Source organism: Acinetobacter sp. ANC 5414 (genome assembly GCF_013004295.1).
Taxonomy (GTDB): Bacteria; Pseudomonadota; Gammaproteobacteria; order Pseudomonadales; family Moraxellaceae; genus Acinetobacter.
Genome location: NZ_JABERM010000030.1, coordinates 115,344 through 173,014 on the forward strand (window position 1 = coordinate 115,344; position 57,671 = coordinate 173,014).

A 57,671-nucleotide genomic window follows, 5' to 3' on the forward strand; every position below is an offset into this window, starting at 1 on the left:
TGATTAAAGCTGCAGCGGCTGCGCTGATGAAAGTGCCTGAAGTCAATGTTCAGTATGATGAAAAAAATCAGCAAATCCTGCAATTCGATCAGGCCGATATCGCTGTTGCTGTGGCCATTGAACAGGGTCTCATTACACCGATTGTTAAAGCGGCAAACAAAAAATCATTGAGCGAGATTTCAGCCAATATGCATGATTTGGCAGCACGGGCCAAGACTGGAAAATTGCATCCAGATGAGTTTGAAGGAGGAAGTTTTAGTATCTCTAATTTGGGTATGTTGGGCATAAAACAATTTGATGCCATCATCAACCCGCCACAGGCGGCGATTATGGCACTGGGTACGGCCGAAGAACGGGTGCTGGTAGAAAAGGGTGAAATTGTAACGCGGCAGATCATGACTGCGACCTTATCTTGTGATCACCGGGTCATTGATGGTGCCATCGGTGCCAAATTTCTCGCCAGTTTTAAACAGTGTGTGGAAAACCCAGCAATGATCCTGTTGTAGTTCATGATTGCTGCAATTGATGAAATCCAAATATGCACAGTGGGTAGTCTGCAATAACAAAAAGAGGAAACACCTATGTCTAAAGGTTTAAGTGGAAAGGTGGCTTTGATCACAGGTGGTGCTAAAGGGATTGGTCGAGGCATTGCTTTGCGTTTAGCCCAAGAAGGCATGCATATCGCTTTGGTCGATCTGCATGAGGATAAACTCAAGGCCACTCAAGCCGAGATTGAGGCATGTAATGTCAAGGCCTCGATTTTTGTGGCTGATATCAGTCAACTCGATCAGGTCACTGCTGCCATTGAAGATGCCTATAGCAAATTAGGCAGTTTTGATGTGATGATTAATAATGCCGGGATTGCACAGGTACAGGTACTAAACGATGTGACACCCGACGAATTCCGCCAGATTACCGATATTAATTTTGGTGGTGTTTTGTGGGGCATTCAGGCCGCTGCGAAAAAGTTTCAGGCCTTAAAACAAAAAGGTAAAATTATTAATGCCTGCTCGATTGCCGGACATGAGGGCTTTGCCATGCTCAGTGTATATTCTGCCACCAAATTTGCAGTACGTGCCTTAACCCAGGCGGCTGCCAAAGAATATGCCCATTCAGGAATTACGGTGAATTCTTATTGTCCTGGCGTGGTTGGCACAGATATGTGGGTGGAGATTGACCAGCGTTTTTCAAAGCTGACAGGGGCAAAAATTGGTGAAACCTTTAAAAAATATGCTGAAGGTATCGCTTTAGGGCGCACTGAAACCCCAGATGATGTGGCTGCACTGGTTGCATTTTTAGCAAGTGAAGATGCTGATTATATTACCGGTCAATCTATTATTACGGATGGGGGTATGGTCTACCGGTGAAATTCACCTCCACCCTGCAGCGGGTGGAGTCCTTTTTCACTTTGAGATAGTTGGGGGAGGATGTTAATTGCCCATTAATACGCCTTGCTGAACATCAGCCTGCTTACGCAAAAAGTCCCAGACCAATTTAATTTTGGGCTCGTGTTGTAAATCTACCAGGGTTAACATCCAGAAGGTATGCGTAAAGCTCACCTGGTCACTGAGGACTTCTTCAAGTTCGGTTTTATCATTGACCAGAAATCTCGGCAAAATGGCCAATCCTGCACCTGCACTGACGGCAATCTGTTGGGCCAGAATACTGTTACTGCGAAAACATGCAGTGACTTGCAATGGCAAACGTTCCAGTGAATAAAGCGCAGAGCTATACACCAGATCATCAATATAATCGACAAAACGGTGCTGGGCTAAATCCTCTATACGATTAATTTTCGGGTTTTGTTGTAAGTAATTTTTACTGCCATACAGCTTTAAACAGTAATTGGACAGTCGGGTAATGATATAAGGGCCGGATTTGGGGCGGTCAATCGAAATGACAATATCTGCTTCACGGTGTGACAGTTTAATCGCTTTCGGAACGGGAATTAAATCGATCGTTAATGCAGGATAGTGTTGAGAAAACTCCGCCAATAGGCGTGCCAGAAAAGCCGTACCAAATCCTTCCGGTGCACCAATCCGAACCCGGCCGTGTAAAGGATTCAGCGGTTTATCAATCTGTAAAAAAGACTGCTCCATTTGCTCAACGCGTGGGACTAAAGCAACCCCTTCAGAAGTTAATTCATAACCCGTCGCTTCGCGCTTAAAAAGTTGGATTCCTAATGTCTGCTCCAAAGCCTGAATGCGACGCGCGACCGTACTGTGTTCAACACCGATCAAGCGCGCGGCATTGGTGAGCGTTTTAGCACGAGCCAATACTAAAAAAAAGCGTAAATGATCCCAATCTACTTTCATGTTCTTTTAACGTCCTGTTAAATCCCTGTGCATATTTGCACAACCATCGTGCAGCAATTTCCATTGGTGGTCAAAGTTTTCTTTGTTAGTCTGCTGAAACAGCGTAAAAAAAATATACGTTTGATAAAGCCAGTCAGGCATAGACAACCAACAATAACAATGATCACGGAGTGACCATGAACGCTATTCATCAACCCCATCAAAATACCGAATTAACCACGGCTAAATTGCTGATCAATGGTGAGTTTGTTGAGTCACAAACCAGCGAGTGGCATAACATTGTCAATCCTGCGACTCAGGAAGTATTGGGTCAAGTCCCATTCGCGACTCGTGAAGAAGTCAACGCTGCCATTGCTGCTGCACAGAATGCGTTTGCAAGCTGGCGCCATACACCGATTCAGGCACGTATGCGAATTATGCTTAAGCTGCAAGACTTGATCCGAATCAATGCAAAAAGCATCGCTCAAGTGCTTACTGCTGAACAGGGAAAAACACTTGCCGATGCTGAGGGAGATATCCAGCGCGGTTTGGAAGTTGTGGAGCATGCGTGTTCGATAGGCACTCTGCAAATGGGTGAATATATTGAAGGTGTAGCACGTGGTGTGGATACCTATACGCTTCAACAACCTTTAGGGGTTTGTGCAGGCATTACCCCTTTTAACTTCCCTGCGATGATTCCATTGTGGATGTTCCCAATGGCCATTGTTTGCGGTAATACCTTTGTATTAAAGCCCTCTGAACAAGATCCGTTGTCTACCATGATGCTGGTTGAGCTTGCAATTCAGGCGGGTGTACCGGCGGGTGTGCTCAATGTGGTACATGGCGGTAAAGAAGTGGTAGACATGTTGTGTACGCATTCCGATATCAAGGCCATTTCTTTTGTAGGCTCTACAGCAGTCGGTACCCATGTCTATAACCTGGCAGGGCAACACGGGAAACGTGTTCAGTCGATGATGGGTGCAAAAAATCATGTGGTCGTCATGCCTGATGCGAATAAGGAACAGACTTTAAATGCTTTAGTGGGTGCAGCTTTTGGGGCAGCAGGGCAGCGTTGTATGGCACTGTCTGTAGCAGTTCTGGTCGGCGAAACCAAACATTGGGTCGATGAGTTGGTTGCTAAAACCAAAACTTTGAAGGTCAATGCCGGGCATGAGCCGAATACCGATGTTGGACCGGTGATTTCAGCACGTGCCAAAGCTCGGGTGATTGATTTAATCAACAGTGGTGTTGAACAAGGCGCTGAATTGCTGCTGGACGGTCGAGACGTTCAAGTTAAAGGCTATGAGCAAGGTAACTTTGTAGGCCCAACGATTTTTAATCAGGTCACGACAGAAATGCGTATTTACAAAGAAGAAATTTTCGGTCCAGTGCTCGCTATTATTCATGTCGATACCCTAGAAGAAGCAATGGCATTAATTAATGCCAATCCATTTGGGAATGGGGTCGGTCTATTTACCCAAAGTGGCACCACAGCACGTACTTTCCAGAACAGTATTGATATTGGTCAGGTGGGAATCAATATTCCAATTCCAGTGCCGGTACCATTCTTTAGCTTTACCGGTTCACGTGGTTCTAAACTGGGTGATTTGGGTCCTTATGGTAAACAGGCGGTGCAGTTTTATACTCAAACCAAAACCATTACCAGTCGCTGGTTTGAAGAGAGTCAAGAAAGCAGCGGTGTCAATACCACGATCAGCTTACGCTAAGGAGTGCCCATATGAAGATCGCATTTATTGGCTTAGGCAACATGGGCGGTTCCATGGCGCAAAACCTACTTAAAGCTGGACAAACCGTTTTTGGCTTTGACTTGAGTGAAGTTGCTTTGCAGCACTTCGCTGAAGCGGGCGGAGTCGTGTGTGAAAGCCCGCAAGCTGCAGCAAAACAGGCGGATGTGGTGATTACCATGTTGCCTGCAGCCAAGCATGTTCGTGACGTTTATCTTGGTGAGAAGGGTGTACTTGCTGTACTTAAAGCGGGAAGCTTGTGTATCGACAGCAGTACGATTGATCCACAAACCATTAAAGATATTGCCGCAGCAGGTCGTGCTAAACAGATTAGCATCTGTGATGCACCGGTTTCTGGCGGCACACTGGGTGCAAAAGATGGCACTTTGACCTTTATGATTGGTGCTGATGAAGCAACCTTTAATGCGGTAAAACCCGTACTCAGCCTGATGGGCAAAAATCTGGTCCATTGTGGTGATGTCGGTACGGGGCAAGTTGCAAAAATCTGTAATAACCTGATTCTGGGTATTTCCATGACTGCGGTGGCAGAAGGGATGGCACTGGGTGTGAAGTTAGGTATTGATCCTCAAGCTTTAGCAGGCGTGATCAATAGCTCAACCGGACGTTGCTGGAGTTCAGAAATTTACAATCCATGGCCCCACATTTGTGATAACGCACCGGCTTCACGTGGCTACACAGACGGCTTTGCAGCCCAACTGATGCTTAAGGACTTGGGACTAGCGGTTGAAGCCGCAGAACAAGTTGAGCATCCAGTCGTATTAGGTCATCAGGTGCAGAAAATGTATCAGCAATTATGTCAGGAAGGGGATGCCCATCTGGATTTCTCCAGCATCATGCATCAATACACCACACAACCTGCTTAAAATTTAAATCATCCTGATGGGGCAAGGATACGCTCCATCAAAATACCCTGTCGGTAATAACTATAAACTCAGGCTGAGGTTGAAAATGCTAAATTATCAAAAAATGGTTCAAGATTTTGATTTAAATACGGTTGCAAGTCAGTTTTTATCCGGATCAACACAGGCGGTGAATGCCTGTTATGAGTGTTGTGACCGCCATGCCAATTCCGATGCGATCGCCTTGTTCTGGTACGGTAAAGATGGCCGCAAAGAACAGTATAGCTTTCGCGAGCTGAAAAAATATTCCAGTCAGTTTGCCAACTTTTTAAAGTCTCAGGGGATTGGCAAAGGTGACCGCGTTTCAGGACTATTACCTCGTACGCCCGAGCTGATCATTACCATTTTGGCGACCTGGCGTATCGGTGCAGTTTACCAGCCTTTGTTTACCGCCTTTGGTCCCAAAGCGATTGAACATCGTATTCAGCTTGCCCAGAGCAAACTGGTGGTGACCGATTTGGTGAATCGCGACAAATTATCCGAGATTAGCCATTGTCCAACCATCGTTACGGTAAATGTCGAAACTCAAGCAGAAACCTATCCGCAAGATCTCAGTTTTTGGACGGTATTGAATCGTCAAGCTGAAGGTTGTGAAATAGAAATGCTCAATATAGATGACCCATTTTTATTGATGTTTACCTCGGGTACCACTGGACCGGCGAAACCTTTAAAAGTACCGCTAAAAGCATTGATTGCTTTTGCGGGCTATATGAAAAATGCCGTGGGTTTAAGCGCTGAAGATGCTTTTTGGAATATTGCCGATCCGGGTTGGGCTTACGGTCTGTATTACGGTATTACTGGGCCATTATTGTTAGGACATTCGACCTTATTTTATGAAGGCGGTTTTAATGCCGAAAGTGTCTGTGAAATTGTCAAGCAATATGGCATCACCAATCTTGCTGGAGCACCTACTGCCTACCGCATGATGATGGCAGCAGATCCTGCACAAATGGCGCAGCTGCGCGGGAAATTGCGTGTGGTCAGCAGTGCTGGAGAACCATTGAATCCGGAAGTGATTCGCTGGTTTAAAGAGGTTCTTGATGCACCGATTTATGACCATTATGGCCAAACTGAAGTTGGCATGGTGGTGTGTAATCATCATGCACTGGAACATCCGGTTCATGCCGGTTCGGCAGGCTTTGCCAGCCCCGGTTATCGGATTGCCGTTGTCGATGAACAGGGTAAGGAACTCCCTGCAGATACTCCGGGAATCTTGGCGATTGATATCAGTCAATCCCCGATGATGTGGTTCTCCGGCTATGAAGAAAGCCGTAAATCTCCATTTCTTGGTCACTACTATTTAACCGGGGATACGGCTGAAATACATGCCGATGGCAGTATGAGTTTTGTCGGACGCAGTGATGATGTGATTACTACCTCAGGCTATCGGGTCGGTCCATTTGATGTGGAAAGTGCTTTGCTCGAGCATGATGCCGTGGTTGAGGCAGCTGTGATTGGCGTACCTGATCCAGAGCGTACTGAAGTCATCAAAGCCTTTGTGATTTTGGCGAATAATTTTAAAGCCACTTCGCAGCTTGCAGATGATCTGGGTCAGTTTGTGAAAAAACGTTTGTCTGCGCACGCCTATCCTCGCCTGATTGAATTCGTGACTGAATTGCCGAAAACACCCAGTGGCAAAATTCAGCGTTTCTTACTGCGCAATCAGGAAATAAACAAACAGCAAGCTCAGGCAGCTCTACAGGCCTAACGGAAAAAATACTGAACAGATAGATGAAAGGAAGAGTCGATGCAATTAACGGAAGAACAACAACTGATTCAGGATATGGCAAAAAGCTTTGCCCAGGAACAAATTAAGCCTTATGCAGGCGAGTGGGATCAAAAGGGTCTCTTTCCTAAAGATGCCTTGGCCCAAATGGGGCAGTTGGGTTTTATGGGGATGCTGATTCCTGAAGAATGGGGGGGCTCGGGTACGGGTACACTGGCTTATGTACTTGCGCTAGAAGAAGTGGCAGCCGCAGATGGTGCAACCTCAGCGATTATGAGCGTGCATAACTCTGTGGGTTGTGTGCCGATTTTGAAGTTTGGTACAGAACAACAGAAACAGCAATTTTTAGTACCTTTAGCACAGGGCGAGATGATCGGGGCTTTTGCCCTGACCGAACCGCAGACTGGTTCGGATGCTGCAGCCATTAAGACCCGTGCGGTCAAAGACGGTGATCACTACATTATTAATGGTTCCAAACAGTTTATTACCTCGGGGCATAATGCCGGGATGATTATTGTGTTTGCAGTGACCGATCCAGGCGCGGGTAAAAAGGGCATCAGTGCATTTTTAGTGCCACGAAATACCCCGGGTTATGAAGTGATTCGTGTTGAGGAAAAACTCGGCCTACATGCTTCAGACACCTGCCAAATTGCCCTAACCGATGTGCGGATTCATGAAAGCTTAAGGTTGGGTGCAGAAGGTGAAGGCTTAAAAATTGCGCTTGCCAACCTGGAAGGTGGGCGAATTGGTATAGCTGCACAGGCGGTGGGTTTTGCCCGTGCTGCTTTAGAAGAGGCGACACGCTATGCGCATGAACGGGTTGCTTTTGGCAAACCTATTTTTGAACAGCAAGCCATTGCTTTTAGGCTCGCGAGTATGGCGACTGAAATTGAAGCGGCACGACAACTGGTGCATTTTGCAGCACGCAAGAAAGAAGCCGGTGAAGCCTGTTTAACAGAAGCTTCCATGGCCAAGCTATTTGCTTCAGAAATGGCGGAACGCGTTTGCTCTAAAGCCTTGCAAATTTTTGGTGGCTACGGTTATCTCAAAGATTTTCCGATTGAGCGTATTTATCGTGATGCCCGCATTTGTCAAATTTATGAAGGCACCAGTGATATTCAACGCCTAGTGATCGCACGCAGTTTATAATTAAATAAGGATATTTTCATGCAGTGGCAAACCATTTTATTAGAACAACGTAACGGTGTGGGACTGATTACTTTAAATCGTCCGCAAGCTTTAAATGCACTGAACAACCAGCTGATTGTTGAAGTCAATCAAGCGCTTGATCAGCTAGAAAAAGATCCAAATATTGGCTGTATCGTACTGACTGGCTCGGAAAAAGCTTTTGCAGCCGGCGCCGATATTAAAGAAATGGCGGACTTAAACTTTCCACAAATCTATCTGGATGATTTTTTTAGCCTCGCTGATCGTATTGCGCAGCGTCGTAAGCCATTGATCGCAGCTGTAAGTGGATACGCTTTGGGGGGCGGGTGTGAATTAGCGTTAATGTGTGACTTTATTTATTGTGCTGATAATGCAAAATTTGGTTTACCCGAAGTGACCTTGGGTGTACTCCCGGGGATTGGCGGAACACAGCGTTTAACTTTGGCGATTGGTAAAGCCAAGGCCATGGAGATGTGTCTGACTGCGCGACACATGGGTGCGCAGGAAGCTGAACAAAGTGGTCTAGTGGCACGGGTATTTGCCAAAGATGAATTACTTGAACACACCTTGCAAGCGGCTGAAAAAATTGCGGAAAAATCACTGACTGCGGTGATGATGATTAAAGAGTCGATTAATCGGGCATTTGAAGTCAGTCTGGCCGAAGGACTGCGTTTTGAACGACGAGTATTCCATTCAATTTTCGCGGGTTCTGATCAGAAAGAAGGGATGCGTGCCTTTGTGGAAAAACGCCCAGCCAAATTTACGCATCAATAGGAAAACAATAATGAGCGATGAAAATAATTTAGTAATTCGGGTAGAAGGAGGTCTGGGCATCATCAGCCTGGACCGCACTAGTCATTTAAATGCTTTAACCCTGCCGATGATTCAGGGCATTCAGGCACAATTGGAACAATGGCTTAATGACAGCAATGTACAAGCGATCTTAGTCAATTCTAACAGCCCTAAAGCTTTCTGTGCCGGAGGTGATATTCGTTATCTGTATGACAGTTATAAAGCCGGGAATACAGGGCATCGTGATTACTTTGCTGCTGAATATGTGATGCTCAATACCTTGCGTAAATTTGCCAAACCAGTCATTGTTTTTCTGGATGGATATGTCTTGGGGGGCGGCTTTGGTTTGGCCCAAGCCTGTCATATTAAGGTCACCAGTGAAAAATCACGCTTTGCCATGCCAGAAACTGCGATTGGATTTTTTCCTGACGTCGGGGCGACCCACTTTCTATCACGACTCGATGAAATTGGGGTTTATCTCGCACTTACGGGTGAGCAAATCAGCAGTAGCGATGCACTTTATTTAGACCTGGTTGATTATCATATACCGAGCGATAAATTTGCCGAATTACAGGCAGCATTGATCGCCGAATCCTCTTTGAATAACTCCAAAATTAGAAAAATTATTAGCGATTTTATAACTGACCCTGCAGAGAGTGAATTACAAAAACGTGCAGACCACATTAATCAGCATTTTGCTTATGAAAAACTGGAAGACATTGAACACAGTCTCGCGCATGAAACGAATTCTACTGATCAAGCCTGGGCTGATAAAACGCTGACCATTTTGCAGCAACGTCCTTTAATGGCTAAACAAACCAGTTTGAAGTTACAACAGGTAGGACAGAATTTATCGCTTGAAAAATGTATGCAGCTTGAGCGCGATTTACAGGATATCTGGTTAGAGCAGGGTGATTTTATCGAGGGTGTGCGGGCATTAATTATTGATAAAGACAAGAACCCGCAGTGGCAAACAGATAATTCAACATTTGAGAAAACCTTGGAAAAGCTGTGGCCTGTGTGGAATAAGCAATCTATAGATTCACTTTGTTATAAATAATCGGATTTTAAATAATGAAGTGGGTCATGGATGACTCTGCTAAAAAATACAAGAGGGATATATATGAAACCCGAACAACAATCTCATGCTCAAGATAAAAAGTCTTCCCACCGTTTGGCTGGTGTATCCAGTATGGTGGGTACAACTATTGAATGGTACGATTTTTTTATTTACGGTGCAGCCGCCGCATTAATTTTCAATAAACTCTTCTTTCCTAATCTAGATCCATTGATGGGTGTAATGGCTGCATTTGCTACTTATGCAGTTGGATTTATTGGCCGGCCTTTGGGCGGAATTGTGTTTGGTCATTTTGGAGACAAAATTGGCCGTAAAGCAATGTTATTAACTACTTTAATTATGATGGGTATTCCCACCGTTCTCATTGGTTTATTGCCTACCTATGAAAGTATTGGCTATTGGGCTACGGTGTGTCTTGTCATCCTGCGCTTCATTCAGGGCATGGCCATGGGAGGAGAATGGGGCGGTGCCGTTTTAATGGCAGTTGAACATGCACCCGAGGGAGGCAAAGGATTTTGGGGCAGTTTACCTCAGGCCAGTGCAGGTGGTGGACTCATGCTTGCATCCATCGCTCTGGGGTTGGTGTCTATGTTGCCAGAAGCCAGCCTATTTAGCTGGGGATGGAGAATTCCATTCCTTGCCAGTATTGTCCTGTTAGGGGTTGGGTGGTATATCCGGGTCAAAGTACCTGAATCCCCGGATTTTGAAAAAATTAAAGACCAGGCGCAAGAAATTAAAGTACCAGCTTTGCAAGTTTTCAAAAATCATCCTCGAGAGCTTTTAACCATTATTTTTGCGCGTGCCGCTGAGAATGCATGGTTCTATATTGCTTCCACCTTCGCACTCGCCTATACCACGACAAAACTGGGGATTCCCCGTCAAGACATTCTATTTGCCACTATTTGTGGGGGTGGCTTGATTATGATTATGACGCCTTTATTTGGACATCTCTCAGATAAGGTGGGTCAAAGAAATATGTTTATGTTTGGTCTGGTGGTACTTTCACTTTATTGCTATCCATTTTTCAGTATGTTGGATACCAAAGATCCACTATTGGTCTGGACTGCAATAGTATTCGCTATTGGTGTAGTTTTTCCACTCATGTATGCACCGCAATCCCAGTTATTTGCTCGACAATTCCCGACCGAAATCCGATATAGCGGTATTTCAATTTCTGTGCAGTTTGCCGGAGTAATTGGTGGAGGCTTAGCTCCCCTGATTGCAACTAAACTTTTAAGTGTGGGGGATGGCAGTCCTCATTTGATTATTACTTATATTATGGGGATGGCTATATTTGCGATCTTCTGTACATTCTTTATGAAGCGTGACAAGTTTAATATTCAAGCCTCTAAAGTAATGATAAAAAATGCAACAGAAACGGATTTATCTAGTCCTTAATATCCATAAATAAAATTCAATCAATTAACTCACCGAACAGTGAAATGAAGCGTTATTTTCTGGTCTTGGGAACAGAATCTTCCGAAGACCAGAAAGTCTGGATACTCACCGAAGCAATCACGATTATAACGTGGCTGATATGGATGTTTCAGGCGCTTGGATTGAGAAATTCATAAATCAGCTGAATCATTCAGGAATGGGGAGGTTTCTACTAAAATTTCTCATTTTTAAGAAACTTTTAATAATATCTGCAAGTTAAATATTTAATCTTTAAACTAAATATAATGCCTTCCTTGGTGTTATAGGCGGTTACTTCTCCATGATGTAACATCATGATAGATCTAACTATTGATAATCCTAAACCACCAGTTTTTGCTTTGGAATGTCGACTACTATCAATTTGATAGAAACGTTCAAATAATTGATTCAAATGTTGTTTATCAATAAAAACATTTTTAGTTAGTATTTCAATATTGACATGACTTTCTGTAGATTTTGTTGAAATCACAATGTCTTGATCTTCAAATCCATAATCAATAGCATTGATTATAAGATTAGACAGCGCTCTTTTTAATAAATCTGCATTAGCATATATTTGAATTCCCTTTTCTAATTCTAAAACAAATCTCATTTGTTTATCTTCAGCTAAGAATTCAAAATAATGGACCAATTCTAAAATAAGGTTGGATAAATCAATATTTTCTTTATCGATAATATAATCGCTGTATTCAGAGCGAGCGATGAACAGCATATTGTCTATCATCTTACTGAGTCGTTCATATTCCTCAAGATGAGAATATAAAAGCTGTTCCAGTTCTTGTTGTGACCGAGATTGCATGAGCATGATTTGAGTCTGCCCCATTAAGTTATTCAAAGGGGTCCTTAATTCATGGGCAATATCTTCAGAAAACTGTGCTAGCTGGTCATAATTAATCTGAATTTTTTCTAACATCGCATTCATTGCTGAACTGAGTTTATCCACTTCGATGGTGGCACTTTTAATCTCGATTCGCTGTTGAGGTTGATTACCCTGAATTTTATGTGTCTGCTCAATTAGATGATTGAGAGATTCCAGTAAATACAATCCCACCAAGCGTCCGAGTAGACTTGCTACACCAATTCCCAATAAACTATAAAGAATCAACTTCCATAGATATTGATCCAGCGTAGACTGAGCTTCATCAAGCTGTGTGCCAGCAATCAGTTGATAATGTTGATGATTAAAAACAACAGTTTTATAAGCTAAACGGGTTGTGGCCAGTTGAAACTGGTTATCCAGAAAGAGAATTGTTTTTGATTCTGCTATAGCAGGAATACGAACTTTTAAAGGATTTATCTCAATTAAGGCGTGTTGCTGATTTCTTAAGATTAAAAGATTATCTTCTTTACCCAACATATTTTCATATAGATGAGGGTGTTGAACCAAAATCCGGAAACTTTCCTGATCCTGTAAAAATACCTCGATACGTTCGATACGCGCAGCTAAGTTCTGATCACGTTGTTTGGTTAACAGGTGCTGCATGTTGTGATAAGAAAGCAAGCCAACACCCAAAAATACAATGGAACAAACAATACTGAAAGAAATACTTAAGCGCGTTGTTAAGCTCATATTTTTTAATTGGTTTTTCATTTATTTACGCTTAAACGATATCCCATACCGCGAACAGTATGAATTAATTTAGGCTGAAAATGATCATCAATTTTGGCACGCAAACGACGGATAGCCACATCGACTACATTCGTATCCGTATCAAAATTAATATTCCACACCTCAGAGGCAATTTGAGATCGGGTTAATAATTCACCTTGATGTTGCATTAATAAGTGTAAAAGTGAAAACTCTTTAGTACTTAAGTCTATTTTTTGCTGGTTCCGATAAACAGTACGTTCAAACCTATATAAAACTAGATCTTCAACTTGATAGTATTCAGACTCGATTTTTACACCGCGTCTTAACAGATTTTTGACCCGTGCCAATAATTCTATATAAGAGAAAGGCTTAATCAGGTAATCATCTGCTCCTAATTCGAGCCCTTTAACCCGATCCAAGACATGATCTTTTGCAGTCAGCATGAGTACCGGAATTTTAGAAAATGTCCTTAAGGTCTTTAATACTTGCCAACCGTCAATTTCAGGTAACATGACATCCAAAACTACTAAATCAAAGTTTTTTTCTTGTAACAACGTTAACGCTGTTAATCCATCATGAGCAACACTGGCTAAATAGCCGGATTCATTTAAACCTTTTGCTAGAAATTCAGCAATTTTGGTTTCATCTTCAATAATAAGTATCTGCATCCAAACAATATTATATGAATTTGTCTGTTTACACATTACAAATCCGTAATCTTATTGTCATGCAATAGTGACTTTATTTTATATAAGCTAATTTATCTCTTAATTTAGCTTAATAGAAATGATGAAAAAACTTCTATTTATTCCGGTACTTCTATTTAGTTCAATCACATATTCAGCTCCTAAAACCAGCTATGTCATGGATCTAAACCTCGCTAATCAACTGGCAACCAATGTCATGCAAGCATGTAGCACTACTGCTAAACCTGCGGCTGTAGTGGTCTTAGATCAGGGTGGCAATGTCCTGGCAAGTCAACGGCATGAAACTGTGGGTATACATAATTTAATCGCAGCGCAAAGGAAAGCTTTTACCGCATATTCAAGCAAGGTGACTACCTTACAATTTATGCGTAATGCGCAGAAGAATGTTGATTCACAGAATTTAACCAGCTTACCTGAATTATTACTTTTAGGTGGAGGAGTGCCCGTAGTTTATAAAAGTCAGCTATTAGGTGCAGTTGGTGTAGCCGGTGCAGGTGGGTCAATCCAAGATGATCAATGTGCACAACAGGGCATAGAAATCACACTCAAACAAATTTAAATCAATTTAATTCAGGATAAATTCATATGAACAAGTTATTTTTATTCGCTGGCAGTTTATTTATTTCAAGTTGGGTAATGGCGCAAAATCCTTTAAGTGTGCATGTACTTAACTTGGAAAGTGGATTGCCTTCACCTGATGTAAAAGTTACTTTGGAAGAACAGAAAAATGGAAAATGGATACAGATTTCAGAAGCTAAAACCAATGAGCAAGGTCGTGTAACCGCATTATTTCCAGAAAATAAAACTTTAGATAATACGATATACAAAGTCACGTTTAAAACAGGAGACTGGTTTAAAAAAAATAAGCAAAATTCTTTCTTTCCAGAAGTTCCGGTGATTTTCCAAACTGATGGCTCGGTAAAACACTATCATATTCCCTTATTACTTAGTCCTTATGGATATTCAACCTATCGAGGTAACTAAGCTGAGAAAAACAGAAGCTCTAACTTGTATAAGATTAGAGCTTCATGGTTAATATTATCTGGTTTATCGGAGACTGTTTATTTAAGTAGACTGCCACCATTCTCCTAGGGCCTGTCATCAATTAGCTTGAGAAAATCTAATCTGTCCTCATTATTTTTTCATGACTAAACGCTATGCATTAAGAGATGATCAGTGGCAACAGATTAAGGATCTGTTGCCCGGACGAGCGAGTATTGTTGGAGTAACTGCCAAAGACAACAGGCTATTTGTTGAAGCAGTATTGTATCGGTATCGTTCAGGTATTCCGTGGCGAGACTTACCAGAACGCTTTGGGGATTTTAGAGTCGTGCACACTCGCTTTAGCCGTTGGGCTAAAGCAAGCATATGGCAGAAAGTTTTTGAAGTACTGGCAAAGAATAGTGATAATGAATATGCCATGCTGGACTCAACCATTGTGCGCGCTCATCAACACAGTGCCGGAAAAAAAAAAGAACAGGCGATCGGACGCAGTAAAGGTGGCTTAAGTACCAAAATTCATGCCCGTACTGATGCTTTAGGCAACCCAACAGGATTTTATCTCACTGCCGGGCAGGCTCATGACTTAAATGGCGCTGATATGCTGCTGGACTTATCGTTAAGTCAGACTTGGCTCATGGATAAAGCCTACAATTCCAAGGATCGGGTGATTGATCCAATCCATGAGATCAAGGGTCAGATCGTGATGCCGTCCAAAAGTAACGCGATTGATCAGCGTGATTATGACCCACATCTTTATAAGGCAAGACATCTGATCGAGAACTTCTTCGCCAAGCTCAAGCAGTATCGAGGTATTGCTACGCGCTATGATAAATTGGCTCAAAACTTCCTGTCAGCGATCTACCTTGCCTCAATCATGATATGGCTTAATTGATGACACGCCCTAGATAAACTCTTTTTATTTCACTTTTAAATGTGTATTGGCTATCAGGTAAATTACTTTAGGTTCTTAGCAATATGTTGGGACAAATTGATCTAAAGCCATCAATATAGCTTAACTAAGGCTATTCAATGCGGAGTTTGCTGAAGTATGAAATACTGCTCAAATTCATCAATCGGCATCGGTTTACCAAACAGATAGCCCTGGTAATGATAACAACCCTGTTTTTCTAATACATCCCGTTGAGCTTCGGTTTCTACACCTTCAGCCAGCACAGAAATTCCCAAAGTTTTTGCCAAAACAATGATCATTTTGGTAATTTCAGCATCATTAGCACTCACCATAATATCCCGAACAAAACCTTGATCGATTTTTAATTGATCAATCGGAATCCGCTGTAAATAAGTTAAAGAAGAATATCCTGTACCAAAATCATCTAGAGAGAACATCACCCCGTAACGTTTAAGAACCGTCATTTTTTCAATAATATCTTCTACCCGCATCACTAAGGCGCTTTCGGTAAGTTCAAGTTTTAGTAAGTGTGCTGGAGCTTGTGTACGTTCCAGAATTTCGAGCACGTCTTGGACAAACTCATCACGAGCAAATTGGCTAGCACTGACATTCACAGCCATGCTGAGGTGAGCAGTTTGCGGATACTTGGCCCAGTCACTCAATTGTTGGCAGGCACTTTCCAGTACCCACTGACCCAGAGTAATAATGAAACCATTTTCTTCTGCGACGGGGATAAAACGAGCAGGGGAAATCATTCCTTTAACTGGATGCAGCCAACGTAACAAGGCTTCTACTCCTGTCACCTGTTGTGCACCATTCACTTGTGGCTGGTAATACAGCACCAGCTGATTTTTTTCTAGGGATTGACGTAGTCCGGCATCAATCTCCGCACGTTCCTGAACCTGAGATTGAATCAAAGGGTCGAAAAAGCGATAGGTATTACGACCATAATTCTTTGCTTCAGACAGTGCCATGTCAGCACGTTTAACCGGATCCTGGACATTTTCATACGCTTGTAGCCCAAACAGGCTGATTCCTATACTGGCAGAACTACGATATTCTGAGTCTGCAAAAAAGTAAGGTTGAGCGAGTGTCTGTAAAATACGTTTTGCCGTCTTTTCTGCGCATTGAATAGTCTCCGTCTCAGAAGCACCAAGCTGATCCAACAGCACAACAAACACATCACTACCCAGTCGGGCAACCATATGATTCGCTTCAACACACTCTAACAGGCGAGTTGCAACTTGCTGTAATAAGCTATCACCAGTTTCATGACCTTCAGTATCGTTTAAAGCTTTAAAATTATCCAGATCAATACACAAAATCACGCCGAGCTGCTTTTTATTTTCTGCGTCTCTCATGCTCTGTTCAAGATGTTCCAAAAATAGGCTACGGTTTGGTAATTTGGTCAGAGAGTCATAAAACGCTAGCAAGTGTACTTTTTCTTCTGCAGCTTTATAGGCAGAAATATCGGTAATGGAAGCTACATAATGCGTCGTTAGGTCATTTTCATCCCGTACACTGGCAATCAAGATGTGCTGTGGATACAGTTCACCATTTTTGCGTTTATTCCAGATTTCACCCTGCCAGGATCCGGTGGTGCGAATATGGTTCCACATGCTGGAATAGAAGTTTTTGTCATGCATGCCTGATTGCAGGATTTTAGGCGTGTGCCCAATCAACTCTTGTTCGCTATAACCCGTAATTTCTGTCAAAGCACGATTAGTACGTAAAATAACCAAATGAGGGTCTGTAATCAACATCCCGACTTGAGAGTCAAATGCAGTCGCGGCAATACGCAGGTGTTCTTCTGCTTTTTTACGCTCGGTAATATCACGCGCCGAGCAGAAGAACACCTCATTATCATCAAGATGTACCAGAACTGAACTGACTTCTACTGGATAACACTCACCTTGGGCATTTCGATAACAGGTTTCGAAACGAATGCCCCCAGACGTAGAAATACCTTTATTGATGAGCTCTTGCAGCTCCGCCTTATTATAGCCGTTATCCCAGTAACACAGGGTTTTGCCCAAGGCTGCCTGCGGAGTGCTACCAATCATGCGAAAAAAGGAATCACTGCCTTGAAGAAGCTTGCCTTCGCGATCTAGAACATGAATACCATCTTGTGCATTACGTAACAGCATCCGACTACGACGATTGGTCAACATATTCGCCCGAATTTGCTGCCAAAGTAACCATCCAGCAATCGTGGTCACCACAATGAAGAGTAATCCTAGCAAAATGGCTTTAATAACATCTTCATACCATTGGGCCAGATAGTCTTTTTCACCGAAGGCAACAACAACAAAAATAGGCATGCTGCTTAGCTTGCGAAAGTTACCAATACGCGGGATTTTATCTGTAGTTCGTCGGGTATAAATAGTGCCAGACTGTGCGCCGGAGTGAACCAGTTGTGACAGTTCCGGTGGCCCCCCCACAAAACCCACCTGACCGTTCGGTGTTTTGAGCATGGGATTACGTGCAATAACTCGCATATCCAAGTCTTGTACCAGTACCACTCCTTTAGGGCCTACATCCAGTTTTGCAATCAGATGATTAAAGTAGTTGGCAGGTAATGCAGTGATAATCATGCCTGCAAAAGTTCCATCAGCCTGATTGTAACGTCGTGCAAATAGATGAACCCAGCCTTGGCCATTTGGATCTCTGATCAGCTTGGTCACAAACAGCTGATCCGTATTTTTCTGTTGGGCCTCTTTAAAAAAACTATAATTCGCATAATTGGAAGTCTGACCACCAATATCATGATCAGCGAATTGAACTTGACCTTTTGTATCGGTAATGTGTATTCGTGTAACAGAGCCAATCCAATCTTTTTGTTTCTGAATAAATAGATTGATTTCTCTGTCATTTATTTGTTTTTTATCACCTAATTCTTTTTCTATATAAGTTTGTAAAGTATACAAAGACAAATCGATTTCTTGTGAACTGCCGCTCACACTTTCTTCGAGCAGTGATGTTAAATTTTCTACACCGGTCCTAGCTTGAGCTTGTTCGCGCTCACGTGAAGTATGTAAGGTATAAGTCAATAAGCTAATCATGAAAATATTCATGATCACTGCAATGAGGACAAGAAGAATAAAAATAGATCTATTTTTGTGTAGCATATTTACTCTGTGAAATAGAGTGCTCTTTACGCTGCCAATGCAACTCCCAAATTTTAATCTTTTTATTAAATAATTAGACTAAAAATTATTCAAAATTTAACATAAAATACGACACAATAATATTTTTAAATTTTATTAAATCATTGAGTTAATTTTTGGATGATTAATTTAGCATTGCTTGAATAGGCACTGTTGTAAATAACCACAAATGGTAAGCTGAAGACTATTTTAGCTAAATGTGCAGCATATGAATCCTTTCCATGGTCGGCATTTTCAGGGCGAAATTATTCTTTGGGCTGTGCGCTGGTATTGGTGTAATCCTACAGATCTGAGCTCAGGGCATATTGATGAAACTTATGTAAAAGTGAATGGACAATGGTCTTATCTGTATGGTGCAGTCGATCAACGTGGCTATACCATTGATTTTTACCTTTCTTCTAGACGTAATGCCAAATCAGCCTATTGTTTTCTTGGAAAAATTTTAAATAATGTGAAGAAGTGGCAAATTCCACGAGTGATCAATACGGATAAAGGATCCACATATGAAGGTGCTTTGTCACGGTTAGAACATGTTCACCAGACCTTGAGCACAGGCAGGTTAAGTACAAAAACAACGTGATCGAATGTGATCATGGCAAGCTAAAGCGGATCATCAGGGCCACGTTAGGATTCAAATCGATGAAGACGGCTTATGCCACAATTAAAGGTATTGAAGTCATGCGTGCACTACGTAAAGGACAAGCTTCATCATTTTATTACGAAAATTCTCAGGGTTAAGTGTGTCTAATCAACAGGGTTTTCGGTTTTTAAGCTTTTTTGAACGGAATATCATTGACTTAGATCTTTATTTGCAACAGTGCCGCTAAATTCATGCTTGAACAATGAGGCCAAGCATAATTGACCTCATTAATATAGGCTTCTATTCTGGTTGGATCTAGTACATCTCCAGATGGCGCAGTCAGGTTAGATTATATTCGGCTTGCTTTGGGGTTGGAACGGATTGTGAATTGTGGATTTTATGTTTATCTGGGAGCAGTTGGGCTAAGTGCATTTCAATATGTTGCTGTAAGCACCGCTGATGCTGCTCGTTCAATTCAGATTGAGCCAACTGGATTTCCAGATGTTCCAATGCTTCATCATAACTGACAGCATTCTGCTCAATGGCGTAGCAGTAACCGAATACCGCACCTTGGCTTAAGTGCTGGTAGGGTAAACCTTCATGCTGGATATTACATGCGATTGATCCAAATACCCGTTCAGAGGCCGTCAGTTTCCTTAATGGGTCACGTGCGACACGTTCACACGGATCTTTGTAGGCATTGACACAAGAATTCATAAAGCTTTTTGCCAGATCATCAAGATCATTTTTGCGATGTGGGAGGGTAAGGGTAAGCCCTGCCTTCACTTCTTCTAGAAGCCCCTCCATAAACTGTCGCACTTTTTGGTCTGTCATAGCTAAACCAATCGTTTCGTAGCCTAGGCGTGTTGCATACCAGGTAGTCATGGCATGAACACCATTCCATAACCTGTTTTTTATCAACTGAATTTCCCGAATATCATCCACCAACACCATCTGACGCATTTTGCCTAGCAAGGGACTGTTATTTTCTACGTAAATCGGCATGTCCACTTCTGCATGGAAGAGAATCAAGTCCATGGTCTGCAAAATATGGCTGGGTTTAAAGTTACTGCACATCTCTTCGACATACATGGAAGCTAATCTTTCCTGTTCAGGATTCAAACGGGTAGCATCTTCAATATCAGCATGATCAAGGTCGTGATCGAGTTGGTATTGCTTAAAAATGTTGTACTTAATACGCAACTGACGGTAAAGGTTTTGGTCGGTCAATTTGGAAACCATCCGGTTAACGACCGTATCACAGAAATAATGCTGCTCTAAAATCTGCTCAGCAATGTCCGGAGCTGTAATTTCAACCAAAGCGCCATGCACATGTTCAAGCAATAAGTGTTTGGCACCGATTTTATTTAAGATAATGAGAATGGTTAAAGGGTTCGTCAAGTGCTCATCATTGGCAATGTGACGAGCATACAAACCTTGGGCAATTGTTTTGGCCTCGCTTGCAAGCGCATGTTCAGGTAAACACACTGCTATCATGCTTGAGGCAATATACATCTCCTGCATCTGTTCAATATTACCGGCATCCATAATGCTCATGTTTTCAATACGTTCATCATAGGAAAGCTGTCCATAACGAATACAATAACTGCCAAAAGCATTCACTGCTGATCGATATAAGGGATTATGGGTTGAGGCATAGATCTGCTTTGGACGTGTATAACCATCCCAATGTGACATGATCTGTGCCATGAAACCACCGCCAATCGCACCAAATCCATGAATGCCAACGGTCAATTGATTCAGACTTTGTGGAAAAGACTCTTGAAGTGTTGGCATTTCCAAGTTTAGTGTATGTTGATCTAATTGATGCAGGCAGTCATACATACTTTCAAAAAAGTAATCTGTTTTGGCCAGCATGTTGGAATTAGGTTCCTTGATGTCTTGCAGCAAGATGGTGACTCCGCCAGCATCATAAGCGGAAGTAATGCCATTTTCGGAATCTTCAAACATCAGACATTCAGAGGAAGGTAAATTGAGTTTCTCAGCAGCGGAGAGGAAAATTTCGGGGTGAGGTTTGCCTTGCTGTACTTCATCACCACACACTAATACATCGAAGAATTTATAAATATTGGCATTGATGAGATATTCTTCAGCAATTAAGCGACGACTTGATGTCGCAACCGCCATACGTAAACCGGATTTACGTAAACGTTCTAGTACCTGAACTAACCCTTTTTTGATTGGTACTCCAAAACTTCGTACACTTTCAAGTTCGAGTTCATCAGCTCGTTTACGAATCTGAGCATACGGAATATCTTCGCCATACTGCTGTTTTGCAAGTTGGTGTGCACTGGTTGCACTAAGCCCCAGACAGGCCATTAAATAAGCATCGCTGAATGAAACACCAATCAATTCCTGAGAGGCCTGTTTCAATGTTTGGAAACGTAAACGCTCTGTATCAAACATTGTGCCATCCATGTCAAAAATTGCCCCATGAATAATATCATTATTAAATTTAAGCACTTATAATCCCTTTTACTGTAACAATACAATCAGATACAGTAAAAGGAAAATGCATAACATGATGGAACGATCATAAGAAATGAAACAATTTTGTTTGTTTTTTGATCAATTTTGAGACTAATCTCAACTTTTTTGTAATTCTAAGTAAAGTTACTTTGCTGGATTGTACAAATACTTCAAGGTATGGTGATGCAACCATCATCATGATGATCTGGGTTTCAGGTCATAATGAAAGCGAATGAAAAGTAGGAAATTAAATTGACACACCAATCCGACGATCACGATTCAACGTCTGCTTCTACGAGCCGATTAAAGCGAGCACGTAATCGCTTCAGTTTACTTGCGGATAAAGCAGAAGATGAAGAGATCGAACGTCGTATTCGTGATGGTCTTGAGCTTTCAGGTGCAACGCCTTGGATTCTGATATTCGCTATTTTTATTGCATCGGTCGGATTGAATATTAATTCAACAGCCGTAGTGATTGGTGCCATGCTGATTTCCCCACTCATGGGACCGATTATGGGTGTAGGGCTGGGTGTAGCAGTTTATGATTTTAAACTGGTTAAACGGGCTCTCTTTAACTTGGGAATGGCGACACTGATCAGTCTGGTCGTATCCACCTTGTATTTTTCTATATCACCACTTGATAATGCACAATCCGAACTTTTATCACGGGTTAGCCCAACAGTTTGGGATGTGCTCATCGCATTATTTGGTGGGTTGGCAGGGATCATCGGAGTCACCCGAAAAGAAAAGTCCAATGTTATCCCGGGGGTAGCTATTGCTACCGCATTGATGCCACCTGTTTGTACCGCAGGATTTGGTATTGCTACCGAACAGTGGAGCTTTGTCGGTGGAGCACTTTATTTATATACCATCAATTGTGTGTTTATTAGCCTGGCTACCATTATTGGTATTCGCATCTTAAGGTTAAAGCCACATAGTTTTGCTGATGAGAAAGTTGAAAGACGTGTGAAGATGTCGTTGCTGATTATTGCGATTGTGACTGCAATTCCCAGTGCGTATCTTGGAGCCAAATTAGTCAACGAAGAAGTCTTTAAATCGAATGTCAATAAATTCATTACACAAGAGTTTACCTTCAAAGATACACAAGTTGCCAGTTCAAAAATTGATAGCAAAACACGTACGATCGAGTTAGCTTTGGTCGGTTTGCCATTAAGCCAAGCAACGTTGCAGAACATTGAAAGACGACTTGCTGTTGCACAGCTTGAAGGTACTAAAATCATTGTTCATCAAACCAATGATAATAAGGTTGATGTGACTGCTTTGAAGTCTGGATTACTGAGTGATTTGTATCTCAACGGACAAGAGGCTCTGCTTCAGAAGGATCAACAGGTAAAACAGTTGCAGCAAGAGCTGAAGATAAAAAATGCTCTATTTGCCAATTCAAATGATATTTTTGCCGAACTTCGCGCACAATATCCAAGCGTAACCTCTATTTTTCTTGGACAGGGTGTTGATTTACCAGCTGATGTAAATCAAAAACAAATGCTTCAACTAAGTGTAAGAACATCTGAACCACTGTCAAGTGAAGATAAAGTTCGAATAGAAAACTGGTTCAAGGTAAGAACAAAAACGGATACTGTGCTGTTAAATTTCGTAGTAAATCAAGATAATTAAGTTGCGTCATGCGACATATAAGTTGTCATAAAAAAAGGTTCATTAGAGTAGGAATGGGCTTTTTTATAACAATTTTATATTTTTCCAAATAGGACTTGCAATAAATCTTTAAATCTTACCTTCAAACAACTGACCTATTTCGAAAGAAGAATAACCTTGCTCCTTAAAAATCAAAAAAATGACCTTTTTATAGTCCTCGGAATGAGCTGTTTTATATTTATTAATTGGATCTCAGAGTTGAGCTCTAGATCATTCTTTATCGTCAAAATCTCCGTAGAGATTTGATTAAAAATCTTCAGATTAAACATACAGGTACTCGTCATCAGCATTATAGCGGTCCGACTACAACAAACACCTACCTTAGCTAGACACACTTGGTGGTAAGGATTACAAATTAAAAAAGTATCTGCAAGTTCAACGCGATCAGAACAAAGGTCAGTTAAATAATTTAACTATTCTCTGATTAATAAGTATTAATTTATAAAAACTTTGCCTAATCAATCAAGTATAGTAAAAGGAGCAAGTTCTATAGAATATAAAACCCGCTCCTTAATTAAATTTTCCAAAATATAGAGAAATTACTGATATGGCATTTTTTCTATACAAATTTATTCTGATGTACGTACTACACTTAAAAAGTGTAAATGACGTTCATATTGATCAATAATGTCTTGTAACAAATCTTCCTGCGTCCACTCCATTACATCATAGCCCTGTCCACCTTCTCTTAAAAATACTTCAGCCTGATAGGAATTTTCTTCAGTAGTATCCATACCAGACATAAAACTTGGACTTAAAGTCTTAGTCGCAACCACCTGATAGATAAAATTCATCTCATCCTGATGATCAACTTGTAGCTGCATACCCTGTTCTAGCTTAGTAATCTTGACCTGTAATTGTCGACGTTTGAGTTCATTTTGAAAACTGAGAAATGCTTTGTTCACAGTGGTTTGAATATAAGCCTGCACCTCTTCTTGAGTATGTGAGTAGTGCATAATCAGACCTAGTCTCTGCTGCCAGCTACGTGGATTCTGAATCGCACGCGGGGTAATTCTCGCTGCCTGCAATGCATGCATTTTGGTGACATCCAGATGCAAGGCTTTGATTAAACCCCAGCAAATCAGCAGCATGATTATGGTGAACGGTAAGGCACTCATGATAGTGGCAGACTGTAAGGCTTCAAGTCCACCAACCAGCAGCAATATAATCGCCAACAGTGCTATGAGTACAGTCCAAAATAAACGCTGCCAGGTAGGCGAATTCTCACTTTTCGCAGTCAGATAGTCGGTGACTAATGAGCCTGAATCGGCCGAGGTGACGAAAAATAGCATCACTAGCAAAGTTGCAATGATGCTGGTTACTGAACTGAAGGGTAGATTATTAAGAAACTCAAATAAGGCAACTGAAGAATCACGCTGAACCGCATCTAATAAAGTAGTATTTGCTTCATGCATAATACTGAAGAGTGCAGCATTACCCATAAAACCCATCCAGATCAGGGTGAATCCGGTCGGAATCAGTAGCACACCGACGATAAATTCACGGATACTGCGTCCTTCAGATACCCGTGCAATAAACATGCCTACAAATGGTGACCAAGAAATCCACCAGGCCCAATACATAATGGTCCAGCCACCAATCCAGCCACTTGGCTGATAAGCATAGAGGTTAAATGTCATAACGAAGAGATTAGAAACATACTGTCCGGCATTCTGAATTGTGGTCTGAAGCAGGTAGATACTTGGACCCGTAATAAACACAAATATTAAGAGTAAAAGTACAAGTACCAGATTCAATTCAGCTAGACGTTTAACTCCCTTATCAAGGCCAAAAAATACCGATGTGGCTGCCATGGCACTAACCACAATAATCAGAACCACTTGAGTGCTTGGTGCCTGTTCAATCCCAAACAGGTAATTCAGCCCCGAGTTAATCTGTGTGACTCCAAACCCCAGTGTAGTGGCAACACCAAAGACTGTTCCAATCGTAGCGAAAGTATCTACACTATCTCCGATTGGACCATAAATCTTTTTGCCAATCAGTGGATATAAAGCCGAACGAATTTTTAAAGGCAATTGATGCCGATATGCAAAATAAGCCAATGATAGGCCGACCACAGTATAAATAGCCCAGGCATGTAAGCCCCAATGGAAAAAAGTCACTCGAAGCGATTGCTGTGCCGCTAGTACTGTTTCGGGTTCACCCGCAGGTGGTGTGACATAATGCATTACCGGTTCTGCAACCCCAAAAAACATTAGTCCGATGCCCATGCCTGCAGTAAATAGCATTGCAAACCAGGAAGCATTTCCGTATTTAGGCTGACTATGATCGGGTCCCAGTTTGATTTTCCCCATATCAGACAGGGCGATATAAATCAGCATGATCAGAAATACTGCCACTGATAGGACATAGAACCAGCTAAATGAATGAATAATCCACTGGTTCATTTTCTGGGTTAAAAGTTCAAATGAATTCGGTGTAAAAACAACCAAAGCCAAGAAAATAGCAATAATTGCCACGGTACTGATAAAAACATTTGGATTGATATTGGCAAACCAAGATGATTTATTAGAACGCATACATCCCCCATTTTTTTAAAAGAAACTGGATAGATGGACAGAGTCAATTAAGTATTGACAAGTAAAAAATAATTAGACAGATTGAATTTATTTCTCTAAAATGTTAACCATTTTAGAATTTTTAAAAATATTAAGCCGTTAAATATTTTCTAATAGTTGACCTATTTCTAAACTCACATAACCCCGCTCTTTAAAGATCAAAATAATAGCTTGTCTATAATCTTCAGAAGTAGAAGTCTTATATTTATTAATTAATTGAAACTCAGAATTAAGCTGGAGGTTATTTTTTATCGTCAAAATCTCCGTAGAGATTTGATTAAAAATCTTCAGATTAAACATACAGGCACTCGTCATCCGCATTATAGCGGCCCGACTACAATAATCACCTGCCTTAGCTTAGCTAGACACCCTTGGCCGAAAGGATTACAAATTAGAAAGGGTTCTGCAAGTTTTACTTTTTTAAAAAAATGAATTTTCCACTAAATCAGAGTCCGTTTAACATAATGGACTGGATATGAATCGAGATGCTGATCACTATGTCTGACAAGGAAATACAAGGTCTTGCTATCCTGCAAGATGTTCTAGATCAACGTATTACACAAGTCCGTGCTGCTGAAATTTTGGATCTTTCAACCCGTCAAATTACCCGGTTATTGCAGAAGCTCAATCAAGACGGTATTTCAGGTTTGGCGCATGCTAGTCGTGGTTAACCAGGTCATCGTCGCCATGATGAAGCTGTAAAGTCTGAATGCCTTTCCATTATTTCTGAGCATCTTTTTGGTTTCAGATCCACTTTAGCGCATGCAAAGCTCTCCACCGTGCATGGATTCCATATTTCAGTGGAAACCCTGCGTTCCTGGATGATTGCAGCCAATTTATGGATTCCTCGTTCCAAGCGCCTGAAACGACCGTACCAGTCTCGATATAACTGGGATTGTTATGGTGAACTGGTACAAATCGATGGCTCTCACCATGACTAGTTCGAAGGACGTGCTGCTAAATGCTGTCTGCTGGTGTTTATTGATGATGCCACAGGAAAATTGCAGCATTTACGCTTCTGTAAGTCAGAATCAGCCTTTGACTATAGGATTTCGACACGTTTTTATGTCGAACAGCACGGCAAGCCCTGCTTTATTGAGCAATTTAATCGTAAATTTGCCAAGGTGGCCTTTAATCCTAATAACTTACATCGCTCTGTCACTGAAACAGCTGAGGAATTAGATGATATTTTTACCTGGCGTGAACCCCGAAGAATCACGAATAGCTTGACCATTACTTATGATAAATGCGTATATCTCCTGGAGAATACAGAAGAAAATCAGAGGCTGATCGGTAAATATCTTGATTTTCTAGAATACCCGGATGCTACTGTGGCCTTCATGCATGAAGGTCGGAAGATCAATTACAGCATCTTCGATAAATTAAGTCAGCTCAACCAGCGAGAGGTCGTTGAGAACAAGCGTTTGGGTGCTGTTCTAAATCATATTCAGCAACAGCATGAAGACTTAGAGCAACAAAACAAACGAAATCGTTCTCAAAAGATGCCAAGAAGACGTGCACAGAAAACAGCAATTCAAGAATGAAATCTGAATCCTACGCTTGAATTGGAAATGTCCAGTTTTTAACTGCAAGAGTCCAGTACAGGATTTAAGTTTCTTTGTTCAATAATGGCTTTTTGAGCTTTTACGACTCGGCATACTTTTTTTGGCCCGGGAACGCTTATTTTGTTTTTCCAATTCTTCATACTGTTGCTGGATATTGGCAAGGACTGAACCTAATCTTTTATTCTCAATAATCTCATTTCATATACCCACAAAAATCACTTTAATGTCTGAAATATCGAATAAATTCACAGTTTATTCACATTCGTAATCGTAACCTCAGTTTCCAACATATCACCATAGCTTAAATTTTAACTTATCATCCGTTGGTTCCAGCTACAGTCCAAAGCAATGATTTAAATACGGAGTTAAATTCGGGCTGCTTAAAGTACAAAACTACCGAATAGATTTTATATAAAACTGATTAAACCTTGATAAAAATGAGTGTCTATATGATTTTGCAGCAATATAAAATTGTTTTTGGTGGGAGTATGGGGGCTGGAAAATCGGCTGCCATCAAAGTGCTCTCCGACATTCCGGTCATAGAAACAGAAGCTATGAATACTGACATAAATAGGCATAGTAAATATTCCACGACAGTAGGAATCGACTATGGAGAAATTGTGCTTGAGGATGATACCAAAATAGGACTGTATGGCACCCCCGGTCAAGATCGCTTTGATTTTATGTGGTCTATTGTGTGTAAAGGTGCTATTGGAGTCGGTATTTTAATTGATCATTCAAGTGCAGAGCGTTTGCAAGATTTGCAAACCTATCTCAACGCTTTTCAAAGCTATAGTGAAAATATTGTGATTGGTATTACCCATCTCGATCAACAAGATGATCAGATGCTCAAGATTTATCGGGATTGGATGAGCTTACATCTCTACAGTTACCCCATATTTGCGGTCGATGCCAGACAAAAAGATGATGTGCTGCTTATGGTTGAAGTCTTAATTTCTGCTATTGAAACTCGCACCATTGCAATGTCTTAAAGGATGAAATTAAAGTGAATACCAATACTCTTTCACGCCAGATTCCTCAATCATTGATTGAAACGGGCCGTATCCAAATTCATGAACTGTTAAATAACGTGAGCGGCCTTGATTTTGTCATGCTGTGCTCTTCTGACGGTTTTCAATTGGCTTTGGCCAGTAAAAAGAAGCTGGAAAATACTGGAAAAATTGCTGCTGTCAGCAGCTCAATTTTAGCGATGGTGTCGGCCTTTATTTCAGAAATCAACTTAGTAGGCTGTAAAACCCTTTCACTTGATGCAGAGAATGGGCATGTGATTTTAATGGGTGTGGAACATATCCTTTATCCTATGCTGATTGTAGCGGTAGGTTCACCTGATGTTCTGATGGGACAAATGCGCTATGAAGTCAAAAAAAACTCAGAGTCTTTAGCCAAAATCGATATATAGATTATTGGATCCATGAAAAATATGTGATTGATTAATTATTATGTAATGCACTGTATTTAAATGAATTTAAATTATCTATTGTAATAACACCTAGCTTAATGCGGTTAGAGAATGAAAAAGTTTTTAAATATTGCTGTCTTCGGGGTAAGCCTGAATGTGCTTGACCAGCTTAAAAGCCAAATATTGTTATCTGTTCCTGGTGAAGTGCAGGTACGCTGGGTCAATATCGCTGAAAGAAATATTGACCTGCTGATGGTTAACGATGCTTTTTTTGCATCATCCAGCATTCAAAAAATTCTCTCTCAGATTCATATACAGTACCTACGTCTGATCAAAGTTCCTGAACAACAGGGCATGATTGTCGATGACACCTTATCTTATCCTGTAACCCAGTTAGATCATTTACGTGAGTGGTTACAAGAAAAATTCTTTGATTATGAACCGGATTACCTTCATCTGCCTTCTACAACTGTAGAACAACCTGTTGCTATCTCGAGCATATTTGATCAATGCTTATTAGCTCGAAACGGTTTTATCCAGTTATTCGATTATCAGGGGTTCTTGGCCCTAGTCGATACCATGACCGAGCGTGTCTGGGTCAATCCTGATCATCCCGTGACTGGTTTTGACAAAAGTCTGAATCAAACCTATGCCACGAATCAGTTTGTTCAAGAGATGATTAAGAATACACACGCTCAGGATTTAAGGAGCTGGTTGTGGCAGATGGCCTATTGTTCTAGGGACCTAGAACTTCCAGAGATTCAGACGAATCAATATTTTAAATTGCAGATCTGGCCAAAATTCGAGCCGAGTTGTGAACGTCGAAATCTATTAAAAATTGCGACTTGTTTTGCACAGGGCGCTCAGATTCAAACGGCAATCAATCAATTAAATATTCCCAAACAGCAAATCATCCGCTTTGTGGCACTCACATATATGCTCAAAATGGGTTCATGGATTGACTCTCATGAAGCGAAATTCATGAGAATCGATGAATCAACTGATCAAGGTCAGATGATTAAAGTGCGCAGTTTTTTTATGAAACTGCGTAAAAAATTAGGTCTTTAAATCAATATTTTTTCTGGGGAAACCCTTAACTCAAGGTAGAAAGTAAAATGGCTCGTATCGTTTTAGACAGCTTAACTGCGATGGATGGTTTTATTGCAGCAGCATTGGTAGATAGTGAAAGTGGTTTAGCTTTAGCTGTTCAAGGGACAACCATAGATTTAGAACTTGCTGCTGCAGGTAATACCGAAGTCATACGCGCAAAACGTAAAATAGCCAAAGCACTTCAATTAAATGATGATATTGAAGATATTTTAATTACTTTGGGTAAGCAATATCACCTGATTCGCCCTCTGGAAAGCAATGACAACTTATTTCTGTATCTTGTTTTAGATCGTCCAAAATCAAATTTAGCCATGGCTCGCTTTGAGCTAAAAGCATTTGAAAAAGAATTGGACTTTTCTTAAAATTGTATTCAAAACGAAGTTATTTAAGCATCTCTGCTTGAGATGCTTATTACATATGATGACTTTTTTTAATTTAGAAAGACTTTGTCTAAGATGCTCCAGATAACATACGCATAAGGATAGTAAGGTACGATAGGAGTTATACTAAGTGAACTAATAGGAAAAACCTCGGCATGATGCTGGGGGTTTTTATACAAAAGTTGCCGAATCTGCTCTCAGCTCTACCAAAAGAAAATATAAAGGTTTAAAGCTAAAAATAACTACAGATGAATATCAACTACACTTTGAATAGATCTCACAGGGAAAATGAGTAGTCCTTCCTGAAATAATAGGATTTTAAAGTAGAAAATCTCAAACTACGCATAGACTTTAATTTACGATCTTAGAAGATCCTCCTCGATCAGATAGTCAATGAGTATTCTTAACTTGTGTGGCATATATTCATTTTTAGCATAGACTAAATTGAGTTGATTCTCTTGATATCCTGCAATCTCTAACTGTGCTTCAATTAATAAACCTTGCGATAGGTATTGTTCAATTGCTGCACGGGGTTGGTAAATCACACCCAAGTGTGCTAAAGCAAAATCTATCAAGACTAATCCACTGTTACTTTGCGTATTACCTGAAATACGTACCTGTTTTTCCTGATCAAATACCATACGGTTGTTCCAGTAACTTGTGATTCTGAACAACCTAAACAGTTTTGCTGGCTTAAATCTGCTAAACAGGTGGCCTTTCCATATTTCTGCCAATATTTTGGACTAGCAGCAATAACCATCTCGACTGAATTTAATAGTGGCCGTGCTACTAAATAAGGTTCAACACTCATCCCAAAACGTACGAGTAGATCGAATTTATCTTTTATTAAATCAGAATGTTGATCATTGACTTCAATTTCTAATTCAATATTTGGATATAAACGTTGAAATTTTGTAATTTGGGCAATAAGTAACGTTGGCCAAGGACGCTAGGTATTCCCAAACGAATTTTACCTTGCATTTCATTCTGTTCACGCAACAAATTCGTTTCAGCTTCTTTTATTTCACGTAGGATTTTTTCACAAGCATAAAGGTACTCTAAACCATTTTGAGTGAGCTCCAAAAGTCGCGTACTGCGTTGTAGGAGTTTGAGTTTAGATGATCTTCAAGACGTTGAACATGCTTGGTGACCATCGCTGATGAAATCTGATGTTGCTCAGCAGCACGGGCAAAACTACCCACATAGGCAACACTGACAAAAACCTGCATGCTAGTCAATTTATCAAACATCTATTATTTACCAATAGTAAATAGTGAAACATAAATTATGCTAATTATTAATTAATAAAACAAGGTTAAGGTGTCTCATACATTCAAGTAGGAGCACTTCCCATGCAAATTTCATTACAAGATAAAGTAGCTTTAGTAACCTCAGCAACAGCAGGTATCGGTTTTGCGATTGCCCGGGGACTTGCTGAAGCAGGTGCTCATGTAATTATTACTGGGCGTAGCCAAGAAAAAGTAGAATATGCTGTAATACAGCTGAAAATTGATGTGCCAAATACAAAAATTAATGGTTTAGCTTTTAATGCAGCAACCGCTGAAGGGTGCCAACAAATTATCCAAGCTTTACCTGAGGTAGATATTTTAATTAATAACCTCGGTATTTACGGTACTTGTGAATTTTCATAAATTACCGATAAGCAATGGTTGGAGTTTTTTGAAACCAATATCATGAGTGGTGTTCGTTTAAGTCGTGACTATATGCAATCAATGCAAGCAAAAGGTTGGGGCCGAATTCAATTTATTTCGAGTGAATCTGCATTTAATATTCCTGCCGATATGGTGCATTACGGCATGACTAAATCTGCTATACAAGGAATATCGCGTGGTTTAGCCAAAGCATTGGCTGGAACAGGTGTGACTGTCAATACGATTTTACCTGGCCCAACTAAAACTGAAGGTGCGATTTTAATAATGCAACAAATTGCTCAAGAGCAAGGCATCACTTTAGAGCAGGCTGAAAGTTATTTTATTGAAAAACACCGTAATTCAAGCATTATCCGTCGATTTGCAGAACCAAAAGAAATAGCCAATATGGTTGTTTACATTGCATCAGAACAGGCCAGTGCAACAACAGGTGCAGCATTACGTGTGGAAGGCGGAATTATTGATAGTATTCATTAATATATGAGAAAATTTTAAGTATTTAGTCACCCCCTGACTTGATTTTAATTCGAGCAGGGGCTCAACAATAACGTAGCAACAAGTCTTTAGGCACTATTGAAAATAGGAATCTGAATCGATGATCTTCCTTTTAAAAAAGCTTAGAGATAGATCATCCTGTTGATTGTACAGGATTTTTTTTAAAAAATTTAAAAATTATTCTCAATCATTCAAATCTAATTGATAACTCAGGTATGATGCATATTACTGAATAAGTCGGCCATCCATTCCTGTTCGTGGTCTACCAGTTATTCTATCAAAGTAGGCTACACCTTTAGCTAAACGGTCTTTAGCTGATTATTCGTGGTTACTTGCAACAGTACCTTTCTCTCTAGCGTCTATCTTGACTATAACCTGTCCAAATCAAGTTAGGTGTTCCATCATATAGACAAAAACATAAATCAGGCCAATGATGGTCGTTTGTGATCATCACTCCCCATCCTTTCAAGTTTGGAAAATCAGCATAGTAAGTTCTATTTATATACCATCCTTCTTTATTGCCTTTCCAAAAACCTTCTTCTGGCATAATCAATTGATGTAGTAAAGTGCCATCAGAATGATAAATGGCAGCGTTATTAGGACGCTCAAAAAACCATGGAAATGTCTTTTCTGTACTAAATTTACTCGGTTCTTTATCGAAGATTACTAAAAAACTTGTCTGACCATCTAAAACAATAATTTGCTCAGAAATAGGAAGTAAATATTCACTACCATCTTCATAAATTATTATTTTTTGGCTACTCACAACCTTATTATTAATCATGTACTTAAACTCTTTCAACGAATTTTCAGAGTCAAATTCAGGATACTGTAAATAATTAAATTTTTGATTATCTTCAAACAAAGTTATTGAATAAATTTCCTTGATTTTCTTTATCATTTAATTTCTCTAATTCTCCCTTTTTTTTGCAAGACGTTCTTTTCTCTTACGCATTTCTGGACTCATAAGAACTATCCTTAATAATAAACTTTTTTTCTGTTAATTCAATGTCTTGTATTTAATCTTAGTACTATACATATTTCTTCTGCATGATTGATGGCTTTTTTCAGGAATGTGAAAAACATGAGGTCTACTAGGAACAGGAATAAGTGGTACGGTTGAAATAAGAATGACTGGTATATCTATGCAAGAATGTGCAGGTATGAAGTCTATCTAATTCAGCGGATCGATTGAAAAAAACTAGAAAGAAATAGAATTATGTCCCATTTAATATAATGGCGCTTATACGAAACATGCTGCATTGCATGCACAGCACAAAAAATGAAATTACCTTAATTATCATAAAGTTAATTTCATTTTTTGAATTTCCTATAACGTGTATTATATTAATTTTAGAAAAAATTATAATTAGAATGATTAACAGCCATTGTTTTATTGATGACTGTTAATTATTTGAAGAATTCCAATTTTATAATTTTTTATTTATGAGTACTTTGGTCTTTTGTTTTCCAAAGAGAGTATACAACTCCTATAAATAAGATGATGAATGTGATTGAAAGGGATACTGGCGGTGGAATTTTTGCTATGCCTAATCCATCAGCTATAAAAATTTTTGACCCAATAAACACTAATAATACTGCTAAGGCATATTTCAAATAATGGAATCGATCGACCATTGCTGATAGGGCAAAATATAAAGCACGTAATCCTAAAATTGCGAAAATATTCGAGGTATAAACAATAAATGGATCAGTCGTAATTGCAAAAATTGCAGGAACACTATCTATTGCAAAGATCAGATCTACGAACTCAATCATGATCAAGGCTAGAAAAAGTGGTGTCAGAAACCAGGCTAATTGATTAGTTTTGGGATCAATCTTCCTCACCCAAAACTTCTCTGCATGAAGCTGATCAGTAATTCTAAATCTTTTTTTAATGAAGTTTAGAATAGGAGAATTACCTACTTCATATTCTTTATCAACACTCAGCCACATTTTTATCCCTGTGAGTATGAGGAATGCTGCAAATATATAAAGGACCCATGAAAATTGGTTGACCAGAGTTGCGCCTAACCCAATCATGATTGCTCTTAAAAAAATTACACCTATAATTCCCCAAAACAAGACTCGATGTTGATAAATTCTTGGTATCGAAAAATATGAAAAAATCATTGCAATCACAAAGATATTGTCCATTGCTAATGACTTTTCAATCACAAAACCCGTTACGTAATTAATTCCTGCTGTCGGTCCGATATACCACCAAATCCATGCACCAAAAATTAAACCTAATGTGATATAAAATGCTGATAGTGCTAAACTTTCTTTAACCCCAATTTCTCTTACCTTACGATGAAATACTCCAAGATCAAGAATAAGTAGTACAAGTACAATAAGGATAAAAAAAATCCACATCCAAACAGGTTTATCTAAGAAATTTGAAAAGAGAATATCCATAATATTCCTCTGCTTATGCTTGTACTTATATGAGAAGATATACTCATTATAGACAATATTTGTCAATATTATATTTCATATAAAGACATATTCAGAATTCACAAACATTTCCTATTTAACATAATGGCGCTTATATGAAGTTTACTTATATATTAATTTAAATATCAATCACTTAAGATTACCACACTAGACAAGAAATCACCAAAAAGCCACCTTTGAAACAAGTCGGTTTTTTATGAGCACTTTTGATACTTATTGCCAATAAAGTTGTTTGAAAAATGGTCTATTTTTACTGATTTATCAACGTTCCCATTTCGGAAACTATCCCCAATTTCTATGGATAAGATTTAGGCTAATTGTACGCTCTGGCTCACATGAATTTCGGCCCTTTGCTGCTATTAGAAATAGGGGGATTTTTCTATGATGAGTACATCAGGAACAGGATGTTCCATAACATAAAACAAAAATTATAAGTTATTGCACAAGGATCAGAGGGTAATAAAAGCACATTTCTAAAGCCATGTAAAAAAACCCCAGCAGGACGCCGGGGTTTTTTATTATATAAACTTTTCAAATCAGGGTTAGAGAGCATCCAGAATACGAATTAGAGTTGCTACAGGGCTAGTTGGATAGCGACGGCCTTGTTCCCAGTTTTTCTGTGTTCTAGAACTGATGAAATTTACTATAAAATTCCACCATTTTTATGTTTTTTGATAAATTTAAGCTACTGTTTGTAAATGATAATTATTAAAATAATAAATTTTTGTAAGTAAAATCGTACACATATTAGAGATATTAACGCATATCTTCTTTATCAATTTTTTGAGAACATGTTTCTCATAAATAGGCTGGCAGGAAAAGCTGGCAATAAACGCACTACAACGATAATAAAGTCGAAAGACAGCGAAATTACACCGGAACGTAAATGATAAAAGAAGAAACTTACAGCCGCTAAGCCTTATAGTTTTGGGAGAGCCTATAAGGCTTTTTATTTGACATAAAATCTCTTATTCGAAATCAAAAATGCGGGCTATTATCCCAATTTATATCAATAAAATTCAATTATCTTAGAGCTTCTCTAACAAAAAATGGATCTTTAATAAATAACTTAATTAAAGATTGTGCTGCTTTGGATGGCTTACATACACCTTGTTCCCAACATTTCTAATGTACGGACAGATACTCCTAACGTAAATGCAAATTGACGCTGACTTAATTCTGATTTTTGGCGAGCTAAAGCTACATCTGTTTGAGTGATGCTGTGCGTTCTTACTGGAGTATTTGCAAGCATTTCATCTACTGCCATAAGCAATTCGGCACTGTTGCAAATACGGATCTGAGTCTATGATATTGCCTTTAAAAAGTGCTTAAAGACCGAAAACCCTGTTGATTAGATACACTTCACCCTGAGGTTGACCATAATAAAATGACGAAGCTTGTCCTTTACGTAGTGCATGCATGACTTCAATACCTTTAATTGTGGCATAAGCCGTCTTCATGGATTTGAATCCTAACGTGGCCCTGATGATCCGCTTTAGCTTGCCATGATCACATTCAATCACGTTATTTTTGTACTTAACCTGCCTGTGCTCAAGGGTGGGCGAACATTTTCCTTCCTGTTTTAACCATGATAAAGCACTTCTATATGTGGGTGCTTTATCCGTATTGATCACCTGTGGAATTTGCCATTTCTTTACATTATTTAAAATTTTTCCAAGAAAACAATAGGCTGATTTGGTATTACGTCTAGAAGAAAGGTAAAAATCAATGGTATAGCCACGTTGATCGACTGCACGATACAGATAAGCCCATCGTCCATTCACTTTTACATAAGTTTCATCAATATGCCATGAGTGAGATCAGTAGGATTACGCCAATACCAGCGTAAGCGATTTTCTATTTCAGGAGCGTAACGTTGAACCCAGCGATAAATCGTAGTGTGATCAATCTTTACACCACGTTCGGCAAGCATTTCCTGAAGTTCACGATAGCTAATGCCATATTTACAATACCAGCGCACAACCCAAAGAATGATTTCACCCTGAAAATGCCGACCATGGAAGGGATTCATAGGCTGCACCTTTAGCTAAAAGAGCATTCAGCTTACCATCAGCGGCTATTTGCAACAGTGTCCTAATACATTCCTTCTGCTTGAAAATGGTAACTAGCATGGTTACTAAAATTTAATTTACTTATTTTTAAATATTTAAAAACAATTATTTATAAAACTATGTGATGCGTATCATACGCATCACATCTAATTAGGTTCATTTTGATATAATAAAAGTATCTAGTGTAGTTAGTGGTTTCATTCAATTTCATGAGTCTTACAGAATTTAAGATACGCCAAGCCAAATCAAAGGATAAAATTTACTACTTAGCCGATGATGATGGCTTAAGCTTGAAGATTGAACCTAACGGACGTAAGTCATGGAGTTATCGGTATTCTGTAGCAGGATCGAGCAAACGACCTAGAGTTAAACTAGGTCTATATCCTGTCATGTCTTTGAAGGATGCAAGATATGCACGAGATGAATATAAGTTAAATAATTACATCGGGGAAAATATACATAGCAAAAAAATAAAATCTTTCAAAGATGTTTGTGAGGAATGGTTGGAATTCAAAATAAAAAACGCTTTTAAAGATGAGCCACGTTGCGGTGTTATTCAGTTATCAAAAAAGTGTTTATATAATGATATATATCCAGAATTAAGTGATATCCCATTTAATGAAGTGAAACGATATGATTTAGTTACAGTTGTAAAGAAAATAGAATATCGGGATGTAAAAGAGCCCGTTAAAAAAGCGTATAGTTATTTAAATCAAATCTATGATTATGCTGTAGCAATGGGTTATTGTGAATATAATATTGCCAATGGTTTACATAAAATATTGGTCAATAATAAAATTAAGAAAAATTATCCATATTTAAAGGAAAAAGATATATCAAATTTTATACTTAGATTAAATGAAGTTAATACTCATCCTATTATTAAAAAAGCATTATGGTTTAAGCTTTACACCGGAGTACGAGGGGCTGAATTATTGCTAAGCGAGCCTCATCACTTTGATTTAGATAATAAAATTTGGAAAATTCCTGCTTTTCATATCAAACAGTTTAGACGTAAAGTCATTTTAGGCCATGATATTCCTGATTTTTTGGTTCCTTTATCAGATCAGGCTATTATAATTATAAGATCAGCATTAGAGTGGTCGCATGGTGAAAAATATGTATTTTATAGTCCTAGAAATAAAAACAAACATCTTCATTTTAATACATTAAATACAATAATTCGTAAAATGAATTATAGTAAAAATGAGTTATCCTTACATGGTTTGCGTTCTACCTTTAGTACCATATTAAATGAGTCTGGATTATTTCAACAAAATTGGATTGAAGCTCAATTGTCCCATACAGATAAAAATAAAACTCGTGCAAGTTATAATCATGCTGAGTATCTTGCCCAGCGTATTGAAATGATGCAGTGGTGGGGCGATTATTTAGGCTCTATTAAATAAAATTAGGCAACAGCTTTTGATCTTAAAATGAATGAACTTAATAGTAAGCATCCGGTAAACCACACTTTTCCTGTTAGTTAAACTATCCCGATAGTGTGCATTATTCATTTTAATGGACATTATGTTTATGACCTTGGACACTTTTCCAGACACTGAACAAACTACAAATAAAACCCGCAGAATCTCGCACCTGAGTTCAACAGCATCTTGCCAAGCTTTGCCAGAAACCAGACTCATCGATGGCAAAGGTCGCAATGCAACCAGGTCAATGCCAATCTACTGCATAAATGGATTCGCCAGTCCAGATCAATGCCCTCAGCAGTAAAAAGCTAGACCAATCCGAAGATGAGCTAGCTCAGTTGAGAGAAACGAATTACTGAAAACGGTCAAACGTGTGGGAAGAAAAATCTGGAAAAATTGATCAGGTTATCATCGACGAAGTTTGGTAGAAACTAGGACATGTCCTCATTTGGCTTTGCACCAAATAAACAAACAAGCCAAGAACAACATGGACTTATAATTACGAGCTAACTTTTCAAAACGAGTTGCGATACCATTACGTGAACGGTAGCAGCTATAAAATGGCATGGTTTATTGGATTTTCACCCAAATTTCATCAGTAATGACTCTGCGTGACATGTTCCAGCACTTAATTTTGACAGGAAGTAAGATATTTTAATTCAATCTATTAGAAGAATGAAATATGTACATCAAATGAGAACAGCCCCTAAGATGCACTGTATTAAATTATTGGGAGACAAACTGAGTACAAGGCACTTCCAAAGTCAGGTCAATGAAATTCATGCTCGAATTGCCATATTAAATAAATTCACCTCGTTAGGTAGACCTTACACCCAGGTTTCCACTTAAATTTGAGTAACTTAGGGTAGCTTTAACTTTTAAATCTCTGTTCAACAAAGCCTTGCAGAAGTAAAACCATTAATAGAAAATATGGATTTTAATGCCCTATTAGCAGACAAAGTATTTGATGCCGGATTGGCTGTTAAAAGAATTCGATGATCAAGGTGCAAAGGCAGTCGCCAATCGTACTGTTCAGTATGTATTTGATAGCTGTATGTATAAATGGCGGCATTTGATAGAGGATTATTTTTGAAAATTGAAAGAATTCAAACGCATTGCCATGCACAGCGACAAAACAGATTCGAGTTTTACCGCCATGATTTATCTTTGTGCTAGCGTAATTAACTCTCGTTAATTCTCAACAGACCCTAGCCCTCAGTCTTTGAGTGTTAGGATTTTTTAGTTCGTGGTTTTTTTATTGTTTTAGAAACGGAAATAGTCTGCTGTTACCGATAGGGGAGTAGTAACAGTGTTGAGAAGCAGATCCTGTTTGATTGGATCTAAATACTCACTGTTTAAGGTATGTAGTATTTACTGCTCATAAGCACTGAGTAGCCACCTATCCATAATTTAAAGGTGAGTGGGAGAGAAACTCCAATGAGTCATTTAAATTCCCCCTCGTTAAATCGAGTTAAATTTTCATATTTCATGGGGGTAGTATAAACAATTGTTTACTTTTGCAAGAGATCTAATATGTATTTCAGCTTTGATTTGCTGACTGTTGTTATAGATAATTGCCAAAAATTGTTTGTTTTTTGATTTATGAAAGAAGTCTATTGTTTTCATATTTATAAAACCATTTTATAAGGAATAAAGCCTTCGCTTAATGGAAAACCAGCTTGTTGCCCACGAAATATTGCTACTGATCTTATAAAGTTTTCAGACATGTAATTTCTATGCATTTGGCTTTTATGATTTTTTAAAGCTTCTATTTTTTTCTCTAAAAATATTTCATCGATTCTTTCAAAAACTTTTGGATTAAAGTATGTACTAGAGCTAGGCGTTTCATAACAAAGAATTTGTGCCACTGTTCTGAATGCCACGATTGAAGCATCAAAAATTGCTCTGTGATCTTGATGACGATCTTCTTCAAACATTGTATATATACGTGCAATATTTGAGTGGGAGGAAATATCTTTTAAACAAATTTCTAATGAAATAATAATTTCACATAGACTTAATGCTAACTTAGTATCTTCAAAATCCAAAAAGAAAGTCTTATTTACTCCTAACATGCTTAATGCTTGGGAGGTTTCTTTGATTCTATTTTGGTTAAATGGATTACCTTTTGATCCATTAGATAAGACTATTGCAAAAATATCAAAGCCTTCTTTTGCTAGCTTCGCCAAACTGGCCCCACATCCCAATTCAATATCATCAGGATGAGCACCTATAGCAATAACGCCTTGATTCATATAATCTGTTTTTTCTAATACGTATTCACTTTTATTCTGCTTTTGTATTATAGACGTATCAATACGTTTTGATGTCTTTTCTCCAGCAGGCTTTCCATAAACACGAAGCAACTCCGAAAAATCTAATAATCCATCATTACCTCTGCTTAAGATACCGTTTTTTATATCTTTATATAGTGTTGCTCTAGACTTCTTGTAAAGATTAGCAGCATCACTAATGCTGAATTTGCTGTATTTTATTATTGTATTCATTGTTTTATCGAAATATTTTATAAATTGTATTTAAGAATAGAATACGTGTATTCCTATACACACTCAAGGTCTAGAATGTAAATTTTTCTAATGTGGTAAAAGTTACTTTTGTTATATTTAGTCTTTAATTTTTGATGCTAAAATTTCATAGCTCTTATTACTGTTAAATACGATAGCTCAAAAGTTTTAATAACTGATTGACCAACCAAAGCACACTAAAGAAAGCGTATTAATACCGTATCTATCCAACTGCAGAACAGAAAGTGCTAATCTAAAAGCATCTTTGGATGCACTAGCTTTACATATAATTGGGTATTGGCACTGCAACAAAAACATTATGAGGAAAACAAGAGATCACTCTCCCGAACGGAGATACAAGATCAGCTTGTTGCGCTCAAGAAACAGGATGAATTCTCCTGGCATAGTAAATTTAGTCAAACCTTGCTCAGTAGTTTATTGCACCTATATACCGCCTTTACCAACTTCTTCAAGGGTTTGGCATAGTTTGCAAAATTCAAATCAAAAAAGATACCGGGACGCTCATATCAATGTCCTTAGCACTGTAGAGTAGATTTTGAGCATGGTTTATTAAACCTATCAAAGATCAAAGGGATTAAAAACTATCTTTAGCCCTACATTCGATGGCAAGATCAAAACTGTGATGATCAGAAAGAGTGCTACAGGTAAGTATTTTGCTTCAATTCTTGTTGAGACAACAGGTACTCTGCCTGTAGCAAGCACGATTGAGGCAGCCAAGACCACTGGCATTGATCCTGGCTTGGAACACATGCTGATCCAGTCCGGCGGTGAAAAGACAGAAAACCCAAGATATTTACGAAAAGCTCAAAAAAGATTAGCCATTCAACAGAAGATATTTATCCGAAAGAAAAAAGAATCCAGGAATTATCAACGCCAAAAATTGAGTGCTGCGCATATCTATGAAAAGGTACACTTTCAACGCTTAGACCTACATCACAAACTCACGTAACATTGATATGTGAAAACCAAGCGACCAATTATGCAGTAGAAGGCGTAGGGATTAAAAATATGGTGAAGAACCGCAAACTGGCTAAATCAATATCTGATGTAGCCTAGGACCAGTTTCTCACCCTCTTGCGATATAGGGCACAATGGTATGGAAAAAATGTGCTTGAGATTGGGCGGTTTATGCAGAGTTTAAAAGCATGTTTGCATTGCGGTTACACGATGAAGAAATTACTATTGAGCATTCACTTCTGGCAATGCCCGGAGTGTTCCACAGTGCATGATCGTGATGTAAATGCCAACCTGAATATCCGAAAGTTCGCTTTAGCTGATGCACTAGGACTTAGTGCTATGTAAGAGTTCCTGTGTCACGATACTTGTCAGCGCCAGTGTGGTATCGAAAGGTGTGGGTAATTATTACCCACATAGGTCGCAAAGATTCCCCCACGATAACAACTTATTGTTTAGTGGTGGGAGTAGGCCAAATAGTTTATGTAATAAAGCCCATTTCTTCTATCACGGTGTTGCTCTTCAATACTTCCAAATTAAATGGATACAATAGTATCCAATAAACTTCAAATTGGTCTATAATGGATACTATTATGTCTGTTTAATTCATATGTCTCGATTTTTATTGCTTGATAATATAGATGTTCAGCAGGCTTTTTCTGTTCATTTACGCCAATTACGTGAACAGGCAAGGTTGTCTCGCGAAGCGCTTGCCGAGCGCAGTAGTGTGCCTGCGGCTACAATTAAAAAATTTGAACTGACCGGACAAATCTCATTCCGGCAATTACTCTTACTTTGGCAATCCTTAGATGATCTTAAGCGTCTTTATGATTTAACCAAAGAATCTAAAATCACAGAAATGCTTCCAATTTCAATTGATGAGGTTTTAAAAGATGAATTTTAAGCCAATTCAAAAACTGAGCGTTACCAGGATATTAACAACAGGTGAGGTGGTTTCAGCCGGTGTTTTAGCGCAAAACACTCAAGGGGTATTTTTCCAATATGACACAGAGTATTTAAGCAGGTTTGGCAATCTTTCACCTTTTTTACTCCAGACCTCAAATATTTTACAATTGGCACCCAAGCAACCACATGCAGGATTGCATGGTTTATTTGCAGACAGCCTACCTGATGGTTGGGGACTTCTCTTACAAGATCGTATTTTTCGTCAACAAGGTATTTTACCTGCCCAAATAACGGCTATGGATCGTCTAGCTTTTGTAGGTTCAAGAGGCATGGGGGGGCTAGCCTTTGCTCCAGCATCTGATTATCATCAAACCTCAGCTTCTGATGAAGTTGATTTAGCGACTTTAGGCTTAGAAGCTCAGGCACTTTTTGATGGTCAGACAGAAGATGTTCTAGCAGCGCTGGTCACTGCAGGGAGTTCAGGTGGTGCACGTCCTAAAGCTCAGCTATTTTTTCCACCTAATCAGCCTAATCAATGTCGAACCACTGCAAAACTCGGGGATGAAGCGTGGCTTGTTAAATTCACCTCACAAAATTTAGCACTTGGTCATGAAGAGGGGATATGTGAAGCTACTTATTTGACTTTAGCGGGACTGGCAAATTTAACCCCCCCTGAATGGCAACTGCTAGATGCTCCAGTAAAAAGTGGTGCTCGGGCTTGGTTAGCGGTTAAACGCTTTGATTGGATAGATAATTTAAATGGTGGATCGAACAAACCTGGTCGTCTACATATGCATAGCGCATGTGGTCTGTTGGATGCGGATTATCGAACACCAAGTTTAGACTATCAAGACTTAATTAAAGCGAGCAGCCAGTTATGTAAGTCACCAGCCGTTGGACAATTACAATTTCGTCGTGCGATGTTTAACTTGTTTGCGTGTAATCAGGATGATCACAGTAAAAACTGGGCATTTTTACAAGAAGATAATGGTCACTGGCAACCGGCACCATTTTATGATGTAACTTTCAGCCCTCATCCTTTTAATGAGCATGCCACCGCATTTATAGGTTATGGAAAAAAACCACCACTTAAAACAATTCAAAAACTTGCAGCTCATGCAGGGTTTGCAAGTTGGAAGCAAGCACAGCAATATATTCATGAAATTGTAGATGTATTATCACGCTTCAGTGAAATTGCTAAAGAGTACGGTTTACATCACAGCACTATTAACGCAATTGAAAAAACGTTGGCAACCCGCCTTGAGGAAAATAAAAATCTAACTTAAATTGTAGATATCCGGTCTTAATAAAGATTGCTCAAATAGCCAGAAATAAATTTTTACTGTAGGTTGATTAGGCTCAATTTTTCTTTCAACATCCCAAGCCCTGTTTCAATTTTATTTCCTTGTCTTAAATTGCACTTATCTGAAGAAGTTAATTTTACAGATTCTATATTTCATATGCTTGATAAGTGTATGAAATATAGGTTATTAAACCTCTTTTATAAATCATTTTTTACTCAGTTTAATGGTGTAAATTCCAGCAATTAAATTGAGTCTCAAACCAAGTCTTTTGCTTCTATTTCGATAACGCTCCACAAGCATATTGAAGGTTTTCAGGCTGCCAAATACATGCTCAATGCCTATTCTTCTTTTATTGATTTCTTGATTTAAGTCGAATTTTGGCAGGGCAATAGGGTAATCAAATATTGGCAGATTTAGGTGCAAAAGTAATTAAAGTTGAGAAACCATTTCAAAGTGATGATACTCGTATTTTGGACCTTCATTTTTAAAAAATGATAAAGGTGATGATACTGGAGAGCCTGTTTATATATCCATAGTTCATTCATAGAAAATGGCAAAATCTTCGACAGGCACGCGTGAAGTATGAAAGCTGTTTATACTCTGTCACGTAGACAACAGCTTCAATTTAAAACGGGTGTTCAAAGTTTATGAACTTATGTACTATCAAATAATCTAAATCATCCTTCAGGGAAGACTTTTATCCTGAGACAGGAATATGCTGGATTTAGATTAAAAAATCAGAGCTGAAATTTAAATTTCATCAAAGTTCTGCAGAACTGACAAGAAAATTTTATGTCTTTATCAACGTATAAAAGAGTACGAATATAGCTGCTCTGCCGATTGTAGTATGATGTTTTTAAACTGAACTGGAGAGGCTCATTGCGCGTTGTTCGCCATAAATCTGTGCTTATTATCATACTGCTTATACTTGCAGCGGGCTTTGCTCTGTTTCGATGGTGGCAGGGACCGCTATTGCCAGCTTATACCATTGCGTTGACACCCTTGGTGCAAACCGTGGTGGCAACCGGGCGAGTAGAGACGGTGTCACGTACTCAGGTTGGCAGTGAAATTACCGGTGTAGTCCTTGAGCGACGGGTACAGGAAGGTGATCAAGTTTCCCCGGGTGATCTGCTTTTAGTCCTGAAATCGGACGAGATTGCTACCCAGGTGCGACAGGCCGAGACTGCACTGACTGAATTGGCAACCAGCAGGCGACCACAGGCAGCGGCAGAATTGGCTAGTGCCAAAGCACAATTAGAACAGGCCAGCCGTGAAGCAGCACGTAGACGTAATTTAGAAGCCGGAGTACTGTCAGCAGAAGAAATAGAGAAGGCTGTTGAAGCTGAAAGATTGGCCCGCAACAACTTTGAGGTGGTACGTTTAAGAACGACAGCATTAGCACCGGGTCAAGTCGAGGAAGCTTTGCTCCGTGAGCGTCTTGCGGCGGCACAAGCTCAATTGGCCAAAACAAAAATACGTGCCGAAGTCGCAGGTACGGTGCTGACACTTGATGTGGAGCCAGGCGATCTGGTACAACCTGGTCGGACATTATTTACGATTGCACTAAATGGTAATACGGAAATCCGAGTGCCGTTTGATGAACGAAATTTACCCCGGTTTGCCTTGCAGCAAAATGCTGTAGTCATTGCTGATGCCTACCCGGATCAATCTTTCCCCGCCCGTATTAATTTTATTGCACCGAGTATTGATCCACAGCGAGGTACGGTAGAGGTAAGGTTGCTGGTAGATCCCGTGCCCGATTTCCTGCGTCAGGATATGACCGTGTCGGTCAATGTCGAAACGAACAGACGAGAGCGGGCCTTGGTTATCCCGAATGATGCTTTAAGCAGCATAAAGGGAAATAAGGCGGTGGTGCTGTTGGTGCGTGATGGAAAGATACACCGTCAGCAAGTCACTTTAGGCTTACGTGGTCTGGCCATGTCGGAAGTGGTTTCAGGTTTGAGTCAGGGTGATCAGGTATTGGCTGATGCTGAGTCCTCATTAACAGAGGGTGCGCGGGTACGTTTAAAGCAACAAAACAAATCATTAGTAAATCCTGTTGATGACACAGATAGCAAAAATGAATTACCGGTGAAATTCGATTGAAAAACTTTTTCGGGCGGCTTTGGACGGAATGGACCATCGCGATCAGTTTTTTGCGCGAGGGACGTGCGCAGTCCATCATGATCACTGTGGGGGTTGCAGTAGGTGTGGCGGTAATCGTATTTATTACCGCTTTAATTCAAGGGTTGCAGTCAAATATTGTCGAACGTACTTTGGGTACTCAGGCGCATATCCGTTTGCTGTCACCGGATGAGGTGAATCAGATTGTGCCGCCTGCAGCAGGGACTGTACAGTTGCTGCAGGAAGATAAACGGGCACAGCGGCTGCGCTCGATCAATAACTGGCAGCAGATTACCGAGACCTTGGATCAATTGCCTGTATTGACTGCTGTATCACCTGTGGTGTCTGGACCTGCATTTGTGCAGCGTGGTGAAGCAGTTGAATCGGTCGCGTTGGTCGGTATTAATCTAGAGCGCTATCAACAGATCATCCCGCTGAAAGAATATCTGTTGAGTGGTCAGTTGCGAGTGGGTGCTGGCGATGTGATGATTGGCAGCCAATTGGCCAAAGATCTGGGCGTACAAGTGGGGAGCAAACTGCGACTGGATACTGGTCAGCAGAATAGTGCAGTGGTCAATGTCTCCGGGATATTTGAACTGGGAGTGCGCGAACTGGATGCACGCTATGTTTATCTGGACTTGAAACAGGCACAGTCGCTACTCAGTTTACCTGGGGGAGTCACGGTGATTGACTTGACCATCGCAGATATTTTTGAGGCAGATAATATTGCTGCACAGATAGGTCGCTTGACCTCATTGAAAGCGGAAAGCTGGATTAAAACCAATGCCCAGCTTATGAATGCGATTACAGCGCAAAGCCTGTCGACCAATATGATTATTGTTTTTGTGGCAATTTCTGTGGCCTTTGGGATCGCCAGCGTCATGTCGGTCAGTGTGGTGCAGCGCACTCGGGAAATTGGCATTATGCGTGCGACGGGTGCGACCCAAGCACAAATCTTACGAATTTTCTTATTTCAGGGTGCAATATTTGGCTTGCTGGGTTCGGTTTTAGGCAGTGTTGTCAGTTATGGATTGGTATGGGTGTTTAATACCTTTGGCCCCGGTTTGTTTTACATTCCTCTTTCGATAAATCTGGTGATACTGGCACTGTTACTGGCCACGCTGACTGGCGTGCTGGCTGCGGCTGTTCCATCGCGCCGGGCAGCTGCACTCGATCCAGTGGAGGCGATTCGTCATGTCTGATCAGTCTCAGGAGGTGCTACGTCTGGAGGCACTGCGTAAATCTTATAATATTGGTCAGCCCAATGAGGTGGAAATATTACATGGGATTGATCTGTGTATTGAGCGCAAGGATTTTGCTGCGCTGATTGGCCCGTCTGGTTCGGGCAAAAGTACCTTGTTGAATATTCTGGGTTTGCTGGATAAACCTAGCAGCGGTGAGCTTTATTTACTGGGTCAGGCGACGAGTAGTATGGATGATGCTGGACGTACTACTTTACGTTGTAACAGTATCGGTTTTGTCTTTCAGTTTCACTACCTTATCCAGGCCTTTACCGCCTTAAATAACGTACTCATGCCGTTGATGCTGACTCAGGGCAAACCAGATAAGCTTGCACTACAGCGGGCGCGTGAATTGCTTGCTGCGGTGGGTTTAGAAAAGTTTGCCGACCGTAAACCCAATGAACTCTCCGGTGGTCAGCAACAGCGGGTGGCGATTGCCCGAGCGCTGATCACTGAGCCAGCATTACTGTTAGCCGATGAACCCACAGGCAATCTGGATACTAAGACAGCTGCAGAAATGTTTGAACTCTTTCGTAAAGTACATTATGAACACGATTGTGCTGTGCTGCTGGTCACCCATGATCCACGCCTGTCAGCAACCTGTGATCGAACCATTAATCTGGTGGATGGTCGTATTGAAAGTGATTTGAAAAATAATAAACCAGATGTGTCATCTAAAGTGCCAAGTGATAAGAGCGACAGGGAGTAACCACTTTATTGCTGCTGATCATGAAATTTTATAATGACATGTGGATGTATAGCGATTTAATCAATATGCAAAGCCGATTTGTCATGTGAAGCAAAAATCTTCATTTTTGGCAGCTACCAATGTACATGCACTTTTAGTGAGCATTCTCCTTTAGCTAAAGGAGAATGCTCACTAAAAGTATTCAAACCGTACGGTTCTTCATTGTACTCCTCGTTTAACCATACGCTGATAGACCTCATCTGCTTTCCTGCGACATCGATTCCAAAGCTTTCATTGGTGTGGTTCTTCTTATTTAAGAAATTTAAATTCAATTTCTACAATAAAACTATTCAATCAACTTTGTTCTGTAGATAGGTATATCTACCTATCTAAATAGGCATTCTTATAGCTGCTGTCAGCACTTTCCTTATTTCGTTACACGATTTTGATTATCAGTGTTTCACTTTTGCCTGATAAAAACACTGATTCATCCTTATATTTCGCAGGCAGGTTCTCGGACTAGATTAAGTCATGAACTTAGTGGGGGTTAAACCCTCTATTGAGGAAGACTTAACGATCTGAGGGATTGCTGCAAATGATAGCTAAATATCTAAAATCGATAGTATTAACGACAAGTCTTTTGAGCTGTACGCCATTTGTATTTGCAGCTGAAAATGGTGGCAGTGCTTATCCTGATGGCACAGAAAGCTTTTTGGGTGGTGCAATGCCACCTCCAGGTACCTATCTGGTGAATTACAACCAGTTTTACTCGGCAGACAAATTCAAAAACGATCATCCGGTATTTGATGATTTCGAACTTGATACTTTTGCCACTGTCGCACGCGGTATCTATGTCAGTGACAAAACATTCTTAGGTGCTTCCTGGGGCATGCATGCCTTCCTGATCTATGCCAATGCCGACATCACTTTGGGCGGCGGGCAGGATGACAAAACGGCTCTAGGCGATGTGATTATCGATCCATTCCTGTTGGGCTGGCATAAAGGTGACCTACATGTCGCTACAGGCGTGGATTTTTATATTCCTGTGGGGTCTTACAACAAGAACAAGCTCGCCAATATCGGTCGTAACTACTACACCATTCAGCCAATTGTTTCTGCGACTTATCTGAACCAGCAAGGCATCGAAGTCAGCACCAAGTGGATGTACGACATCAACTTTGAAAACAAAGACACCAATTATGAGTCGGGCAATGCCTTGCATGTGGACTATATCGTTGCCAAACATATGGGGCCGCTTGCAGTGGGCGTAGGCGGATATGTGCATCGCCAGCTTGAAGGTGACTCCGGTGAAGGGGCCGTACTAGGCGATTTCAAGGCAAAAGCAGCCAGTATTGGTCCGCAAGTGCGCTACCAATTCGCTAAAGGCATCGCAGTTGCCGCCAAATACCAGAAAGAATTTGACGTCGAAAACCGGCCTGAAGGGCAGAAATTCGCACTTGATATCACAGTTCCATTTTAAACAGACAGTTATTTAAAACTATAGGGGTAATACGATGAAGATTGAAAATCAGGATTATGCAGCAGGCAGTACCAACGCAGTGGACTATTTGCTGGTCAATGAATTTTCGGGCGGTATTGTCGGTCCAAGCCAACGCATGCTTGGTCCACTGAAAAATGGCGGAACATTAAAAACCGGTACTCCTCCGGGCTGCTGGGGTCCAATGATTACCCCTGCATTCCAAGGTGGTCATGAAGTGACATTGCCTGTGTTTATTGAAGGTGCAGAAGTTGGTGATGCAGTTGCACTTAAAATCAAGAAAATGAAAGTGACCTCGATTGCGACTTCTTCAGGGGTCATGAGCTTCGTTGAAGGGCGTTACCACGGCGACCCGTTTGTGGCGAAATACTGTAGCGCATGTGGTACTGAACAGCCGGCAAGCTATGTTGAAGGCATTGGTGAAGATGCCATCCGTTGCAAAAACTGTGATGCAGAAGTCAGTGCTTTTGAATTTTCACACGGTTATGTGATCGTGCTGGATGAAGAAAACAAAGTGAGTTTGACGGTCAATCAAGAGATTGCCAACAAACTTGCCGGCAATGCCAATGAATTGTCTGCACTGCCTGAACATGCAGCGCAACATTCAATTTTGTCACTGGCACGTGCCGATATGCCTGGAGTCGCAGCACATATGCGTCCCTTCCTGGGCAACATTGGTACCACGCCTTCACGTGACCTACCAGACTCACACAACTGTCATGACTTTGGTCAGTACCTGATTAATGCACCGCACAAATTTGGCATGACGGAAGAAGAGCTGTTGGCTGCAAAAACCGATGGCCATATGGACACCAACTCAATCCGTCCAGGGTGTATCTTGATTTGTCCGGTCAAAGTGCCAGGTGCAGGGGTGTATATGGGTGATATGCATGCACAGCAAGGCAATGGTGAAATTGCCGGTCATGCAACAGATGTCTCAGGTGAAACAGAGCTGCAAGTGGAAGTGATTAAAGGCTTAAGCATTGATGGTCCAATCCTGCTGCAAGCAGCAGATGACTTGCCACCGATGGCACGCCCATTCACCAAAGAAGAACGTGAAAAAGTCAAAGCACTTGGCGAGCGTTGGGGACAAACCGAAATTGAAGAAAGCGGTCCGATTACTTTCATGGGCACAGGTAAAAACCTGAATGATGCCACTGAGAATGCCTTAAACCGCGCGGCGAAAACCACAGGTCTAAGTGTTGATGAAGTCATGAACCGTTGCACGATTACCGGTTCAATTGAAATTAGCCGTCTGCCGGGCATGGTGCGCGCAACCTTCCTATGCCCAATGCCAATTCTTGAAAAACTCGGGATTGCTGATCTGGTACGCGAACACTATCAACTTTAATGGACGCTGCTGTGGTGCTGCCACGGCATATCTAAACTTTTAATTGAAAAGGAATCTCAAATGAACAGTGAATCTAAATTACGTTGGGGCGAGCTATACCCAGAACTCGGCATCGAACCCATTCCAACAGAGCCGTGTATTTCTCCTGAAATTTACCAAGAAGAAATCGACAAAGTATTTTCTAAAGTCTGGCTGAAAGTCGGTCGTGTCGAAGAAATTCCAAAGAAAGGCGATTACAAGGTCAAACGTCTGGATTTTGCTAAAACTTCCGTAATTCTTATGCATGGCAAAGACGGCAAGATCCGCGGCTTTCACAACATCTGTTCGCACCGTGGCAACAAGGTTGTGGTGGAAACTGACAACGAAACTTTTGGTTCAAGCAAAGCAGCAGTGGTGACCTGTCGTTTCCATGGTTGGGTTTACGATGCCAAAGGCGATCTGGTCAGCGTGCCTGAAGAAGAGAAATTCACTTCTTGCTTCGATAAAGGTCATAACGGTCTGGCACCAGTCCGTACTGAAGTCTGGGAAGGCTTTATCTTCATCAATTTGGACAATGAAGGCACCCAAGGTGTAGAAGAATTCCTGGGCGGTATGGGTACACATTTAGGCGGTTATCCGTTCCATGAAATGGAAGAGTGCTTTGCTTATAACACAGTACTGAACTGTAACTGGAAAGTCGCTCACGATGCCTTTGCTGAGGCCTATCACGTGGCAACCATTCACGCAGGTTCTTTCCCTAATGTCTTTGCATCTGGCCTGCAAGAAGTACAACTCTTTGGCGATCACCGCACATGTGCAGTTTGCTTAACCAAAAATGCCAATCCGAAACCGGCTGCGGCACTTTCCGGAGAAATTACCGGAGCATCACTGGTCAATCACTATGAGCGGACGCAACTCCCGAGCTCAGTGAACCCGAATGACCGTGATGATTTTTCATTCGAGTTGTCTGTGATTTTCCCAAACATTCTAGTGCATGTCACTGAAGGTGTGTGGTTTACCCATCAATTCTGGCCTGTCGGTCATAACCAGACCCGTTGGGAAGGTCGTTATTACCTACCAAAAGCGAAAAAATATTCTGAGCGTTGGGCACAGGAATTTGCACAGGTTTTACAGCGTAATGCATGGTTAGAAGACACCGCAACCATGGAAGACACTCAAGAAGCACTTGAGTCAAAAGCGAAAAAAGTCATGCACTTGCAAGACGAAGAAATTCTGATTCGTCATGGCTATCACGTTCTTGAACAATATCTGAATCGCGCATAAGGAGCATTCGCATGACACAACTTATTTCACAACTCCCTGCTGATTTTGCTGCCCTTGAACCTTTTGTCACGAAGTGGGCTTTGGGAACCTCAAAACAACGCCATCAACAACGATTGCAATCGACCACTGCTGAACTGCAAGCATTCTACGATGCAATCTTGCCAGAAATGCGCAAACTTCTGGCTGCACTCGATGAATATGCGCTCGGCACCTTGCCGGAAGAACTGCACAAGTTGTACTGGCTCAGCCTGAGCTTTGCGGAAATTGCGCCACATATCGAACTGTATAAAGGTTCAGTGGGTGTGCCTTATGCCTTTGAAGAAAAACGCTTTGTCTATGAAACAGGCGATGTGGTGAACGTTTAAAGGACTGAATATGAGCCAACACCATCTGGAAGCGCGTTTGCAATATCTGGAAAGCTGTGAGGCGATTCGGAGTCTGGTGGGTCGGTACGCAACCGCGGCTGACCAACGCAACAATCCCCAAATTTTACAACATTTGTTTCATGATGACGCGGTCTGGGCTGCAAATGGCTTTGGTGAATATCAGGGTCGTCAAAATATTTTAGATGCGCTGTCGAGCATTGCCGAAGCACAGATTCTGTGGAGTCTGCACATTATGGCCATACCGGATATAGAGGTGATCGATGACCACAATGCCACTGCAACGTGGATGCTTTGGGAAGTGTGTCACTTCGCCAAACTTAAGGCTGAAAATAATCAGCCTGCATCGACCCATTGTTTAGGTGGTTTTTATCAGTCCGTCATTCGCCGAGATGAAGACGGGACTTGGAAGTTTGACCGCGTGGATCTGAATCTGACCTTTAACCAACCGTATCCCACGGCGTAAATACAGGTACTGCAAAGATCGCGGCCCCAAAGAGGAATTTAGAAAATGAGAAAAATTGCAATTATTGGTGGTGGGCAGGCAGGTTTATTACTGGCGTTCTCATTACTCGAACATAAATATGAAGTGACTTTATATGTTGACCGTCCTGCAGATGAACTGTTGCATGGTCGTATGGTGAGCACCACCATGTTCTTCGCCAACACGCTTGAAGTTGAACGTAAACTGGGCCTGAACTTCTGGGATGGCAAAGCCTATCATGGACAGGCAATTCATGTCGACTTCCGTGGTCCAGACGGTACGGTTGCGCTGCCTTTAACCGGATTCTTACATGAGAACAAAGGCATTGCCATGGATCAGCGGACCAAGTATCACCGCTGGTTAGAAGAATATCCACGTCGTGGTGGCAAACTGGTCATTCAAAACGTCAGTCCTGAAGATCTGGAAATCATTTCTGCTGAAAATGATTTAACCATTCTTGCTGCCGGTAAGGGCAACATCACCAGTTTGTTTAAACGTAATGAAGCACGTTCGGTCCATCAAACCCCACCTCGTAAACTCGCTGCAGCCTTGGTTGTAGGTGATGACCTGTGTGGTCCGGACAGCTGGCAAGGGCAGCCTTCACAAACCTTGCACTTCAACTTCGTTGCAGGTGCAGGCGAATATTTCAGTATGCCGTTCTATAGCCATACCCATGGCCCATGTCGAAGCTTCCTCTTCGAATGTGTTCCAAACGGTCCAATGGATATCTTTGATGATGTCAGCAGTGGCGAAGAAATGTTGCAGCGTATGAAACAAGCGGTTGCCAAAGTTACGCCAGACCAAAGTTTCCACATGGTGGATAACATGGAACTCAGTGATCCAAATGCGTGGCTAAAAGGTGCATTCCGTCCAGAAGTTCGTCATCCAGTCGCACAGCTTGCCAATGGTGCAGCGATTTGGGGCATCGGGGATACGGTGATGGTCAATGACCCGATTGCAGGTCAAGGAGCGAATAATGCCACACGTATGGTGGAGCATTATTTACAAGCCATTCTTGAGCATGGTGATGCAGCCTTTACTGCTGAGTGGATGACGCAAGTCTTTGATGCTTTCTGGGAATATTCAGGTCGTTATACCACTGAATTTACTAACCTGTTGTTGAATCCACCAAGTGAAAGTCTGCTTCAGGTCTTGGGTGCAGCAGCACAAAACAATATCATTGCAGATGATTTCATGGGGCACTTCAACCATCCACGTGGTTTCTGGCCAGCGGTTGATGGTGCAGAAGGCGCAAAAGAATACCTGTCACGCAAGGAGTTTAATCATGCAGCTGCCTGAAGTGTTATGGCAGGATGTTGATCTTGCTGAAGCGAAATCGCTTCGGCAGGCCTTCGGGGGCTTTGCCACAGGTGTCGCGATTGTCACCTGTTTGGATAAGCAGCAACAGCCTGTAGGGTTAACCATTAACTCATTTAGTTCAGTGTCTTTAGACCCAGCACTTGTTTTGTGGAGTTTAGTGAATCATTCACCAAGCCGTCAGGTTTTTGAACAGGCGGAATATTTTGCCATCAATATTTTGGGAGCGGACCAGCAGGACGTTGGCCTGAACTTTGCCAAGCCGATTGCCGATAAATTTCAGCATGGCGTGTGGAATATTGAACAGTCTAAAGCACCAGTACTAGAAGGTTGTGTAGTGCAGTTCGTTTGCAAAAATGAAAAGCAGATTGAAGCCGGGGATCATCAAATTTTCCTTGGAAAAATTGAGCAATGCCGTCACAGCAATCAACGTCCATTGCTGTTCTGCAAAGGACAATTCAATGAGTGGCCGCAGTACAAGGAGGTTTCATGACTGATCTCAAGAATAAAGTGGTGCTGGTCACAGGAGGAGCGACTCTCATTGGCCAGGCTGTAGTCAAAGAATTAAAGGGCTTAGGTGCCGAAGTCATCATTGCCGATATTAATGAAACCTTGGGACAGCAAGTTGCGACTAACACCAATGCGACGTATGAATATCTGGATCTGGCAAACGATGACAGCATTCAGGCATTAAGCGCAAAACTTATACAACTGGATATTTTGGTGAATCTGGCCTGTCTGTATGAAGATCATGGATCTCAGTCGACACGTCAAGATTGGCAAAATACCTTTAATGTGACCGTGTTTGGTCATGCAGCATTGGTACAGGCATGTAGACCAATGCTGCAGGCCAGCAATGATGGGGCTGTAATTAATATTAGTAGTGTCAGCGCCCGCATTGCTCAAAAAGAGCGCTGGGTCTATCCGGCATCCAAAGCAACCTTGGAGCAGCTGACCAAAAGCATGGCCTTGGATTTGGCGGCAGATGGTATTCGTGTGCATGCTTTATCTCTAGGCTGGACCTGGTCGGTGCCGATGCAAATGATTTCTGGCAATGATCGTCCGAAAACCGATCGTGTTGCGGGTCGTTTCCATGTTCTGGGTCGTATTGCCGATGCTGAAGAAGTCGCACAAGCCTTAAGCCTGTTATGCAGTCCAAAAGCCAAATTACTCACCGGTAGCACCATCCATGCCGATGGCGGTTATCACACCTTGGGGCCTGAAGCGACAGATTCACCAATTGAGGAGTTGAGCGCATGAATATTCAAATGACCAATATTGCAGAAAAATTTCTTTGCCTCACCTCGGATGTTGAACAAGGCGAAGGTTTACAGGTGATTATCGACGGTTATCCACCACTGGCGGTTTTCCACCTCGAAGATGGTGAATTCTATGTCACCGATGATACCTGTACCCATGGTGATGCATCGTTAGCCGATGGCGAAATTGATGGCTGCGAAGTGGAATGTCCGTTCCATGCTGGCGCTTTCGATATTAAAACCGGTGAGCCGTGTGGTGCACCGTGCAGTATTCCACTCAAAACCTACACCTCATTTGTACGTGATGGTCAGGTCTATTTAGTGGAGTAATGCCCTATGCATAAAATTCAGATTGAAGGACAGGGGCAATTTCACTGTGCCGCCGATGACGTGCTATTACGCGGTGGTTTGCGTGAAGGTTTGGGCTTACCTTATGAATGCAATGCCGGTGGCTGCGGAACCTGTAAAATTGAAGTGTTGTCGGGTGAGATTGAAAACCTGTGGGCAGATGCACCCGGATTGTCTGATCGCGACAAACGTAAAGGACGTGTTTTGGCTTGCCAATGTCGACCAAAATCGGACTGTGTGCTCAAGGTTCGTTTAGATGAACAGTGCACACCCAAAATCTTGCCAAAACAGCAAGCCGTGACCCTAAAGTATGTGCAACCCATTACGCATGATATTCTAGAAATTCATTTGCAGTCGGATGAGCCTGCCCAATTCATTCCGGGTCAATATGCGTTGCTTTGGGTCAACCAGCAGTTGCTGCGTGCCTATTCGATGTCGAACTTGCCGAATGACGAAGGGCTGTGGGTGTTCCAGATTCGACGTGTGCCGGATGGCAAGATGACCAACCTACTGTTTGATGAGCAACAACGGCAAGATGCCGTGATTCAGATTGATGGTCCTTATGGACTGGCACACTTGCAAGAGCAGCCACGTCCGATTATTTGCGTGGCAGGTGGTTCAGGCTTAGCACCAATGCTCGCGATTGCACGTGGCGTTGCAGTCAATCCACATCTACAGCATCACAAAGTCTGGTTCTTCCATGGCGGACGTGAACAACGCGATTTGCTGACTGAAGTGCAAATGCGTGAATGGACTGAACTGGGTACAAGACTGAATTATGTACCTGCAACCTCATCAGAGCTGATTGAAGGGATTCGATCAGGTTTCATTCATGATGTGATCAATGATGTGCTAGGCGACCAATTGCTTGAGCATGAAATTTACTGCGCAGGCCCACCACCGATGGTTAAATCCATTGAACAGATGGCCCATCAGGCGGGCATTCCGCAGCAGCAAATCCACTTCGATCGATTCTTCTAAATCTTGATCTAACTTTAAATCTTGCAAGCTGATGGGTTTAAACCATCACTTGCAAGGATTTGTCACGACACATCAACACCATATTGACAATCTGCGCAATCGACTCGGTGCCCAGTTTTTGCCGGATATGGGTGCGATGAATCTCGACCGTTTTATGGCTGATATTCAGCATCTGCGCGATATGTTTGCTGGACAGGCCATCGACCAATAAATGAATGATTTCGTTTTCACGTGGGGACAGTGATTTAAGTTTGGATCTTTGTAGTTCACGTTTTTCAGCTTCTAAAAAATCGAGTTCTGCTTGCTGTAAACACGATTGAATCTGATTCAGCATATGCTGCGGGTTAAACGGCTTTTCCAGGAAATCAAAGGCACCCGCTTTCATGGCATTGACGGACATCGGGATATCGCCATGACCGGTCATAAAAATAATCGGCATACTGATCTTTTGCTGATTCAGCTGTTGTTGTAACTGCAAGCCACTCATACCGCGCATACGAATATCCAGAATCAAACAGGCCGGCGTATGTGGACGCTGGTAGCTTAAAAATTCCGTCGCACTATTG

At 41.0% G+C, this 57,671-nt stretch carries 48 protein-coding genes and 12 pseudogenes (2 of these 60 cut by a window edge); 41 read left to right on the forward strand and 19 right to left on the reverse strand.

Going from position 1 to position 57,671, the window contains the following annotated elements:
* Positions 1 to 506, forward strand: a pseudogene (locus HLH18_RS16355) (dihydrolipoamide acetyltransferase family protein) (its annotated part extends 169 nt beyond the left edge of the window); the annotation flags it as partial.
* A gap of 75 nt (positions 507 to 581) precedes the next feature.
* Positions 582 to 1,367: an acetoin reductase gene (locus HLH18_RS13150; RefSeq protein ID WP_171547194.1), complete on the forward strand. Its 786-nt coding sequence runs from the start codon at positions 582 to 584 to the stop codon at positions 1,365 to 1,367.
* Between the two features lie 63 nt (positions 1,368 to 1,430).
* Here the strand turns inward: HLH18_RS13150 and HLH18_RS13155 are convergent, their stop codons facing one another.
* The gene (locus tag HLH18_RS13155; protein WP_171547195.1) at positions 1,431 to 2,315 is read right to left on the reverse strand and encodes a LysR family transcriptional regulator; all 885 of its coding nucleotides are present in this window, start codon (positions 2,313 to 2,315) and stop codon (positions 1,431 to 1,433) included.
* 176 nt (positions 2,316 to 2,491) lie between these two features.
* Between HLH18_RS13155 and HLH18_RS13160 the strand changes: the two genes are divergently transcribed.
* From HLH18_RS13160 to HLH18_RS13190, 7 genes are all read left to right on the forward strand, one after another.
* On the forward strand, positions 2,492 to 4,021 hold the full coding sequence (locus tag HLH18_RS13160) for a CoA-acylating methylmalonate-semialdehyde dehydrogenase (protein ID WP_131291717.1): 1,530 nt from the start codon (positions 2,492 to 2,494) through the stop codon (positions 4,019 to 4,021).
* A gap of 11 nt (positions 4,022 to 4,032) precedes the next feature.
* Positions 4,033 to 4,923: a 3-hydroxyisobutyrate dehydrogenase gene (mmsB, locus tag HLH18_RS13165; RefSeq protein ID WP_131291715.1), complete on the forward strand. Its 891-nt coding sequence runs from the start codon at positions 4,033 to 4,035 to the stop codon at positions 4,921 to 4,923.
* An 85-nt stretch (positions 4,924 to 5,008) separates the two neighbouring features.
* On the forward strand, positions 5,009 to 6,667 hold the full coding sequence (locus HLH18_RS13170) for an AMP-binding protein (protein WP_171547196.1): 1,659 nt from the start codon (positions 5,009 to 5,011) through the stop codon (positions 6,665 to 6,667).
* 39 nt (positions 6,668 to 6,706) lie between these two features.
* Positions 6,707 to 7,834 carry an acyl-CoA dehydrogenase family protein gene (locus tag HLH18_RS13175; protein WP_171547197.1) on the forward strand — a complete coding sequence of 376 codons (1,128 nt, stop codon included), beginning with the start codon at positions 6,707 to 6,709 and terminating at the stop codon, positions 7,832 to 7,834.
* 18 nt (positions 7,835 to 7,852) lie between these two features.
* Positions 7,853 to 8,626, forward strand: coding sequence for an enoyl-CoA hydratase (locus HLH18_RS13180; protein ID WP_171547198.1), 774 nt, complete (start codon positions 7,853 to 7,855; stop codon positions 8,624 to 8,626).
* 10 nt (positions 8,627 to 8,636) lie between these two features.
* The gene (locus HLH18_RS13185) at positions 8,637 to 9,704 is read left to right on the forward strand and encodes an enoyl-CoA hydratase/isomerase family protein (RefSeq protein ID WP_171547199.1); all 1,068 of its coding nucleotides are present in this window, start codon (positions 8,637 to 8,639) and stop codon (positions 9,702 to 9,704) included.
* 63 nt (positions 9,705 to 9,767) lie between these two features.
* Positions 9,768 to 11,120 carry an MFS transporter gene (locus HLH18_RS13190; RefSeq protein WP_171547200.1) on the forward strand — a complete coding sequence of 451 codons (1,353 nt, stop codon included), beginning with the start codon at positions 9,768 to 9,770 and terminating at the stop codon, positions 11,118 to 11,120.
* Between the two features lie 238 nt (positions 11,121 to 11,358).
* On the opposite strand, the gene HLH18_RS13195 is transcribed toward HLH18_RS13190, so the two are convergent.
* Positions 11,359 to 12,750 carry a heavy metal sensor histidine kinase gene (locus HLH18_RS13195; RefSeq protein ID WP_171547201.1) on the reverse strand — a complete coding sequence of 464 codons (1,392 nt, stop codon included), beginning with the start codon at positions 12,748 to 12,750 and terminating at the stop codon, positions 11,359 to 11,361.
* A complete protein-coding gene (locus HLH18_RS13200; RefSeq protein WP_171547280.1) occupies positions 12,747 to 13,418 on the reverse strand; it encodes a heavy metal response regulator transcription factor in 672 nt (223 codons plus the stop codon). The genes HLH18_RS13195 and HLH18_RS13200 overlap by 4 nt, the downstream gene beginning before the upstream one ends.
* A gap of 121 nt (positions 13,419 to 13,539) precedes the next feature.
* Here HLH18_RS13200 and HLH18_RS13205 point away from each other — a divergent pair, with 121 nt between their 5' ends.
* The 3 genes from HLH18_RS13205 (at position 13,540) to HLH18_RS13215 (ending at position 15,351) form a co-directional block, all read left to right on the forward strand.
* Positions 13,540 to 14,016 carry a GlcG/HbpS family heme-binding protein gene (locus tag HLH18_RS13205; protein WP_502708143.1) on the forward strand — a complete coding sequence of 159 codons (477 nt, stop codon included), beginning with the start codon at positions 13,540 to 13,542 and terminating at the stop codon, positions 14,014 to 14,016.
* 26 nt (positions 14,017 to 14,042) lie between these two features.
* Positions 14,043 to 14,441, forward strand: a complete 399-nt coding sequence (uraH, locus tag HLH18_RS13210) for a hydroxyisourate hydrolase (RefSeq protein WP_171547203.1) — start codon at positions 14,043 to 14,045, stop codon at positions 14,439 to 14,441.
* A gap of 160 nt (positions 14,442 to 14,601) precedes the next feature.
* Positions 14,602 to 15,351, forward strand: a complete 750-nt coding sequence (locus HLH18_RS13215; RefSeq protein WP_171547204.1) for an IS5 family transposase — start codon at positions 14,602 to 14,604, stop codon at positions 15,349 to 15,351.
* A 134-nt stretch (positions 15,352 to 15,485) separates the two neighbouring features.
* On the opposite strand, the gene HLH18_RS13220 is transcribed toward HLH18_RS13215, so the two are convergent.
* Positions 15,486 to 18,443, reverse strand: coding sequence for a bifunctional diguanylate cyclase/phosphodiesterase (locus tag HLH18_RS13220; protein WP_250852428.1), 2,958 nt, complete (start codon positions 18,441 to 18,443; stop codon positions 15,486 to 15,488).
* A 301-nt stretch (positions 18,444 to 18,744) separates the two neighbouring features.
* On the opposite strand from HLH18_RS13220, the pseudogene HLH18_RS13225 reads away from it, so the two are divergent.
* Positions 18,745 to 19,274, forward strand: a pseudogene (locus HLH18_RS13225) (IS6 family transposase).
* Positions 19,275 to 19,455: 181 nt separating this feature from the next.
* Here the strand turns inward: HLH18_RS13225 and mtlD are convergent.
* A complete protein-coding gene (gene mtlD, locus HLH18_RS13230) occupies positions 19,456 to 21,600 on the reverse strand; it encodes a bifunctional mannitol-1-phosphate dehydrogenase/phosphatase (protein WP_171547206.1) in 2,145 nt (714 codons plus the stop codon).
* Between the two features lie 258 nt (positions 21,601 to 21,858).
* Between mtlD and HLH18_RS13235 the strand changes: the two genes are divergently transcribed.
* The gene (locus HLH18_RS13235; RefSeq protein WP_131292128.1) at positions 21,859 to 23,241 is read left to right on the forward strand and encodes a TIGR00341 family protein; all 1,383 of its coding nucleotides are present in this window, start codon (positions 21,859 to 21,861) and stop codon (positions 23,239 to 23,241) included.
* Positions 23,242 to 23,349: 108 nt separating this feature from the next.
* Here HLH18_RS13235 and HLH18_RS13240 read toward each other — a convergent pair.
* The 3 genes and pseudogenes from HLH18_RS13240 to HLH18_RS16090 all read right to left on the reverse strand — a co-directional run bounded on the left by HLH18_RS13240 (position 23,350) and on the right by HLH18_RS16090 (position 26,159).
* A pseudogene (locus HLH18_RS13240) lies at positions 23,350 to 23,549 on the reverse strand (hypothetical protein).
* Between the two features lie 300 nt (positions 23,550 to 23,849).
* Positions 23,850 to 25,820: a glycine betaine transporter gene (locus tag HLH18_RS13245; RefSeq protein WP_171547207.1), complete on the reverse strand. Its 1,971-nt coding sequence runs from the start codon at positions 25,818 to 25,820 to the stop codon at positions 23,850 to 23,852.
* Positions 25,821 to 25,958: 138 nt separating this feature from the next.
* On the reverse strand, positions 25,959 to 26,159 hold the full coding sequence (locus HLH18_RS16090; protein ID WP_250852429.1) for a hypothetical protein: 201 nt from the start codon (positions 26,157 to 26,159) through the stop codon (positions 25,959 to 25,961).
* A gap of 197 nt (positions 26,160 to 26,356) precedes the next feature.
* Between HLH18_RS16090 and HLH18_RS13250 the strand changes: the two are divergent.
* A pseudogene (locus HLH18_RS13250) lies at positions 26,357 to 27,403 on the forward strand (helix-turn-helix domain-containing protein).
* Between the two features lie 38 nt (positions 27,404 to 27,441).
* On the opposite strand, the pseudogene HLH18_RS13255 reads toward HLH18_RS13250, so the two are convergent.
* Positions 27,442 to 27,622 (reverse strand): annotated as a pseudogene (locus HLH18_RS13255) (ISNCY family transposase); the annotation flags it as partial.
* A 251-nt stretch (positions 27,623 to 27,873) separates the two neighbouring features.
* On the opposite strand from HLH18_RS13255, the gene HLH18_RS13260 reads away from it, so the two are divergent.
* From HLH18_RS13260 to HLH18_RS13275, 4 genes are all read left to right on the forward strand, one after another.
* Positions 27,874 to 28,416: a GTP-binding protein gene (locus HLH18_RS13260; protein WP_171547208.1), complete on the forward strand. Its 543-nt coding sequence runs from the start codon at positions 27,874 to 27,876 to the stop codon at positions 28,414 to 28,416.
* 14 nt (positions 28,417 to 28,430) lie between these two features.
* On the forward strand, positions 28,431 to 28,844 hold the full coding sequence (locus HLH18_RS13265; protein WP_171547209.1) for a roadblock/LC7 domain-containing protein: 414 nt from the start codon (positions 28,431 to 28,433) through the stop codon (positions 28,842 to 28,844).
* A gap of 111 nt (positions 28,845 to 28,955) precedes the next feature.
* On the forward strand, positions 28,956 to 29,912 hold the full coding sequence (locus HLH18_RS13270) for a hypothetical protein (RefSeq protein ID WP_171547210.1): 957 nt from the start codon (positions 28,956 to 28,958) through the stop codon (positions 29,910 to 29,912).
* Between the two features lie 47 nt (positions 29,913 to 29,959).
* Positions 29,960 to 30,316 (forward strand): roadblock/LC7 domain-containing protein, encoded by a 357-nt coding sequence (locus HLH18_RS13275; RefSeq protein WP_171547211.1) that lies wholly within the window; start codon positions 29,960 to 29,962, stop codon positions 30,314 to 30,316.
* A 374-nt stretch (positions 30,317 to 30,690) separates the two neighbouring features.
* Here HLH18_RS13275 and HLH18_RS16285 read toward each other — a convergent pair.
* Both HLH18_RS16285 and HLH18_RS13290 read right to left on the reverse strand, forming a co-directional pair.
* Positions 30,691 to 31,262: pseudogene (locus tag HLH18_RS16285) on the reverse strand (substrate binding domain-containing protein).
* A 130-nt stretch (positions 31,263 to 31,392) separates the two neighbouring features.
* Positions 31,393 to 31,584: a helix-turn-helix domain-containing protein gene (locus tag HLH18_RS13290; RefSeq protein WP_171547213.1), complete on the reverse strand. Its 192-nt coding sequence runs from the start codon at positions 31,582 to 31,584 to the stop codon at positions 31,393 to 31,395.
* Positions 31,585 to 31,686: 102 nt separating this feature from the next.
* Between HLH18_RS13290 and HLH18_RS13295 the strand changes: the two are divergent.
* Positions 31,687 to 32,481 (forward strand): annotated as a pseudogene (locus HLH18_RS13295) (SDR family NAD(P)-dependent oxidoreductase).
* A 370-nt stretch (positions 32,482 to 32,851) separates the two neighbouring features.
* Here the strand turns inward: HLH18_RS13295 and HLH18_RS13300 are convergent.
* The 5 genes and pseudogenes from HLH18_RS13300 to HLH18_RS13320 form a co-directional block, all read right to left on the reverse strand.
* Complete coding sequence (locus HLH18_RS13300; protein WP_171547214.1) at positions 32,852 to 33,400, reverse strand: hypothetical protein; 549 nt, start codon at positions 33,398 to 33,400, stop codon at positions 32,852 to 32,854.
* A 539-nt stretch (positions 33,401 to 33,939) separates the two neighbouring features.
* Complete coding sequence (locus HLH18_RS13305) at positions 33,940 to 34,917, reverse strand: TerC family protein (RefSeq protein WP_171547215.1); 978 nt, start codon at positions 34,915 to 34,917, stop codon at positions 33,940 to 33,942.
* A gap of 581 nt (positions 34,918 to 35,498) precedes the next feature.
* A pseudogene (locus HLH18_RS13310) lies at positions 35,499 to 35,591 on the reverse strand (helix-turn-helix domain-containing protein); the annotation flags it as partial.
* Between the two features lie 464 nt (positions 35,592 to 36,055).
* The gene (locus tag HLH18_RS13315) at positions 36,056 to 36,223 is read right to left on the reverse strand and encodes a helix-turn-helix domain-containing protein (protein ID WP_502708139.1); all 168 of its coding nucleotides are present in this window, start codon (positions 36,221 to 36,223) and stop codon (positions 36,056 to 36,058) included.
* 61 nt (positions 36,224 to 36,284) lie between these two features.
* A pseudogene (locus tag HLH18_RS13320) lies at positions 36,285 to 36,988 on the reverse strand (IS6 family transposase).
* Between the two features lie 249 nt (positions 36,989 to 37,237).
* On the opposite strand from HLH18_RS13320, the gene HLH18_RS13325 reads away from it, so the two are divergent.
* Positions 37,238 to 38,437, forward strand: a complete 1,200-nt coding sequence (locus HLH18_RS13325; RefSeq protein WP_171547216.1) for a tyrosine-type recombinase/integrase — start codon at positions 37,238 to 37,240, stop codon at positions 38,435 to 38,437.
* Positions 38,438 to 39,166: 729 nt separating this feature from the next.
* Positions 39,167 to 39,307: pseudogene (locus HLH18_RS13335) on the forward strand (IS5/IS1182 family transposase); the annotation flags it as partial.
* Between the two features lie 779 nt (positions 39,308 to 40,086).
* Here HLH18_RS13335 and HLH18_RS13340 read toward each other — a convergent pair.
* Both HLH18_RS13340 and HLH18_RS16095 read right to left on the reverse strand, forming a co-directional pair.
* Complete coding sequence (locus HLH18_RS13340) at positions 40,087 to 40,713, reverse strand: PIG-L deacetylase family protein (protein WP_171547282.1); 627 nt, start codon at positions 40,711 to 40,713, stop codon at positions 40,087 to 40,089.
* A gap of 21 nt (positions 40,714 to 40,734) precedes the next feature.
* Positions 40,735 to 40,965, reverse strand: a pseudogene (locus HLH18_RS16095) (plasmid replication DNA-binding protein); the annotation flags it as partial.
* 279 nt (positions 40,966 to 41,244) lie between these two features.
* Here HLH18_RS16095 and HLH18_RS16100 point away from each other — a divergent pair.
* The 19 genes and pseudogenes from HLH18_RS16100 to HLH18_RS13430 all read left to right on the forward strand — a co-directional run bounded on the left by HLH18_RS16100 (position 41,245) and on the right by HLH18_RS13430 (position 57,105).
* Positions 41,245 to 41,469: a helix-turn-helix domain-containing protein gene (locus HLH18_RS16100; protein WP_350643457.1), complete on the forward strand. Its 225-nt coding sequence runs from the start codon at positions 41,245 to 41,247 to the stop codon at positions 41,467 to 41,469.
* Between the two features lie 157 nt (positions 41,470 to 41,626).
* Positions 41,627 to 41,953, forward strand: a complete 327-nt coding sequence (locus HLH18_RS16105) for a transposase (RefSeq protein ID WP_250852437.1) — start codon at positions 41,627 to 41,629, stop codon at positions 41,951 to 41,953.
* 158 nt (positions 41,954 to 42,111) lie between these two features.
* A complete protein-coding gene (locus tag HLH18_RS16110; RefSeq protein ID WP_350643393.1) occupies positions 42,112 to 42,306 on the forward strand; it encodes a zinc ribbon domain-containing protein in 195 nt (64 codons plus the stop codon).
* 262 nt (positions 42,307 to 42,568) lie between these two features.
* Positions 42,569 to 42,862, forward strand: coding sequence for a helix-turn-helix domain-containing protein (locus HLH18_RS13355; RefSeq protein WP_171547217.1), 294 nt, complete (start codon positions 42,569 to 42,571; stop codon positions 42,860 to 42,862).
* Positions 42,852 to 44,150, forward strand: a complete 1,299-nt coding sequence (locus HLH18_RS13360) for a type II toxin-antitoxin system HipA family toxin (RefSeq protein WP_171547218.1) — start codon at positions 42,852 to 42,854, stop codon at positions 44,148 to 44,150. Before HLH18_RS13355 ends, HLH18_RS13360 begins: the two co-directional genes overlap by 11 nt.
* A gap of 392 nt (positions 44,151 to 44,542) precedes the next feature.
* Positions 44,543 to 44,694, forward strand: a pseudogene (locus HLH18_RS13365) (CoA transferase); the annotation flags it as partial.
* A 353-nt stretch (positions 44,695 to 45,047) separates the two neighbouring features.
* On the forward strand, positions 45,048 to 46,274 hold the full coding sequence (locus tag HLH18_RS13370) for an efflux RND transporter periplasmic adaptor subunit (protein ID WP_171547219.1): 1,227 nt from the start codon (positions 45,048 to 45,050) through the stop codon (positions 46,272 to 46,274).
* Positions 46,271 to 47,494, forward strand: a complete 1,224-nt coding sequence (locus HLH18_RS13375) for an ABC transporter permease (protein ID WP_171547220.1) — start codon at positions 46,271 to 46,273, stop codon at positions 47,492 to 47,494. The genes HLH18_RS13370 and HLH18_RS13375 overlap by 4 nt, the downstream gene beginning before the upstream one ends.
* Positions 47,487 to 48,242 carry an ABC transporter ATP-binding protein gene (locus HLH18_RS13380; RefSeq protein ID WP_171547221.1) on the forward strand — a complete coding sequence of 252 codons (756 nt, stop codon included), beginning with the start codon at positions 47,487 to 47,489 and terminating at the stop codon, positions 48,240 to 48,242. Before HLH18_RS13375 ends, HLH18_RS13380 begins: the two co-directional genes overlap by 8 nt.
* A 574-nt stretch (positions 48,243 to 48,816) precedes the next feature.
* Positions 48,817 to 49,701 carry a SphA family protein gene (locus tag HLH18_RS13385; RefSeq protein ID WP_171547222.1) on the forward strand — a complete coding sequence of 295 codons (885 nt, stop codon included), beginning with the start codon at positions 48,817 to 48,819 and terminating at the stop codon, positions 49,699 to 49,701.
* 34 nt (positions 49,702 to 49,735) lie between these two features.
* Positions 49,736 to 51,070 (forward strand): acetamidase/formamidase family protein, encoded by a 1,335-nt coding sequence (locus HLH18_RS13390; protein WP_171547223.1) that lies wholly within the window; start codon positions 49,736 to 49,738, stop codon positions 51,068 to 51,070.
* Between the two features lie 60 nt (positions 51,071 to 51,130).
* On the forward strand, positions 51,131 to 52,333 hold the full coding sequence (locus HLH18_RS13395) for an aromatic ring-hydroxylating oxygenase subunit alpha (RefSeq protein ID WP_171547224.1): 1,203 nt from the start codon (positions 51,131 to 51,133) through the stop codon (positions 52,331 to 52,333).
* An 11-nt stretch (positions 52,334 to 52,344) separates the two neighbouring features.
* Complete coding sequence (locus HLH18_RS13400; protein ID WP_171547225.1) at positions 52,345 to 52,698, forward strand: hypothetical protein; 354 nt, start codon at positions 52,345 to 52,347, stop codon at positions 52,696 to 52,698.
* Between the two features lie 10 nt (positions 52,699 to 52,708).
* Complete coding sequence (locus tag HLH18_RS13405) at positions 52,709 to 53,182, forward strand: nuclear transport factor 2 family protein (protein ID WP_171547226.1); 474 nt, start codon at positions 52,709 to 52,711, stop codon at positions 53,180 to 53,182.
* A gap of 45 nt (positions 53,183 to 53,227) precedes the next feature.
* Positions 53,228 to 54,499 (forward strand): styrene monooxygenase/indole monooxygenase family protein, encoded by a 1,272-nt coding sequence (locus tag HLH18_RS13410; RefSeq protein ID WP_171547227.1) that lies wholly within the window; start codon positions 53,228 to 53,230, stop codon positions 54,497 to 54,499.
* Entirely contained in the window at positions 54,486 to 55,010 is a 525-nt protein-coding gene (locus tag HLH18_RS13415) for a flavin reductase family protein (protein ID WP_171547228.1), read from the forward strand. Before HLH18_RS13410 ends, HLH18_RS13415 begins: the two co-directional genes overlap by 14 nt.
* Positions 55,007 to 55,777: an SDR family oxidoreductase gene (locus tag HLH18_RS13420; RefSeq protein ID WP_171547229.1), complete on the forward strand. Its 771-nt coding sequence runs from the start codon at positions 55,007 to 55,009 to the stop codon at positions 55,775 to 55,777. Before HLH18_RS13415 ends, HLH18_RS13420 begins: the two co-directional genes overlap by 4 nt.
* Complete coding sequence (locus HLH18_RS13425; RefSeq protein WP_171547230.1) at positions 55,774 to 56,106, forward strand: non-heme iron oxygenase ferredoxin subunit; 333 nt, start codon at positions 55,774 to 55,776, stop codon at positions 56,104 to 56,106. The genes HLH18_RS13420 and HLH18_RS13425 overlap by 4 nt, the downstream gene beginning before the upstream one ends.
* Before the next feature lie 6 nt (positions 56,107 to 56,112).
* Positions 56,113 to 57,105 carry a 2Fe-2S iron-sulfur cluster-binding protein gene (locus HLH18_RS13430; RefSeq protein WP_171547231.1) on the forward strand — a complete coding sequence of 331 codons (993 nt, stop codon included), beginning with the start codon at positions 56,113 to 56,115 and terminating at the stop codon, positions 57,103 to 57,105.
* Positions 57,106 to 57,142: 37 nt separating this feature from the next.
* Here HLH18_RS13430 and HLH18_RS13435 read toward each other — a convergent pair whose 3' ends face one another.
* Positions 57,143 to 57,671 carry the 3' portion of a response regulator transcription factor gene (locus HLH18_RS13435; protein WP_250852431.1) on the reverse strand. 119 nt of this gene lie beyond the right edge of the window, so only the last 529 of its 648 coding nucleotides appear in the window; its start codon lies off the right edge, out of view — the gene reads right to left on this strand; the stop codon is at positions 57,143 to 57,145.

What these genes read in the sequence shown, in the direction of transcription:
- HLH18_RS13200 (WP_171547280.1), bottom strand. Translation starts at nt 13,418, where the DNA reads ATGCAGATACTTATTATTGAAGATGAAACCAAAATTGCTGAATTTCTA.
- HLH18_RS13275 (WP_171547211.1), top strand. Translation starts at nt 29,960, where the DNA reads ATGGCTCGTATCGTTTTAGACAGCTTAACTGCGATGGATGGTTTTATT.
- HLH18_RS13420 (WP_171547229.1), top strand. Translation starts at nt 55,007, where the DNA reads ATGACTGATCTCAAGAATAAAGTGGTGCTGGTCACAGGAGGAGCGACT.
- HLH18_RS13190 (WP_171547200.1), top strand. Translation starts at nt 9,768, where the DNA reads ATGAAACCCGAACAACAATCTCATGCTCAAGATAAAAAGTCTTCCCAC.
- HLH18_RS13425 (WP_171547230.1), top strand. Translation starts at nt 55,774, where the DNA reads ATGAATATTCAAATGACCAATATTGCAGAAAAATTTCTTTGCCTCACC.
- HLH18_RS13410 (WP_171547227.1), top strand. Translation starts at nt 53,228, where the DNA reads ATGAGAAAAATTGCAATTATTGGTGGTGGGCAGGCAGGTTTATTACTG.
- HLH18_RS13315 (WP_502708139.1), bottom strand. Translation starts at nt 36,223, where the DNA reads ATGGCAGTAGATGAAATGCTTGCAAATACTCCAGTAAGAACGCACAGC.
- HLH18_RS13260 (WP_171547208.1), top strand. Translation starts at nt 27,874, where the DNA reads ATGATTTTGCAGCAATATAAAATTGTTTTTGGTGGGAGTATGGGGGCT.
- HLH18_RS13170 (WP_171547196.1), top strand. Translation starts at nt 5,009, where the DNA reads ATGCTAAATTATCAAAAAATGGTTCAAGATTTTGATTTAAATACGGTT.
- HLH18_RS13395 (WP_171547224.1), top strand. Translation starts at nt 51,131, where the DNA reads ATGAACAGTGAATCTAAATTACGTTGGGGCGAGCTATACCCAGAACTC.
- HLH18_RS13385 (WP_171547222.1), top strand. Translation starts at nt 48,817, where the DNA reads ATGATAGCTAAATATCTAAAATCGATAGTATTAACGACAAGTCTTTTG.
- HLH18_RS13305 (WP_171547215.1), bottom strand. Translation starts at nt 34,917, where the DNA reads ATGGATATTCTCTTTTCAAATTTCTTAGATAAACCTGTTTGGATGTGG.
- HLH18_RS13270 (WP_171547210.1), top strand. Translation starts at nt 28,956, where the DNA reads ATGAAAAAGTTTTTAAATATTGCTGTCTTCGGGGTAAGCCTGAATGTG.
- HLH18_RS13355 (WP_171547217.1), top strand. Translation starts at nt 42,569, where the DNA reads ATGTCTCGATTTTTATTGCTTGATAATATAGATGTTCAGCAGGCTTTT.
- HLH18_RS16105 (WP_250852437.1), top strand. Translation starts at nt 41,627, where the DNA reads ATGATCAGAAAGAGTGCTACAGGTAAGTATTTTGCTTCAATTCTTGTT.
- HLH18_RS13195 (WP_171547201.1), bottom strand. Translation starts at nt 12,750, where the DNA reads ATGAAAAACCAATTAAAAAATATGAGCTTAACAACGCGCTTAAGTATT.
- HLH18_RS13430 (WP_171547231.1), top strand. Translation starts at nt 56,113, where the DNA reads ATGCATAAAATTCAGATTGAAGGACAGGGGCAATTTCACTGTGCCGCC.
- HLH18_RS13175 (WP_171547197.1), top strand. Translation starts at nt 6,707, where the DNA reads ATGCAATTAACGGAAGAACAACAACTGATTCAGGATATGGCAAAAAGC.
- HLH18_RS13300 (WP_171547214.1), bottom strand. Translation starts at nt 33,400, where the DNA reads ATGATAAAGAAAATCAAGGAAATTTATTCAATAACTTTGTTTGAAGAT.
- HLH18_RS13415 (WP_171547228.1), top strand. Translation starts at nt 54,486, where the DNA reads ATGCAGCTGCCTGAAGTGTTATGGCAGGATGTTGATCTTGCTGAAGCG.
- HLH18_RS13220 (WP_250852428.1), bottom strand. Translation starts at nt 18,443, where the DNA reads ATGAATATTTTCATGATTAGCTTATTGACTTATACCTTACATACTTCA.
- HLH18_RS13290 (WP_171547213.1), bottom strand. Translation starts at nt 31,584, where the DNA reads ATGTTTGATAAATTGACTAGCATGCAGGTTTTTGTCAGTGTTGCCTAT.
- HLH18_RS13400 (WP_171547225.1), top strand. Translation starts at nt 52,345, where the DNA reads ATGACACAACTTATTTCACAACTCCCTGCTGATTTTGCTGCCCTTGAA.
- uraH (WP_171547203.1), top strand. Translation starts at nt 14,043, where the DNA reads ATGAACAAGTTATTTTTATTCGCTGGCAGTTTATTTATTTCAAGTTGG.
- HLH18_RS13360 (WP_171547218.1), top strand. Translation starts at nt 42,852, where the DNA reads ATGAATTTTAAGCCAATTCAAAAACTGAGCGTTACCAGGATATTAACA.
- HLH18_RS13160 (WP_131291717.1), top strand. Translation starts at nt 2,492, where the DNA reads ATGAACGCTATTCATCAACCCCATCAAAATACCGAATTAACCACGGCT.
- HLH18_RS13405 (WP_171547226.1), top strand. Translation starts at nt 52,709, where the DNA reads ATGAGCCAACACCATCTGGAAGCGCGTTTGCAATATCTGGAAAGCTGT.
- HLH18_RS13245 (WP_171547207.1), bottom strand. Translation starts at nt 25,820, where the DNA reads ATGCGTTCTAATAAATCATCTTGGTTTGCCAATATCAATCCAAATGTT.
- HLH18_RS13325 (WP_171547216.1), top strand. Translation starts at nt 37,238, where the DNA reads ATGAGTCTTACAGAATTTAAGATACGCCAAGCCAAATCAAAGGATAAA.
- HLH18_RS13215 (WP_171547204.1), top strand. Translation starts at nt 14,602, where the DNA reads ATGACTAAACGCTATGCATTAAGAGATGATCAGTGGCAACAGATTAAG.
- HLH18_RS13380 (WP_171547221.1), top strand. Translation starts at nt 47,487, where the DNA reads ATGTCTGATCAGTCTCAGGAGGTGCTACGTCTGGAGGCACTGCGTAAA.
- HLH18_RS13340 (WP_171547282.1), bottom strand. Translation starts at nt 40,713, where the DNA reads ATGAATCAAGGCGTTATTGCTATAGGTGCTCATCCTGATGATATTGAA.
- HLH18_RS13180 (WP_171547198.1), top strand. Translation starts at nt 7,853, where the DNA reads ATGCAGTGGCAAACCATTTTATTAGAACAACGTAACGGTGTGGGACTG.
- HLH18_RS13150 (WP_171547194.1), top strand. Translation starts at nt 582, where the DNA reads ATGTCTAAAGGTTTAAGTGGAAAGGTGGCTTTGATCACAGGTGGTGCT.
- HLH18_RS16090 (WP_250852429.1), bottom strand. Translation starts at nt 26,159, where the DNA reads ATGTTTAATCTGAAGATTTTTAATCAAATCTCTACGGAGATTTTGACG.
- mmsB (WP_131291715.1), top strand. Translation starts at nt 4,033, where the DNA reads ATGAAGATCGCATTTATTGGCTTAGGCAACATGGGCGGTTCCATGGCG.
- HLH18_RS13185 (WP_171547199.1), top strand. Translation starts at nt 8,637, where the DNA reads ATGAGCGATGAAAATAATTTAGTAATTCGGGTAGAAGGAGGTCTGGGC.
- HLH18_RS13390 (WP_171547223.1), top strand. Translation starts at nt 49,736, where the DNA reads ATGAAGATTGAAAATCAGGATTATGCAGCAGGCAGTACCAACGCAGTG.
- HLH18_RS13155 (WP_171547195.1), bottom strand. Translation starts at nt 2,315, where the DNA reads ATGAAAGTAGATTGGGATCATTTACGCTTTTTTTTAGTATTGGCTCGT.
- HLH18_RS13205 (WP_502708143.1), top strand. Translation starts at nt 13,540, where the DNA reads ATGAAAAAACTTCTATTTATTCCGGTACTTCTATTTAGTTCAATCACA.